Source organism: Paenibacillus amylolyticus (assembly GCF_036894225.1).
GTDB lineage: Bacteria > Bacillota > Bacilli > Paenibacillales > Paenibacillaceae > Paenibacillus > Paenibacillus amylolyticus.
Genome location: NZ_CP145892.1, coordinates 1,845,488 through 1,903,158 on the forward strand (window position 1 = coordinate 1,845,488; position 57,671 = coordinate 1,903,158).

Consider the following 57,671-nt stretch of genomic DNA (forward strand, 5'->3'; position numbering starts at 1 on the left):
ATTGAAAGAGTACATGCGGGAACGTATTGAACCTGAGTTATTGGACTTACATATGCATGCTGTTGAAATTGGTGTGGTGGACGAAGCCTGGGAAGATTTTCTTCGGCACATCTCCGGGAAAAGAGATATCTCCAGTGATATTCAGCATGTATTCAAGTTGAATCCAAATTCGATAAGTCAGCAAGCACCTCTCGACATATGTGCTTCACAGGACGAGAAAGTCAGAATTCTCAGGATAGATGAAGTACTATTAGGAGAGAAAAGATATAACAATTCTCCATTCCTGAAAGATAAAATCTCTCACTTTTGGAAGACAATAGATGATTTTTTACAACATGGCTTTGGCTATATTGCAGTGCATAACGATGATATCGCGAGTGTTTGCTTTTCGGCATTTATCGCAGATCAGACACATGCGGTTGATATTGAAACGGTTGGAGTCTACAGAAGAAGAAATTATGGTGCGATGGTGGCAAAAGCTTTTGTAGATGAATGCAGTCGTGCAGGCATACATCCGTATTGGGATTGTTCACCGGACAATGCGGGCTCAATTCGTCTGGCACAAGGTGTGGGGATGTCACTCGATTTTAACTATAGAGTTTACTGGTATGATCTATCCACGTAGATGGGTATCGGATAATGAAGGAGGATGTGCTGTGAGCGAATCATTACAGGATCAGATTCACTTTCTCATTGAGATTGATAAACTCAAAACGATTGAACGAAAGACGAGAATTATGCACGGTGAGAGACTTGAAAATGATGCGGAGCATTCCTGGCATCTGGCGATGATGGCCTTGGTTTTGCAGAGTCATGCCAACAAGGATGTGGATATCCTCAAAGTCATTAAGATGCTTCTCGTTCATGATCTGGTCGAGATTGATGCCGGAGATACGTTCGCTTATGATACGGTGGGACACACGGATAAATATGATCGTGAACTCAAAGCAGCTCATCGGCTGTTTGGTATATTGCCTAAGGAACAGGCGGAAGAACTATTCCAATTATGGTTAGAATTTGAAGCAAAGCAGACGCCTGAAGCACAATTTGCCTCATCTCTGGATCGGTTGCAGCCTCTGATCCATAATCATCAGAATGAGGGAGATACGTGGCAGAAATATAACATTACCAGTGATCAGGTATTAAACAGAAACCGTGAGATTGCGAACGGTTCCGAAATATTGTGGGAGTATGCACAGCAGCTTATTCAGAAATCTGTGGATGAGGGAATCTTGACCAAATCATAAGGATACGTTTTAACGTATGCACTCTGAAGATGGGGGAGAAGCACGAATGGGGTATATCATGGAGCTAAGAAAACTGGTGGGCCCGCGTCCTCTAATTATGGCGGGCTCATGTGTACTCGTGTTCAACGAGGAAGGTCACCTGTTGCTACAAAAACGTACAGATAGCTTGGATTGGGGGACACTTGGGGGATCCATGGAACCCGGGGAGTCTTTGGAGGAAACAGCTTCGCGGGAATTGTATGAAGAGGCCGGACTGAGAGCGGAATCGTTCAAACTCATTAGCATTTTTTCAGGTGAGGACATGTACTATCAGTACCCACATGGTGATGAAGTGTACAACGTCATGGCTGTTTATGAAGCTTCAGGCATCAAGGGCAGCCCAACCATTATGGACGACGAAGGGCTGGAACTCCGATATTTTGATCTGAACCAGCCGATCCCTGAGATCAATCCGTTTACGGAATATGTGTTGAAGAAAGCAGGATATATTAGAACTAACTAGCTGTATACCCGATTAACAAACTTCCACCGTTCACTTACGGATGTGGAAGTTTTTTTCGTTTTGAATCAATAAGTACACCGAATGACTTTTACATCCACCATAAAAGTTAACTGAGGAAAAATATGCTAGAATAGGGAGTGGTAGTTTAATAGGTTCATAGGAGGAATAACAATTATGATTACTATACTTCTAATGTTGATTAATGTGTTGTTGTACGGACTGGGTGTGTATGCACTGATCCTGTTTATTAAGCTGGCCCGGCGTGGGATTCAGGCACTGGATATCTACCTGTATGAGAAACGGGGAGAGCGGTTCTAACGTTCACCATCTCACACTCGAACAGAATTATCATTTTTCTCTCAGTGTTTTATCTTTCCTATTCTAGTATGATTAACGCATCATTCCAGTAAAGAGAGGTTCATGACATGGATGCTTTTCTAGAACAAATTAACAAGTTAAACGAGCTTCAGAAAGACTTGGTTAGTCTACATCCTTTGTTTGCAGAACATTATCCAGTGGTTGTAGCCTATGAAGCTTTATTATATATCTATGATTATTCGTCCAAAACGCAGCAATATGAGTGGGTGAAGACAGTACCTGACGATTTATATATTCCAGATGAATGCCTTGCCGCAATGCCGGTGCATCATATGGATGGAAGAATGTGTGCGATTGTAACGGATACAGCGTTCAAAGATCTGGAGCAGAAAGTCTATCTGTTCCACGAATATGTTCATTGCTATGTATATGAGAAATATGATGAACGGATCGTCAACCGTCTCAAGATTAAGCATAAAATGGACGAACTGAAGCGTGTAACATGGGAACTGGATTATGAATTTCCGTACGAAGATAAAATCGTTGTGGAGCGGATTAACTCATTGTTGTCTGCTTTGAAGAGTAAAGACCTGACACAAGTACAGACAGCTAGAAAGGCGTTGTTCACTTCATTAAATGAAGAACAAGCCGAGTATTGGAGCTGGTTTGAGTGGAACGAGGGTTACGCGCGTTATATTGAGAATCTGATTCGGGCAAAATTTGGGCAGGAGAGCAATCATTTTGGAGATACAGCTCCGTTTAATCGTCTAGTATTCTATGAATGTGGGTCGGAATACATTAGTCTGCTTGTGAAGGAGCACCCGGAATACCATACGGATCTCGAGCAGCTGTTTGACCGCATGCAAGTGGAGAGAATTCAGGGATAATCACGCATCTACGGTGAAAAAAAGGTGGAACCTAGCGAAGTTTCACTATTCCAGTGATCTGCGTTGCACCAGTAGGTTATATCGTTTCTTTTCCCAAGTATAGTAGAATACTTCCCGATAAAAGGAGATTAACTCTATGCCGTTACCTATGGTTCATCTCAATATTGCTAATCTGATTGCCGACTCGCTGCAAATGCAAGCTGATCGAGGTTCATTCTATCTGGGGAATATCGCCCCGGATTCCATACATATGCGCGAAGGGTACAACCAGAGATGATAAGGAGTACACCCATTTTAACCCGAAAGATAATGGAGATTACGTTGGTGAACTGAAGGATCTCTACTCATTCTATATGCAACAACTTACCGATGAAGGATGGAAGTGGTTTGTGCGAGGATACTTTATGCATGTGCTGACAGACTATTACTGGTTCCGGAGTGTGCATCCTGAATTCGTAGAACGGGTCAACAAGGTAGATCAATATATAGGCAGTAGCAGATCGAAGGATGAACTAGCACGTTTATATTACCAGGAGACGGACCAGATCGATTTCAATCTCTATCAAGGTTCAAGTTGGAGCGAAGAGGTATGGCAGGTGCTCAACAGTTCACCGGGTTATGACATGACGGATCGGTTAACTGCCGATGAGATTGTACGCTGGCGGGACCACACGTTTTCTTTTCTTAATGGGGAAGAACCAGGAATTACTCCTGAGTTCATCACGGGTGAGAGAGTTCAGGTATTTGTGGAAGAGACCATAGAGCGACTGATCTCTATGTTGTCTTCATGGGACCCGGAGTTACGTAACTTGATATGAATATAGATAGTTAGTGCAGTTGAGTCATTTCATTATATACTGTATTTATTACTTCTCTACTCATTACTAGTTTATTTAATACTAAGTCAGGGAGGCACGCAGTATGGTGAAATATGTAGGAATGTTGCTCGTATTTGTCATTGCCACGTTCATTGCAGGGTGTAGCAAACCGAATGAATCGAACGCGGAAGAAGGGCTTCCTGTACTGATCACTTTAACGTGTAATCCCAACCTTGCCTTGGAACCATGCCAAGATGTTGTGTTTGATCGATCTGACGAGATTCGAATCATGATGGAGGCCATACATAAGGCAGAGCGTATGCCAGGTATTATTGATTATGGTACGCAGTACAAGATGAGCATAACAAATGCGGACAGCTCCATAACACGGTATGATTTTTCACTAGGAATGGATCCCAAGATGCAAGGCTTGTTAGTAAACGAGGAAGACACGCATACTGGATATAGCATTCCTCTTGAGGATGCGAATCAACTAAGAAGACTGATTCAGCGACGTATAGATTAAGAAGGTATATGGAACGGAGAAGAACCTGTGGATGACAAAATCACCATTGAACCTTTGAAACAATCGGATGCAGATGGAGTGTATCAGGTGTTCGAGACAACCATTCCCGCAGCATTTGATCAGGAGGGAATAGGCTCGCTTCTGGATGATATTCAGGATGAAATAACACAGAAAAAAGCGATGATTCACATGGCATTGCAAGCAAAGGACAACATAGAACCAAGTGTGTTTTTCCTCGTCGCCAAAATGGGAGATGTTATTGTAGGCACAATCTCGTATGGACCGTGTGGTAAGGAGATTCGAGAATGTACAGAGGGCCGGCTGAACGATATCGGAGAACTGGGTAGCCTGTATGTGTTGCCCGAGGTTCAAGGACAGGGGGTTGGTTCGGCGCTCATTCTTGCACTGGTTACTGAACTGCAACGGCTGGGAATTCAGCAATTCTGCCTGGATAGCGGTTACCAGATCGCACAGAAGAAGTGGCAACGCAAATTCGGTGAACCCTATGTGGTGGCGAACAACTATTGGGGAGAAGGAACAGATCATATGGTTTGGCTGTGTGAAGTACAGGGTTTTATAGAGGTTGTTCAAAAAGCCCGCTTTTGATTACGAAGGATGCCTATCGGCATCATCAGCATCGAATATGGAATTCAGCCGAAATGTCCGTTGCTCACGTAGTTTTCCTACGCTCCGCTACTCCATTTCTAGCTTCATCCCATCTTCTCGGTACTGAAAACCAGTCTTTTTGAACATGCACTAAAGTAAAATGACATGAACAAAAGAGATGACGACCTGTATTGTATAGGGGTCATCTCTTTATCTTTTTGCATCGATCGTGGACGATTGTTCGTACAGTGTACCATGTGTGTTTTTATGTACCCGAGGAAAAAAGGAGTGAACATATGTCAATACAGTGGAATACACCCGAGCAACGGCTGTCCCCTCATGCGGTAAACTTGTGGAGAATTAGCGCCATCATATGGAATGTAATAGGCTTTCTGATCCTTGCCGTACTGTTAATACTGGACTCCATCTATGGATGGAAGACGTGGATTGGTTGGATTTTGTGGGGCGTTACGGCCATATCGGTGCTCTATGCGGTGTGGGATATTTTCATCCAGCCGTCATGGTTATACAAGCATTGGTACTATGATGTGAATGAGGAGTTCCTGCAACTGAAGCGTGGGGCGCTAACCAAGGTACATCAGATCATCCCCATGGCGAAAGTGCAATCGGTTACAACCAATCAGGGACCTTTGATGCGAAAATATGGACTCTATTCCGTATCGGTTGGCACGATGGGTTCATCGCATGAAATCCCGGCATTGCCAGAGGAAGTCGCTCTTGCACTCCGTCATCAGATTGCGTCCTATGCGCGGATTAATGAGGTGGATGAATGATCGATATGAAGCGACATCATCCATTAACCATGCTGTGGAGCTTGTGGAAACGGGTAAAGAATTGGTTCGCTATCGTCCTTTTTTTGTTTGTTTTCCGTCAGGGCTCGGAGTCCCAATGGATATTCTATGGAAGAATCGCTTTTTATGTAGGTGTCTCCATTAGCATCCTGTCCATGATCCTGAAGTGGTTCACCTCGCGTTATGCAGCAGACGATACAGCCTTTCATATCTATAGTGGTGTGTTTAACCGTACCCGAAGAACGATACCTTATACGAAGGTCCAGAATGTGAATCGTCATACAACGCTGTTTCATCGTTTGTTCAGGGTGACGTCGATTCGATTCGAGACCGGAATTAAGGGAGAAGATGCTACCTTTCAGTTACACGTTGTATCACTTTCCGAAGCGGAACAGCTGGAGAAGATTGTAGCAGGTCATATGGCTGAAGAAGCAGAAACAGCAGGAGCAACAGAGGAACATGATACGTTGGATGCAGTTCAGGTTATGGAAGAGGGAGAGGCGCAATCTGAACCTTTTATAACTGATGAAGTCATGTCTCTGCCTGCAAAAGAAAAACAGGAACGGGTTGTTCATTATCATTCCACCCGCAAGGACATATTCAAAGCATCCTTTACCTCGCTTAGTTTTCTTGTACTGATTCCGGTCTTGGCTACGCTCTATTCCTGGGTGAAGGACTTCTTCCCTGATGAAGAAGTAACGGAAAGTTTGTTATTAACCTGGCTTGATTCCTGGTGGATTGCCGGTTTGATGATTTTAGTTTTATTGATCATATCTATTGCTCTGGGCATAGTCAGAACCTTCGTAAAGTATGGCAATTTCCAGATCACCTCGGATGCCAAGCGGATCTATATCTCGAAGGGCATGATGGAGCAAACGTCATTTTCAATCTTGAAAGAACGAGTCCAGGCCGTGAAAATTACACAGTCGCCAATGAAAAGGCTGCTTGGACTGGCGGAAGTAGAACTGACCACTGCAGGTAGTCTGGGAGAATCCGAGCAGGAAGTGAACTCGCTCTATCCCTTCTTGCCTGTGAAGCAAGCCTATACCCTGATTGAGGAGATCCTGCCATCCTATCGGGTTACGCAAGAGATGGAAAAACTTCCACGAATATCACTATGGCTGCGCCTGCTCAAACCAAGTTGGGGATGGATCATGATCACGGGTTTATTGTGGTATTTCAAACCATTGGTGTTTGGGCAGAAACATGCTTGGTGGATGATTTCCGCGATTCTGCTCGTGTGGATTGCAACATGCAGAGTGATGGACTTTTTCCATACCCGATACATTCTGCATCAGAATTTCATTCAACTTCGAACCGGTGCGCTCACGTCAACACTCTTTATCTCCAAACGTGAGAAAGTCATCGAAGTGCAGATCACCCGTAATGTGTTACAGCGTTGGTTCGGTGTGGCTTCCATTCATACCGTAAACCGCGCCAAACCAGTACTGTATCATCGGGCACATGACATTTCCCTGGATACGGCCAAATCATTTCAATCATGGTATATGGGACGTACCCAAGATGTTCAGACCCGTTAATTGTAGAGCAAGTGCAGGAAGACCAAACAAGGTTATTCTGTACTTGCTCTTTTTAATTGAAGACAGAGGAGGAAGAACAATTTGATTAAAGCTGTGTTCTTTGATGTGGACGGTACGTTGCTGAGCGAAATAGATCGGAGTTTATCACCGCGTACAGCTGAGTCGATCCGGGAATTGATTCCTAAAGGCGTTCAAGTTGTACTCGTCACAGGCAGGCCCTATAATTTATGCGAAGAATTCAGAAATCTCGGAATAGATACAATCATTTCGGCTAATGGGGCATTGATCAAAGCAGGTGATGAAGTGATACATAAGTCTGTACTTTCAGCACAGATGGTTAGAACATTTAGTGAGTTTGCCGAGTTGCAGGGGCACAGTATTTCATATTTTACAGAGTCATTTGATACGAACGGGTTGTGTACAGTAGATGGTCGTGTTACTGATGCCTTAAGAGATACGCTTGGACTCATGGATGCGCCGCAGAAAATCGGTACGTTGGAACAGGACGTATATTGCATTTGTTTATACGCGGATGAAGCGGAGACGGAGAAATTCCAATCCAGATTTCCTTCCTTACGATTCGTGAGATTCCATCCGTATGTAGTGAATGTGCTGGAAGCGAGCGAAGTCAGCAAATCTATAGCCGCAGAGAAAGTTCTCGACTACCTGAAGATATCCAGAGAGGATACAATGGCCTTTGGCGATGGGGAGAATGACGTGGATATGCTAGTGTATGCGGGAATCGGAATTGCGATGGGAAATGGCGGAGAACGGATTAAACAAAGCGCTGATTATGTCACCCTGCGGGCAAGTGAAGATGGGGTCTTCCATGCATTGAAGCAATTTAAGATTTTATGAGAATGGATCGGCTAAAAAGATGAAGGATATCCAAATTGTGGATTTTCATGTAGAATGATATAGCACGTATTAAGCCCTAAAGCATAGGGTGTTGATCGAAGGGTGACTTATGAAAAAGGTTGTTATAGTAATCCTGTCTCTTGTCGTACTTGTTGGTGTATCCTCTTCCGCTTATGCTCATCCAGGCAGACTGGATAAGAACGGGGGACATAACTGTTCAGCCAAATCCAAACAAAAGGGTCTGTGCACAGGTTATCACTATCACAAAAAGAAAAAATGAGAATGAGCTGTACAAGATAAACCCGGCCATCGTTCAATGTATGGTTGGGTTTGCATGTGTACCATTGATTTAAAATGATGGAGGCGGTTACACCATGCAGATACAGGAGATATCGGTGTGGAATCATGACGATTTAGTGGCGATGCTGGTTGAAAGCTCCAGTGAGGGGTTCAGACATATCGAGCGATTAATCCATGAATATGAGACAGGAATCAATACATTCGAGCAAGAAGATGAAGCGCTTTTTGAATGCAGAATGGACGATAAGGTGGTTGGGATCTGCGGTCTGAACAGAGATCCTTATTCTGAAGTGACTGATACAGGAAGAATTCGCAGGCTTTATGTGATGAGAGAATTTCGAAGACATGGGGTTGGGCGCAGCCTGATGGATGCGGTTATTCAAAAAGCGGAAAATCATTACGCTCGACTGGTTCTGTACACGGATCAACCGGTTGCTGGATCTTTTTATCGCGACTTGGGATTTAGAGAAGTGACGAGTATGGAGAAGATAACGCATGTACTGGAATTGGGGGAGAAGGAAGATGGATCATATTAAAGCGGTTATTTTTGATTTGGACAATACAATTCTGAACAGAACAATGACCTTTGACGGCTTCACGCAGAATTTGATTAAAACCTATTTTGGTCACCTTGAGTCAACCGAAGATATAAGCAAACGAATTATTGAACTCGACCAGGATGGTTATAAGGACAAACCCTTTCTGTTCAACGAGTTGTTGCATGAACTGCCCTGGGCAGAGCATCCACCACATGCAGAACTGATGGAGTTCTATGGCAGAGAGTATGTGCGAAGTTCAGTTCTGATGGAACAGGCGCGAGAAGTCGTTCAGCATCTTCGGGGGAAATATCGAACCGGGTTAATTACCAATGGGCAGACCGATATTCAGTATGGGAAGATCGATCAACTCGGTATCCGGAATGATTACGACCATATTATTGTTTCAGAAGAGGCTGGAGTCAAAAAGCCCGATCCACGCATATTTCAGCTTGCGCTTGATCATTTCGGTCTGAGACCAGAGCAATGCATTTACATTGGCGATCATCCGGTGAACGATATTGAGGGAGCGGCAAGCGTAGGCATGAGCACCATCTGGATGAAGGTCAACCAGCCATGGCAGGACAGCATTACGTCGGGTCCTTTACATACGATTGAACATCTAAATGAGTTGAAGAAACTGCTTTAGAAGACGGTTATATAAACAAGTGAATACCTATAAACAAAGTTTGGAAAGCGAGGAACATATGGAGATTAGACAGATGGCAACAGCGTTTTTGAGCAATGGCTCAGACATGCTGATGATGAAGAAGGCGGGTAGCAGATTGTTTAATTTTGAATTCTGGGGTGGCATTGGCGGACATCTGGAACAAGGGGAACTGAACGTACCCATGAGCGCCAGCTATCGGGAGATTGAAGAAGAGACCGGGTTCAAGCAAGAGGATGTCGAACACTTTCGGCTTCGATATATTCTGTTGGAAGTTAACGGTGGTGAGATTTGGCAGCAGTTTGTATATTTCGGAGAGACCACGCATCGACATTTTGTGCCCTCGGATGAAGGCGAGTTATTCTGGATACCACTGGATGAGGTGTTGGACTTACATTCGTCTATTCTGATCAAAGCAACGCTTAGGCACTATTTACAACACCCAGGAGCAGAGGACATCTGGATTGGCAACGTTCAGAGCGGAACAGACCTAAAGGGTACTCCACAGGTAATATGGAACAGAATGCAGGAAACGATATCATTTGAGCCAAAGGGGGTTAATCGATAATGTTGAAATATAGAATGGAAAGAAAAAAATTGAGATGGATAAATTACCTGTTGATCACTGTACTGATTGCTATAATTCTTCCGAGTAGTCATGTAGAGGCAGGCAGCACGATTACAGTGAAAACGAAGGTCCAATATTATAAAGGACAGCCATACATACATCTAACAGGTGGAAATAAATCTGTGACGGATAAACTGAACAAGACATTTAAACTCCACGCAGTGAAAGCAGCTCGCCTGGACAAAGAAGAAAAGAAATCAAACAAAAAATATTTCTACATCACCATGGCCAGTGTAAAATACAATGCAAAAGAAAAGTTATCTGTGGTATATGAAGATCATGTGTACACTGGCGGAGCACATGGAATGGATGCGACAAAATCATATAACTATGATTTAAGAACGGGGAAAGAACTGAAGCTAAGCGAGTATGTCAAAGACGATACTCAGATGGAGAAGGTGGAGAAATCAATCTCCAACAGTCTATTAGCCATGTATAATGCAGGAGTTTCTATTTTTGAAGAAAATATTTATGATTTTCAGCTTGATCAAACATCTGAATTCTTTTTATATGACAAAGGTATCGTCATCCGATTCCACCCTTATGAGGTTGCACCCTACGCTAAAGGGTTTGTAGATATCAAAGTCCCGTTCAGTAAATTCAACCAATAGATTGTTTGCAATAAAAGGCATGATCCAGTTCAATGAGGTCATGTCTTTTTCTATATATACAATCATTCAAAATACTCTAATTTCAATAACTTCGGCTTCTATGTTTCTACATACCGAATAAATAGCTTAACCTATTCCAAGAAGGAGATTTTGTTATGAAACGTATTGGAAACATGTTTCAGGCTGACCGTAGCAGAGTGTAAATGCTATGGCAGCCTGAACGAGCGAACCGGTTTAATTTTGCATAGGACAGAGGCGGTAGTTATGGGTTTTTGGAAGAAGATGATTTCATAAAACTACGCTGTAATAATTCGATCTTTCGTTTGTCTGTTCCGATGTTCTATCGCTTCCTCATAATCCCCGATCAGTGTATCAAAAATATGCTCCCACGACCGCTGCTCAGCCAGCTTTCTGCCTTCCAATCCCATCATCCGCAATTGGTTCACGTGATTTCCCCAGAGACATATCTCCCGAATCAGTGCATCAGCCTGACCTGGCTCGAATAACACACCATTGCGGTGAGGGGATATCAGATCCTTTACACCTCCAGCATTGGCCGCCACCACAGGGAGTCCTGAAGCCATCGCTTCCAGTACCACATTGCCAAATGTCTCCGTAGAAGAAGGAAACACAAACAGATCTGCCGAAGCATACATAACAGCAAGTTCTTCGCCATGCATATAACCTGTAAAGGTGACATTTGGTGGGGATTGCAGACGCATTTTCGGGAGAGATGGGCCGTCGCCAACGATGATCCAGTGTACACGGGACTGCATTTCCTGGGGCAACTGCTGCATGGTAGTCGTGAGTGTAGCGATATCTTTTTCCGGGGCAATGCGTCCAACGTAGAGTAGAATAAGGGGAGCGGTGATGTGGTATCGTTCACGGATATCCGAGCTGCGTTTATCAGGGGAGTACAGGTTGCAATCAATCCCGCGAGACCAAAGTTTCAGACGCTGAATGCCTTGGGTTTGAAGGGTGTTTAACGTTTCCTGCGATGGAATTAGGGTTGCATCACAGGCACGGTGGAACCACTGGATATACTTCCAGTAGAGAGGAATCATACTTTTCAACCGGTAGTATTCGAGATAACGATCGAAGTGGGTATGGTAGGAGACAACATGGGGAAGATGGTGTTTGAGGGCATACCTCAGACCAAGCAACCCCATATTAAAAGGTGTGGCGATATGCAGCAGATCGGGTTGAAAGGTTTGTAGCTGCTTGTGTGTGTCTGCTCTGTTGGGTAGAGCAATGCGGCATTCGGGATACAGAAAAAAAGGGATGTTGGCAACCGATCGGACTTGAGTCTCATGGCTTCCTTCAATGACGGAGTTCGGAGTAAACAGCAGATGTTCAATTCTTCTGCGGTTCAGATGGTTACTCAAGCGGTGGAGCGTGCCAGCAACACCATTGGTTTCCGGAAGATAGGTGTCTGTGAACAAGGCCAGGCGCATCATTACCCCTCCCAAGACTCGTGATGCCAAGATCATAACAGCGGAACATTTTCCAGAGGTCAAGTGCACGTTAACTTGACGATATTCCCTGTAAATTTGTTAAAGGATATACTATACCAACTTCCATAAGTTCAACTTATATAGCGTATTCTGATATGATGTAATAACGTGTCGGCGTATATATAGAAAGAGAGATACAGGAGGCAGAGAAAGATGAACAAGTTACAAGAAGAATTGCAGGAGTTGTTACCACTTGATCAGCTTGAAGAGATGTCAGGTGAAGAAGTGGTGGGGAGTGTTGCCATGGACCTTTATCGGGCTGAATTTTCGACGATTCGAGAAAGTGGGCCGGAACTTCCGCAAGTATTGAGAGATATCATTCTAATCATTGATCTGGATACCGAGCTGTCCATGAACGGGATGACCGGTTTCCTTGAGAATTCCAGCGGACAGTATCTGGGTGAGACGATAACAGCTATGGAGCGGATCGGCAATGATGCAGATGCCGTGATCCTGAAGAAGATAGAGCAGATGTTGTCCGAAAGCGGTGTAACGCACGGGCAATTACGAGATAATGTGAATGGCCTGTCCGAAGATGACATCACGACAAGCCTGCAAACGCATGGGGAACAGATTCATGAGGTATTACAGCAGATTGAACTGGAAGCCGCGAATTTGAGCATGCAATCGGATAACGAAGAAAGCTTTGATCTGCTGTATCAATATGTGGACGAAAATAAAGAACGTTTGAAACAGGAGATGCAACACGTTTTGTCTAATTGAGTGGGAAGAGGAGGCAAAATGAAAATCATGAACAAACGATTAGCGCTGGAATCCTTTTTGGTTACCTTGTTATTCATCATCGGTTTTGTAGCTTGGAATGTCGTTCAAGGCATGATCATGACCATGAATTATGTACCTGATCTGACGAACACCGCTTCTTCTGTTACCCCATTGCAATCCAAGATTGCTTTTGGAAGCCGTGTTCAATGGGATACAACATCCATGATTATGGCTGTTGCCGGATTTATTTTGCTCGCCGCCGCATATTACGGTCTTCGATCAGGAATGCAGCGTTGGACACAGCGTTCTTGATGTTTTATCCGCTTAGAGTCCATGTTCTGTACTTACTTACGCTGCCTTTGCAGCATATCAATTGAAACTCATTTACAACTGCCCTGAGTCTATTAGACTCAGGGTTTTTGCTATGGCTAATGTTTTTCCGCTTCGAAGGGGAAATTTTCTAGATCCAAGGTCAAGGAAGAATCCGTTACAATGATCTTGTAAGCGCTTATCGTTTTGGATAGAGAGAGGAGGAGAGACAGAGATCATGATTACAACCAATCAGATTTATCTCGATCAGACATTGCATAGCAAAGAGGACGTATTTGATTTTATATCTGCGGAGGCAGAGCGTTACAGCATCACTACAAACCGTGCACAACTTGCGGCTGATCTGTGGGAACGCGAACGTGTCTACTCCACCGGACTTCAGGATCACTTTGCGATTCCCCATACCCAGAGTGAAGTTGTAACACGTCCGGCAGTGATGGTCATTCGATTGCGTGAGCCCATTGATTGGGAATCTCATGACGGCAAGCCGGTAAAATTTATTTTTGCCATCCTTGTGCCTAAAGGTCATGTAGACGTATCCCATCTGCAAATCATCTCTTCACTTGCCACCTTACTGCTGGAAGATTCATTCAAAGAGGCCATCGCAGAAGCGGTGCAGCCGGAAGATGTATATGCGTTGCTTCATCAATATACGGAAGGACTGGTGTCATAATGAAAATCGTAGGTGTAACGTCATGTATCGCAGGTCTCGCCCATACCCCGATGGCCGCCAAAGCATTGGAGAAAGCAGCTCAGCAACTGGGATATGAGATCAAAGTGGAACAGCAGGGAGCCATGGGACAAGTCAATAAGCTGACGGAAGAAGATATTGCTGCAGCGAATTTTGTACTGATTGCAGCGGATCAAACGGTGAAGGACATGGATCGGTTTGGCGATAAAAAAATCGTACGTGTCAAAATCGGTCATGCCGTAAGTCAGGCAGAAGCGGTATTAACCAAAGCCGTCGAGGCTGTGAACGAACAAGCTTAACCCCACCTTCCACATGAGGAGAGAGTACGATGAGAAAATGGTTTGGTGAAGCAAAAACACATCTAATGACAGGTATCTCCTATCTGCTGCCCGTCATTATCGCGGGTTCCCTGGTCGTTGCCATCTGCAAAATTATCGCACTATCAATGGGTATTACTGATCTTGATCCGTACAAAGATGGAAGCGGATTCTTGCATATTTTATATCTCGTGCAAAATGTAGGATGGAGCGGCATCGGACTATTGACGATTGTCCTGTCCGGTTACATTGCCTACTCGATTGCCGACAAACCTGCCCTGGCCGCAGGTCTGATCGGCGGGGTGCTGGCACAGCAGACCAACGCCGGTTTCTTGGGCGCATTAATCTCAGGCTTCTTTGCCGGATACATCACCTTGTGGGTCAAAAACAAAGTCAAGATTACAGGTCCAGCCGCTGGCTCGGTACCGTTAATCATTTTACCGCTGATTACCGTCGGTTTAACCGGATTTCTGATGGCAGTCATTCTGGGTGGCCCGCTGGGCGCGCTGAATGAGTATCTCATTGCTTGGGTTCAAAACATGAGCCAGAGCGGAACGAATACCGTTCTACTTGCGATTATTCTGGGAGCGATGATCGGGTTCGATCTCGGTGGACCTGTAAACAAAGCGGCATGGATGGCAGGCAATGCCCTGTTCCTGTCCGGTGTGTATCTGCCGAATGTATTTATCAACATTGCGATCTGCATCCCACCGCTCGGTTATGGTTTGGCGACATTACTGATGAAGAAACGTTTTTCCAAAACCTATCAGGAAGCGGGAAAAGGTGCAGTGATTATGGGTGTGATCGGCATCACGGAGGGTGCAATTCCGTTCACACTGCGTAACCCTGCCAAAATGATTCTGGTCAACATGTTTGCCTGTGCAACGGGCGCTGCCTTGACTGCACTGCTGGGAGCACATATCATCATGCCACCAATTGGCGGCTTATATGGAGCCGTATCGGTAGGTACCCCAATCGCGTACCTCGCCGGAGGCATCGTCGGCGCACTGATTGTTGCGGGAGGCACCATGCTGGTGAACTTCCGTGATGAAGAAGAGAAACAGCCTGCCAAGACTCAGGAAGCTTCAGTGAAGAAAAACGGGGAAGAAATCGAACTCGTTTTTGACTAAAAGTACATGTTCAAAAAGATCGGTTTTCAGTATCTTGAACAACCTTTAAAAAGCATCTGGAGGGATATAGAGATATGAGTGAAAGAAATCGTACCAAAGTACATGTGATTCCACATACGCACTGGGACCGGGAATGGTATTTTACGACCTCCCGTTCCAAAGTGTATCTCGTCAAACACGTCAAGGAAGTATTGGATGCACTGGAGAATATCGATGGATTCCATTATTACCTGTTGGATGCACAGGGCTCGCTGCTGGATGATTACATCCGCTGGTGTCCCGAAGATGAGGAACGGATCCGCCAACTGGTTTCTGCCAAACGACTGATGACGGGACCCTGGTATACACAGACGGATCAATTGGTGATTTCCAGTGAATCCATGGTCCGAAACCTGTATTATGGTATGAAAACAGCACAAAAGTACGGACATGCGATGAAGGTTGGTTATGTCCCGGATGCATTTGGACAATCGGCACAGATGCCGCAGATCTATCGGGAGTTTGGCATTGAACGTTTCCTGTTCTGGCGTGGTGTCTCGGATAATACGAATCCACATACCGAGTTTACGTGGGAAGGGTCGGATGGCAGTCGTGTATTTGCTGTACAGATGCCATTCGGGTATTACTACGGTGGTAACATTCCGGAAAATGAAGAAGATCTGATCCCTTATTTGGAGAAACAGATTGGTGCGCTGGAACGCAAAGCCTCCACCAAACATATCTATTTCCCTAATGGGTTTGATCAGGCGCCTGTGCGATTGAATCTGCCGGAGTTGATTAAACGGTTCAATGCACTGGATACAGAACGCGAATATGTGATGAATGAACCGGAACGTTTTCTGGCGGAGATCGAAGCGGATAGTCAGGATCTGCCTGTACTTCGGGGTGAATTAATGGAAGCCAAGCACATGCGGATTCACAAGTCCATTTTTTCCACCCGTGCGGATCTCAAGCAACAGAATAACCAGATTGAGAATCTGATTGCTAACACGCTAGAACCTGTACTTGCCATTAGCCATTCTCTCGGGCATGATTACCCGCATCGCATTGTGGAGGACATCTGGAAGCTGTTGTTTGAGAATGCGGCACATGACAGCATCGGTGGCTGTAACAGCGATACGACGAATCAGGACGTTGCGTTTCGTTACAAACAGGCCTATGATATCGCACTCAATCTGCTCGACCTGCATATGCGGATGATTGCTTCAACGATACAGCAGAAGGAGACATTTGCGTTCACCCTGTTCAACACGCTACCGTATGTGCGAGGCGGGGTTACTGAGATTGAAGCTTATATTCCGGAAGAATCCTTTGTGATTCGGGATACGAAGGGGCGCGAGCTGGCCTACACCATTGTGGAAAAAGTAGATCAGACCGATTATGTGCTTGGACAACACATTGACCTGAATCCAAGTCGCAAAGTGCATCTGCCAGAACGCGTATATCGCGCCAAATTGCTGGTGGAACTGCAAGAGGTCCCGGCGATGGGTTACACCCAGATTGTTTTTGATTTCAGTCAGGGCGCTGCACCTGTCATTGAACGACGTAACGTGGACAAGATTGAAAATGAACATTTCAGCATTGCGCTGCAAGCAAACGGCACCTTGCAAATTACAGATAAGCGATCTGGCCAAGTGTATGCGGATCAAATGGTCTTCGAAGATAACGGGGATGACGGAGATTCCTACAATTATTCTCCTCCCGAGCGGGATCTGATTGTTTCTTCGGCAGCCAGCCAGATGAGTGCGACGACCACCCAAACGTCTGTATCTCAGACACTATCCCTGCGTTTCACGCTGGATGTCCCCTACGATCTGGAAGAGCGCGCCGCAGGCATCACGTCGGGAGCATTGCCAATACAAGTGGAGATATCTCTTCGCAAAGGAGAGAATCTGATCCGTTTCCAGGTTCAGGTGCAGAATGAGGTGTTCAGCCACCGTCTGCGTGTCCTTTTTGATACAGGAATTGCTTCATCCCTATCCATTGCAGATCAACCGTTTGGAGTCATTGCTCGTCCAACCTCATTGCCAGAAGTGGAAGTATGGGAGCGCGAACAATGGCAGGAGAAACCGATCACTATTGAAGCGATGCAGAGTTATGCGGGGTTGAACAACGGTACGCATGGTATGGCTGTGATGACGGAAGGTGTACGTGAGTACGAGATTATTGGTGAGCAAATGGATACCATTGCCCTGACCTTGTTCCGTACTTTCGGTTTCATGGGTAAGGAAAACCTGTTGTATCGTCCTGGCCGGGCCTCCGGTGAGAAAATTGTGGCTACACCTGATGCGCAATTGCTTGGCAAGCTCTTCTTTACCTTTGGCCTGCATATCCAGGCTTCCGGATTCGACGAAGCGAATGTAGCTCGTGCTGCGCGTGAATATTTGACACCGATCAGCAGTTATCAGCTATGCGACTTTTTGAACGGACGACTGATCTTTGCTTTCCGCGATGAGGCACTTGTTCTTGATACAGACTATAGCCTGATGTCGTTCAGCAACGATTCCAACGTGGTGTTAAGCAGTTTCAAGAAAGCAGAGCAGAGTGACGGATACATTGTACGTGTCTTCAATCCGTATTTGTCACAGTCTGCTAACGTGAACATGCACTTTAATCAACCTGTACATGCAGAGCGTGTATCTCTTGGTGAACAACCACTGGAGCCTCAGCAGAGGTTAACCGATGGAGAAGAGGTCGTTCGTTTGCCGGAACTCGCACATTGTAAATTGATGACGGTACTTGTATCGATATAAGGTGGGCTTTAGTTTGACACAATCCTGATCAGAAGGGAGGTCGGATATCGGTATGATTTTTCCAACTAAACGGTTGAAAAAGCTGTTCCACCTCATTCATGGTGAAGGACAGGAACAGGCTTGGACGAGCCAAGCACTTGCAGACAGGCTGGAAGTTACTGTACGTACTATTCGGGATGATCTGAAAAAGCTGGATCATATCCTCGCGGGGCATGGCGGGAGCCTGGAATCCAAGCGTGGGCGGGGTTATTCCATTCGTGTGCATGATGCGAAGCGGTATAATGAGCTGTTGGAGGAACGGAAGGATGATGGGCAAAAAGGTGCTCCAGTACCTGGTTCGCCTGATGAGCGTATCCGTTATGAATTGTTCAAGCTGCTTGGTGAACCGGGTCATATCAAGATGGAAGACCTCGCTGATCAGCTGTTTATAAGCCGTGCAACAATGAACAATGATCTGAAAATCATTCGTCAGATTTTGGAGAACTACCAGCTTCAGCTTCAGATCAAGCCAGGACATGGTGTGAAGGTCGTCGGAGACGAGCAAAGGTTTCGCTATTGCCTTGCCGAGTACGCCGATGCGCGAGATGAAGAACTGGGCCCCGAAGGAATGACCGTTGCACAGGAACGTTTGTTGTATCCAATCGAACCCGCACACATCCGCGAGATCGTCATTCGCCATGTAGGCAAACAGAATGTTCGTATTGCAGATGTGGCACTGAAAGATCTGATTACGCATCTGGCTGTTATGGTATTACGTATTAAGCAGGGGCATGAACTAGAGCGATTCGAGAAAGTGGAGGCGAATGTTCAGGATCAGCAACTTGCACAGCAGATTATTCAGGATCTGGAGTTGTTATATTCCATTCACTGTCCAGTTGGAGAGCGAGATTATCTGCTGCTGCACATTGTTAGCAAAAAAATGACCGCTACCGATTGGAATGGACTTCGAAGTGACCCCTTATATCTTGCTGTACAGCAAATGTTGGGTCATATCTATGATCGGTACACCTATGATCTGCGTGATGATGAACGATTGCCGAATGATCTGTATGCCCATCTGAAGCCCATGATTACTCGCCTGGAACATGGCATGAATATGCGGAATCCACTGCTGGGACATATACGTAAATATTATCCACTGGCCTATGAGATTACGATCAGTGCAGTGAAACAGCTACAGACATACGTACCTCATGAAATCAATGACAGCGAGATTGGTTACTTGGCTCTCCACATTGGTGCAGCTTTGGAACGTAAATACCAGATTCCTCATCGCAAACGGAAATCCGTATTGCTGGTCTGTGGGTCAGGATACGGCACAGCCCGTATTCTTGAATCCAGATTGCGTTCTTTATTTGCAGAGCTGGAGGTCTCACGTGTAGTTTCGCTACGGGAGTACGAGGAGATGGGGAGTGTGCCCGAAGATTTGGTCATTTCTACGATCCGGTTACGGGAGTCCAAAGGCAAACCGTCGGCTGTCATTGCTGCGATTCCATCGGAACGAGACATGGCAACGATCACTCATCTGGTGCGAACCAGTGATGAGCAGGAGGAAATGACATTGCTGCGTTACTTTGATCCAGAGTTGTTTATGTTTCGGTCGGATCAGCCTGACAAAATGACACTTATGGCTGAGATGAGCGGAGCACTGTTGGAGAAGGGAATTGTAACGGAGCAATTCTGGCCAGCTGTGCAGGAGCGGGAAAAGATGGCTTCAACCGCGCTTGGAAGAGGTATGGCGATTCCGCATCCCATGGAGCTGAGTTCAACCCGTACGACCGTATCGGTATGCCTGCTTGAGAAGCCGATTCCGTGGGATGAGGAGAATGAAGTACATGCTGTATTTATGTTATCTATCTGCAAAGAGGATTACGAACAGGCGATGGGGATCTATGATCTGTTTGTAGAGTTAATCCGGCAGGAGGAGAAGTTGGAAAGCCTGCGATCCTGTGGCAGCTTCGATGCCTTTGCCCAACTTGTATGTGAAACGTTGAGTCTGAAAAGTACCGAAGTGTATTAATATATATATGTTCGCTAATGGATAATTACACGGACACTCCGAGTACAGAACAACCTTACGATCGCTGTTATCCTCCAACTTTTTTTAATTCCCTTTTTGAAAGGGAAAAACCGTCCTTCATCAGATTTGTCTGATAGAGGACGGTTTTTATTCGTTAACACAAACTATAGATTAGATATGTTTGGAAATGATTTCTTCTAGTCCTTGAGCGACAGAATGCGCCCCTCGCGCCAGATGTCTTTCATATAGATGCAGGCGGACAAAGCTCTCATCCGTACCCATTGCTTCGGAGAATATTCCACTGAGCCCACGAGTGCGGCGATCGATCTGTAATAGCAGCTCCAGCGAATCGCCCATGGGATAGAACAGCACTTCCAACTCATCCAGATGCCCACGGAATTTGTTTGTTGGTACAAATTCAAATTCCTGCACAAATGGCAGATTGCCACCCAGCTTTGGTGCATAGTCATTGGTCACTTCACGCAGTTTGAAACCAAGGATATCAATTGCATCGAGCACGGTGTTCATGTCTTTGCTAGGAACAACATGCAGTCTGTCCCGGTCTGAAGGGTCTACAGCACTTGAAATATCGAGGCCCGTCTCCACCCATACCTCTGCACGATGCAGTGTAATTGGCAGATTTTCTGGCAGGTCAAATGAAAAGTCTTTCTCCAATTTGGCTCCAGGCTGTAATGTAAAACCTTCGGTGAGCAGATATTTGGCTATAACGGCTGTTTCTTTTACTTTACGATCATCGTGCTCCCGTATGTAATGGGTTTTAATTGAAAGATAGATTCGATCTACGTTCTGTTCCGCATCTCCACCTTCAATGTACACAACCCCCGAGATGATTCCTCCAGGCGTGACCTCTGGTGTATGCAATTCCGTATTTACTTTGGCTGCTCCAACACCTACACTGGCTAACATTTTCTTGAAAAATGACATGCGCTCAACCTCCAGATCAGATGGTTTATTATATGGGATACATACGGCTTCGACCTTAATACGGAAGCTGGAAGAGAAGCGTTTCATATTTTAGCAAAGATATATCGTATATCCAAACAGGAGAATCGACGTACCCATGTCGAATGTTTAAATAAAGGGAATTTTTGTCAGGAGGAACTCTATGAGCATGGAATGGTACGATATGATTGCACAACGTAATGGGGGATACAAGGGTAGAGCTTTGTATACGCTGGAAGGTAACTCTGCTGAAGATATTTTTGAAGAGTGGTTGATTAAGCTTCTGCCTCAGTATACATCCGTGCTCGATGCAGGCTGTGGACATGGGGAGTTTACGTTGAAAATGTCGGAATATACCGATCACATTATAGGGTTTGATAATTCGGAAGAGATGATAAAGATAGCCCAAAACAGTCTTCATTCAAGCACGATAACAAATGTGGAATTTGTCTGCATCAGCACAAAAGAAAAGATGCCATTTGAAGATAAGCAATTTGGTTTGATCTATGATCGCAGAGGTCCAACTTCCATTATTGAGCATGGGAGATTGCTACAAAAGGGTGGAGTTATGATTGGTATTCATACGGATATAACAAAGGTACGTGAGCGTTTGGAAAGAAATGCATTTAAGGTGATCAAGATTGAGGAATATAACGAGGCACTTATGATTTTCTCGGATGAAAAAGAGTTTGCCATTTTTCTCTCCGATATCCCCGGAAACCCGGATTATACACAGCCTGAGTACCGGGAACAGCTGGAAGTCAAGCTGAAGGAGAACCAGGTTGATGGTAGAATTGCTGTAAGAGAATGCAAGTATATTTGGCAGGCCATAAGGAGCTGAAGCGGATTGAACACAGAATTTTCAGAACAGAAATATGGTGAAATGGGTGTCAAAACCAGCTTCGAGCAGATGGCGAACGGGGAACAAAAATATAAAATGATAACAGAAGACGGCAGTTATTATTGCAGAACCGTTGCCTCTTCCCACGGAGCATGGCAAAACAGTCATGTACATATCAATCTAACGGAGTTTTATGTGGTGCAAACCGGATGGATTGCGTATGCCAGTTATGGAGACGATCAGATGTTTTCGATTCGAGTGATGCGTGCAGGAGAGCACATCATTGTCCAACCTGGAATCCACCATAATATATACATGTCTGCACATAGCGCGATACATACCATCAAGCATGGATTGAATACATCCAGTGATTGGACGGCATCCCCTGAGTTGGATAGGTTAACTCAATCTTTAACAGAGAAGGAGCTACTCCAGAAGTATGATTAATTAGACGGGAGGATCAGACAGATGCGTAAAAGTACAATATTTTGGATTACGGGAGTAACGATAATTCTCTTGGTGACTCTGCTCATATACAGCTATGTTATTCCAAGTGTGAGTGCCCAGGATGTTGTGATGGCAGGCACAATCAGGCAGATTGATACGGATGTAGTTGAGGTAGAGTTAGAGATAACGCGAAAAAGAGAAGACAAGGATCAACATATGGTGTATCCCGTTGTCCCTGGATGGGAAGGGGTCACATTCACTGAAGAACAAGATGATGCGTGGTACATGCCTTCGTCTGTTGGCAGCTCCTATCTTGATCAAGTCATTCTGGAAAAGTATCTGAAGGCGCAGGGGATGACCATGAAATCAGCTGATAATCTGATAGGATTTGCGATACCTGATGAGATAGGGAGCTACAAGTTGCGGTTAACGCTCAGATCTTTGGATGGAACGACTCAGCCGCTTGAGAATCCCGTGGTGTATTATGTTCACAACGAGCATTTGTTAGGGAAGGATCTGAGTTGGGTTACGAGTGAGAATCTGGAGATCAATAAGGAGTAATCAGAATGATGAATGTATATGAATCGAATGAAATCACTGTACGTTTCTTGGACTCAGAAGATGAACAACATCTGGTGAAGTGGCTGTCAGACCCGGAAGTTCTTCAATACTATGAAGGGCGTGATCGGCCGCATGATCTGGAACAGGTGAGAGAGCATTTTTACAATCAAAAAGATGATGCTACTCGTTGTATCGTTGAGTATGGAGGACATCCGATTGGATACATTCAGTTCTATGAGCTTGAGGAAGAAGAACGAACGGAGTATGGTTATGGAGACACGGATGAGATCATCTATGGAACGGATCAGTTTATTGGTGAGGTAGAATACTGGAATAAAGGCATTGGTACACAGTTGATGCAATCCATGCTGGCTTATCTGATTAATGAAAAACAAGCCCGTAAAGTGGTTATGGACCCTCAATCCTGGAACTTAAGAGCGATATCCTGTTACGAGAAATGTGATTTCCAAAAGATTAAGCTGTTGGAGAAACATGAGCAGCACGAAGGACAGATGCGAGACTGTTGGCTTATGGAATATGCCCTGTAGATCCTGCTTAAAGTTAACTAAATCATGTAAACAAGGAGGAATAATGGATGGATGAAAGATTTCCGATAGGACCATTTGTATACACGGGTGAAGTTACTTTGGCACAACGGGAGAAGTGGATTCAGGACATTGCTGAGTTGCCTGAACGCGCACGAGAAGCGGTAAAGGGATTGAGTGAAGAGCAATTAAGTCTACCGTATCGAGAAGGTGGATGGATGCTCAAACAGGTTATTCACCACATGGCAGACAGCCATATGAACAGTATGATTCGTTTCAAGTTGGCGCTGACAGAGGATACACCAACGATTCGGCCTTATTATGAAGAGCGCTGGGCTGAACTGAGTGATTCAAGAGACCTGGATGTCGAATTCTCGCTTCAGATTCTGGATGCCCTCCATCGTCGTTGGGTGTTTCTGTTAAACGCGCTGACAGATGCAGATTATGCCAAACAATTTTATCATCCCTCATCGGAAGAAACGACAAGACTGGATTACAATCTGGGCATGTATGCTTGGCACGGCAAACACCATGTTGCTCACATCACATCGCTTCGGGATAGATTGGGAATATAGCTATTAGAAATATCTTTTAAGGAGGATTCATCAATGAGTGTACATATCAGACTATTAAATGAGAACGATCCTGTAATCATATCAAAGGCGTTTCAGGAGCAGGGTTGGGGGAGATCCCCTGAGCAGTATCTTCATTACTTGGCTGAACAACAGAATGGGGAACGCGTAACCTTGGTAGCCGAGTTGAATGGAGAATTTGCCGGATACGTGAATGTATTGTGGAATTCCAGCTACCCGTCTTTCAGGGAACAAGGCATTCCCGAAATTAACGATTTTAATGTACTAATGAAGTTCCAGCGCCAAGGTATTGGTTCACGGTTGATGGACCGAGCAGAGGAAGTTATTCTGGAACGAACGGATGTAGCAGGCATTGGTGTAGGTGTGTTTTCCGATTATGGCAAAGCGCAAGTTCTATATGCCCATCGCGGGTACATACCAGACGGTCACGGTGTACACAAACATGATCATTACATTCAGCCGGGTGAAGAAACGATTATGGACGACGATGTTGTACTTTATCTTACGAAGAAGTTAAAAGCCACGCAATAATTTCATAATATATACAATATGAAAGATGTCATGTATATTAGTTGTAAATATCTGTTATGTGTGACTGGCGTAAACGTGGAGTGAACCACGAGGGAGCACATATATTATATGCCGTACGCCTGGGCAAAGTGTTTGATCTTTTGATCAAACACTTTATTTATTATTCAGGGAACGAAAGGACTGGTGGCGGCAATGAAAATGGCGTTTGTTTTATTTGATGGAATGACAAGCATGGATTTAGCTGGATTTTATGAAGCTGTGACTTGGCTAGCGATTCTGAAAGCAAAGGAAAACGTATCATGGACATTCTGCGCAGATAAGGAGGAAATTTCGGATGACCGTGGGCTGAAAATGAAATCCGATGCAGTATTACCTCATCTAGGGGATTTTGACCTAGTATTTTTTCCTGGTGGATTATCAACTAGAACGCTTCGATTTGATGAGGATTTTATGCGATGGGTCCGAACGGCAGAAAATGTCACATATAAAATATCTATTTGTACCGGGGCTTTACTGTTGGGGGCAGCAGGTTTCCTGAATGGAAAAAGGGCTACTACCAACTCATCTGCTTATGATTTATTGAATCCTTATTGTGCAGAAGTAATCTCAGCGCGTGTAGTGCGTGATGGTAATACGGTAACGGGTGCGGGGGTTACGGCTTCCATTGACCTGGGACTATACTTGGTCGAAATGTTAACGTCTACGGAGATCGTCCTTCAAGTTCAACAAAAACTAGAGTATCCATATTATGAAGCTGGTAACTTAAAAGATGTCTACATGCACACTAAGGGTAGGGGATAAAAAGATGACTATTCGCCTTTTTCAAGCGATTGATCAGCCAGCAGTGCTGAAAATGATGACGGATCATGATTTTCAATTCCCTTCGTTTATACGCGATCAGTATCCTGCGCGCTGGGATATATTTTTAAAAATGACGGATGAACGTATCAGTGCTTATTATGTCATGGTTGACGAAGCAGATGTTGTCATAGGTCATGCTGGTTATATCTTTCATCCTACTGTTAACCGATATGAAATCGTTGGCGTTGTTACATGCAAATCACACCTTCGACAGGGAGTAGCACGTGGACTAATTACAAAAATATGTATAAAAATAGCTGAATTCGGCAGTAGTGATGTCATGCTTTACACACTTGATCATGAAGAAAATGAAGCAGCGCTCGTATTTTATGAACGAATGAATTTTCAAAAAGAAGGTGTTGATATGAATTATTATACCTCGGGGTTTCATAGACTTTCACTTGTTAAAACATTATAAGGGAACTTCAAAAAACTAATTGTAGTGGAAGCATAAAAGTGTACTTCAGTTTAAGCTGCATGGACTTGCAAAGAAAGATGATAAAAAAGCTGTCTTGCATGTTATACTCTATTGGAATTTGAGGAATGATAAGCAGGATGTTAAGAGATTAGATGATCAGAGGAGTGGATGATGCATGTTTAGCAAAGTCGGCCAGATTATGTTGTATGTCAACAATCAGGATGAATCACTGGCATTTTGGACGGAAGTTGCGGGATTCCACATTGTGGATGAAGTAAACCTTGACGAGGGTATGAGATGGATTGAGATTGCGCCTACCCCAAATTCGCAGACGAGCATTATTCTTCATGACAAGGAGTTTGTGGAGCGGATGTCGGCGGGTGTAAATCTGGGCACACCTTCGTTAATGTTCTTCACCGAAAATCTGGATCAGTTATATGCCGACTTGGCTGGTAAACATGTAACGGTCGGAGAGATTGTCGAGATGCCAACGGGGCGTGTCTTCAACTTTGCTGATAACGAAGGAAATTACTTTGCAGTTTTGGAACGGGCGAAGTAAGTTACAACTTAAAACAGCACCATTGCAAGCGGTCGACATTCATGTCGGTCGTTTTTTTGTTGGGAAAAAGCTTATGTTTTGGAGTAGAAAAACGCAAGAAAAATAGAGAACTACTGGGTAAAAATGTTATAATAGAGTGTGGCTGATTTATTGAAAATGACGAGGAGTGAATAGTCTGAAATGAAGGTTTGAATGGAGCAGTTAAGGAGGAATGTGGTTGTGGAAAAGACGATTAAAAGTGTACAGGATCTATATGATATGCTCGATGCGGATTTCAGATCTGCCAAGCAGTTTTGGGAACCTTTCTATGAGGATCGGAACAGACCAATCCCCTTTTTCCCAAACAAACCGGATGAGAATCTGGTAGCGCATGTGAACGAAGGTGTGCTGAGCGGCGGCAAGGCACTGGAACTGGGGTGTGGCCCGGGCAGAAATGCGTTGTATTTAACCCGCCAAGGATATCAGGTAGATGCTTATGATCTTTCGGAGACAGCTATTGCTTGGGCTAAAGAGAGGGCGGCAGAGGAGCAACTGGACGTGCATTTTGAATGTCGATCTGTGTTCGAATTATCCCCAGAGCAAGAATATGATCTTGTCTACGACTCGGGTTGTCTGCACCATCTGTTGCCACATCAGCGCATTCCCTACATAGAGATGATCCACAATGCACTCCAGCCTGGAGGATACTTTGGAATGACTTGTTTTGCTCCTGGTTTTGGCGGTATTGGTGGGCCTGAGATCGTTATGAATGATTGGCAGGTGTATCAAGAGAAGTCGATGCGCGGTGGTCTTGCGTTCACGGAGGAGAAGCTTCGCTACATGCTGGAAGATGGCTTTGAATGTGTGGAGTTCCGTGCAATGAAGTCGCTGGAGCAACATGAACCGTATTTTGGTGTACCTTTTCTCTGGGCCACGTTGTGGAGAAAGAAAAACTCGTAAGAATAGTGAAATAAACATGCATTGAAAATAGAGGAGGAGTGGTATCGGAATGGGAACAGAAACAGGAAAAAGACACTTTATTATTACAGGCACATCCAAAGGGATCGGTTTACAACTTGCAGAGTTATTATTGGCTAAGGGGGATTACGTTTACGGTATTTCACGCGGGGGTTCGGATCTGTTGGAATCAAGCGAGGAATGGAGCGGGCGTTACCGCCATGTTCAGTATGATCTTGCCGACCTGAATGGGATCGATGATTTGATTACACGCATATTGGACCAAATACCTTCTCAGGAAGCTGAATTCATTGGACTCATTAATAATGCAGCGATGCTGGAGCCTCTAAAACCTATCGATCAATGCAGTGCGGCAGAGATAAGTCAGAGTCTTAACATCAGCCTCGCAGCACCAATGATATTAAGTTCCTCTTTTATTCAACAAACAAATCATCTGTCCGCCAGACGTAAAATTGTCAATCTCTCATCGGGTTCGGGAAGTTATCCCGCGCCTTCAATGGCAGTGTACTGTACATCCAAGGCAGGTATGAACATGTTCACCCAATGCGTATCTTTGGAGCAAACGGGCCAACAGAACCCTGTTGAGATTATTGCTTTTGATCCGGGGATGGTCGATACGGAATTGCAGGCTGTTGCACGAGGCAAAAGTGCAGAGGAGTTCGCTCTTGCAGGTATGTTCAATCAAGTATATGAAGCAGGACAATTAAGATCGCCACGAGACGTAGCGATGCAGTTGATCGAGCGGATGGACGCACAGAGTGATGCAAGCCATGTAATACACACTATTGAGAGCTAATAGGATATACGTATTTCGGCTTGTTATCTTTACGAAGTATGGATACCTTTTGATATAAGCCCAACTTCCCTGTACACTGGAATCAGCGATCGGAAGAACGATTCGTAACGGTAAAGGTGATCCTGCAACAACGGAGTCTAATTACCTTTATTCAACCTCAACCTTAGAAGATCAGAAACGTGGTGAATCTCTTGTTTAAAATTATGCTCATTGAAGACGACGAGTCGTTATTCAGTGAAATCAAGGAACGTTTGTCCCAATGGTCATATGATGTGTATGGTGTGCAGGATTTTGGAAAGGTATTGCAGGAGTACAGCGTAATTCAGCCGCAACTGGTCATTATAGATATTCAGTTACCCCAATATGACGGGTTCCATTGGTGCCGGATCATTCGTTCGCACTCTAATGTGCCGATTATCTTTTTGTCCTCACGGGATCATCCTGCGGATATGGTCATGTCCATGCATTTGGGTGCAGACGATTTTATCCAGAAGCCTTTTCACTTCGATGTATTGATTGCCAAGATCCAAGCGACTTTGCGGAGGGTGTACAACTATAATACAGAGCATATTGAACTTCGAACCTGGCGCGGTGCCACTATTGAATATGTGAAAAATACACTGACCTGCGGGGATGAATCTGTCCTGTTGACCAAAAATGAGATGTTCATCCTTAAAGTGCTGGTCGAGCATAAAAATCAGATTGTTACCCGTGAGGACCTCATACGGAGCTTGTGGGATCATGAGCATTTCGTGAGTGACAACACGCTGACGGTTAACGTCAATCGGTTACGGAAGAAGCTTGAACCCATCGGATTGGAGCGTTACATTGAAACCAAAGTAGGTCAGGGGTACATGGCAACGGAAGAGGCAGAAGCATGATCGGAAAGTACATAAGAGAAAGGGCTAGTTGGTTATGGCTACTGATAAGCATGCAACTTATTATTTTATTGGTGGCCTATCTGGACTCGTCCATTCCATTCCAATCTGTGGTGTATATCGTAGGACTGAATGTGGTGGTATGCCTTGTTTTTATCTGGGCGAGATACCTGAAAGAGACCCGTTTCTATAAAAAGTTGAGCATCTGGGATCATACCTATGATCTGGGAGAACTTGATATCGCCGAAAGTCCATATGAGCAGATTGTACATGAGGCCGTCAGTTCCCAGACACAGCGGTATCGTAAGGAGTCTTCACATCATTTTATCGCTCTGGAACAGGAGAAGGACGAGATGTTGTCCTGGATTCATGAGGTGAAGACCCCACTGACTGCGTTGCAACTGATGATCGAGCGCTTGCCAGATGACAAGTTACAGAGCCAAATGACATATGAATGGTTACGAATTCATCAGTTGCTGGATCAGCAGCTTCATCAGAAGCGTATTCCGTTTATGCATAATGATCTGTTCATCGAAGAGACGGAACTTGAACCAGTATTGAATAGCGAGATACGAGCGTTGAAATCGTGGTGCATTTCCAAAGGCATTGGCTTTGATGTGTCTTTAATGGTATCGCGCGTGCTCACAGACAGCAAATGGTTAGGCTTCATCCTCCGGCAGTTGTTGAGTAATGCGGTCAAATATAGCGATTCATCGGACATCCTCATTGAAAGTTGGGAACAGGATGGACACATCATACTCATGATTCAGGATCACGGGCGAGGGATTGAGACTCAAGATCTGCCGCGTATATTTGATAAAGGATTTACGTCCACCCGAGGCAGAATGGATGGGGCGGCTACCGGGATGGGGCTGTATCTGGTTCGTCAGGTGGTCCAGACGCTTCATATGAGCATTCATGTAGAGTCTTCTCTTGGTGAGGGCACAACCGTCACACTTACTTTTCCGCGAAAAAACGACATGGTGCATCTTGCAGGCGTGTGACAACAATGTCACATGCTTTTTGGTTTTGTTCGGTGAATCACACGATAACACTGCACATCCCGATTATGATATAGACACGAGCATTTTGCAGAAGATCTAAGAGGAGTGAGCGGGATATGTGGATACTGGAAGCCAAAAAAATTTATAAAGTCTATGGTAATAAATTAAATAAACAGGAAGTGCTGAAGGGAATAGATCTTGGGGTAAGCAAGGGAGAGTTTGTTGGTATTATGGGGCCTTCGGGTTCGGGTAAAACAACGCTGCTTAATGTACTTTCCTCCATTGATCGGGTGAGCCAGGGCACGATAGATATTGAGGGCAAGGAATTCACCGGAATGAAGGAGAAACAGCTGGCTGAATTTCGCAAACATCATCTGGGCTTTATTTTTCAGGAATACAATCTGCTGGATACCCTTACGGTAAAGGAAAATGTATTATTACCGCTCTCGATTACGAGCATTCCAAAGCAGGAGGCACACCACAAGTTTGAACAGATCGCACGTGAACTGGGAATCTACGAGTTGAAAGACAAGTATCCATCTGAGATTTCAGGGGGTCAGAAGCAGCGGACTTCGGCAGCACGAGCATTTGTCCACGAGCCGAGTATCATTTTTGCGGATGAGCCGACAGGAGCGCTGGATTCCAAGTCCGCTTCGGATCTGCTCGGCAAGTTAAGTGATATGAACAGCACACGAAAAGCGACCATTATTATGGTTACCCATGATCCGGTTGCCGCAAGTTATTGCAGCAGAGTGATCTTCATTCGTGACGGTCAGATCTACACCCAGCTGAATAAAGGAGACGAGTCACGGCAATCGTTCTTCAACGATATTATCAAAACCCAAGGCGTATTGGGTGGTGTACAGCAATGAGCTTGAATTATATTATTTTCCGCAATCTCAGGAAAAATCTAAAGAATTATTATCTCTATGTATTTGCGCTTGTGTTCAGTGTGGCCTTATATTTTTCCTTTGTGACGTTACAGTATGATCCTTCCATGGATGAGGTGGCTGCTTCAACAAAAGGTGCGGCGGCTATAGGCGCGTCTTCGGTACTGTTAATCGTCATTGTCGGCATCTTTTTGCTCTATGCCAATACGATCTTTATCAAGCGACGTAGCAATGAAATTGGATTATTTCAATTGATCGGACTGACAAAAGGCAGAATTTTTGGTATTTTGAGTGCGGAGAACAGTATCCTTTATTTTGGCTCCATGGCTATTGGTGTGTTAATTGGGTTTCTTGCGTCCAAGCTGGTATTGATGATATTGTTCAAAATTCTCGGTGTGGATGCGATTACGAAACTGTATTTCTCTCCGATGGCACTGATGCAAACGGTGATTGTCTTTACGATAATGTATTTGCTCATCATGCTGATGAACTACATCTTTATCAAGGGGCAGAGTATTCTCTCACTCTTTCGGGTATCTGCCACTTCGGAGCAGCGGGTGCAGAAGATGTCTGTCGGACAGATGATTGTTGGCGTCTTGGGCATTGCTCTGATTGTGTATGGATACTTCATGTCTGCACGGCTGTTCAGCGGTGAGGCAATGGATATGCAGCAGTTGATGTATACGATGATCCTGATTCTCTTCTCGGTCATACTGGGGACATACCTGTTCTATAAGGGTTCGGTAAGTTTTATCTTTAATCTGATTCGCAAAAGTAAAAACGGATACCTATCCATTTATGAGGTGTTGTCTTTATCTTCAATCATGTTCCGCATGAAGTCCAATGCATTGCTGCTTACAATTATTACAACCGTATCGGCGCTTGCTATTGGCATGCTGTCACTCAGTTACATTTCGTATTATTCCGCAGAGGCTCAGGCGAAAGAAAGCTTGCCAGAGGATTTCTCTTTTGCTCAGGTTGATGTGAAAAATCGCTTTGTAACGGATTTGGAACACAAACAGATTCCATATGAAGAGAAGCATAGACAGCCCATTTATATTGAAATTGATGCTCATAAAGTGATGGATGAGTCCATGACGGAAAAGTACCTATTCAGTAGTGTGTTGAGTGACAAGATGGTAGATAACATTGATCTGCAACCAGGCGAAGCGGTCTTCATGGGATACGGAAATGCCGTTCAGCAGTTGATTTCCATTCAGGAGACAGGTCCAATTGTCTTGCATGGATTGAAGCGAACGCTAGACCAACAACTGATCGGAACCACCCAAAAGGGGGTTCTTCCTGGATACTATTCTGGGGGCACGCCTGTAGCGGTAGTAGATGAAACGGTATACCAGCAGTTGCGGCAGGATCTCGATCCCGAGCTGCAAAAATCCGAGTGGGCGGATTACTATGGTGTACGTATTCTGAATGAGGGGCAGGCTGAAGAGGCATATGCCGTATATAAGGAGCTACAGTTGGAAGCACCGAGCTTCTCCCAGATTGAGTTCAGAAATAACCAACGTAATAATATGGGCTTAATTATGTTCATTGTTGGTTTCCTTGGTTTGACGTTCTTGATTACATCGGGATGTATCCTGTACTTTAAACAAATGAACGAGAGTGAAGAGGAGAAGGGGAATTATACCATTCTGCGAAAACTCGGATTTACGCAAGGCAATCTGTTGCATGGAATTCAGATCAAGCAGTTGTTTAACTTTGGTATTCCGCTTGTGGTGGGGTTGAGTCATAGTTACTTTGCCGTGAAATCAGGTTGGTTTTTCTTTGGTACGGAGCTGGCGACACCTACGGTCATTGTCATGATAGTCTATACATTGTTATATTCGATCTTTGGTCTGTTGTCTGTGTGGTACTATAAACGGGTGATTAAGGAAGCTTTGTAGAATTGGGATCAGGAGTATGCTGATATAGCAAAATAGGTTGAGTAAAGGGCAGCTGTATTGTTTACAGACTGCCCTTTTTTCTTTTTCTAAGTATAATGCCTCATGAAAAAAAGGATGATTATGGAATTGAGTCGAAATGATGATAGAGTCCATGCTTCTGATTCATGTATACCGGTGAAACGAGAGGAGTGGAGTAGCGTGCCTGGAGTTCTATATGCCTCGAAGAAAGAGTTAAGTGAGACGATTCGACGCACCTATGAATTGTTTGAGGGTGAATTCAATGACATCCATAACAGCGACAAAGATAAGTGGGTTGAAGGTGTAGATAAGACGCCTGCCCAGATGATCGCGTACCAGTTAGGATGGATGAACCTGGTGATGGATTGGGAGCGAAATGAACAGTTGGGAAATGAATTCCATATGCCGGCACCAGGATATAAATGGAACCAACTAGGGTCATTAAATGAATCATTTTACGAAAAATACTCAAGTTATACGCTGGAGGAGCTGCGCTCTTTGTTTCGGGAGACAGAACAACAATGGCAGAACTGGATTGACTCCCTTAGTGAAGAGGACTTATTTGTACAAGGGATGAGACAGTGGACGGGGACCAAGCCCGGATGGGCTATGGTGAAGTGGATCCAGATTAATTCGGTAGCTCCTTTTAAATCCTTTCGGACCCGATTACGTAAATGGAAAAAAGGTCACTTAGCCAACATGGATGAGGGGAGAATAGATGTCTAATGAATCTGGCAAATAAAATCACGTTGGCTAGAATCGCGTTGATTCCATTGTTTATGATCTGTTTTCTCAATCAGCAAAGCGTGATGATTGCACTAATTATTTTTGCAGTAGCAGCAGGTACGGATAAATTGGATGGATACGTGGCAAGAAAATATAATCAGATCACGAATCTGGGAAAGTTGCTTGATCCACTGGCGGATAAACTGTTGATTGCGGTAGCGCTGATCATGATGGTTCAGGAGAATATGATCAGTTCATGGATTGCTGTAATCATTATAGGACGTGAAATTGTCATTACTGCATTGCGAATGGTAGCCACAGAACAGGGTATTGCTCTTGCAGCTGATCGTTATGGAAAAATCAAAATGGTGCTTCAGGTGGCAGCCATCATTGCCATTTTGTTGAATAATGTTCCGTTTAGTTTGCTGACTGATATCAGAGTGGATGTGGCATTACTATGGGGTGCAACAGGCGTTACTCTCTTATCCGGAATGAATTACATTATCGTAAATTATAAACTGTTGAGATAAAAGGAGTGATTAGGAGATGTCCCAAATAAATATTAATCCAAGTACTTCAGAGGATTCAGAGTATGTTCGCCAGCAACTTATCGCATTTAATGCTGCACATGTGAGTGAGGAATTAAGGCATCGGTACGAAGAACTGAATTTCAATATCAAAAATGAGACTGGCGAGATTGTTGCAGGTGTGCTTAGTACACTTTGCTGGAACTGGCTGGAGGTTGATATTCTTTGGGTGGATTCTGAACAACGGGATCGGGGATATGGTTCCCAGTTGTTGCTTGAAGTTGAGCGAATTGCGCGAGAGAAATCTTGTGATTTTGTCATGTTGAACACCTTCTCCTATCAAGCACCGGAATTTTACAAGAAACATGGCTATCAATTGATGACAACGATCGAGAATGCACCGACTGGACACAGTCATTATTATTTTAAGAAGGACCTCACTTAAGACAGACAAAGCATGCGAAATAGGAAAAATCAGGAGGGTTATGATGGTTACCATTAAAGGAATCGAACTTGAAGATTTACCGGCACTAAGCCAGCTATACAATGAGTTGATGGGAATGCCTACCAATGAACAACAGATGAAAAAGATGTTTCATTACATACAGCAGAATGGCCATTATCATGTGCTTGGGGCATTTTACAATGGCAAACTGGTTGGGTCCGTTATGGGGGTTGAGTGTATGGATCTGGTAGGGCCATGCAAACCGTTCATGGTTGTGGAGAATGTGATTGTATCGGATCAGGTACGCAGGCAGGGCATTGGGCAGAGGTTAATGCTCCAGATTGAGCGGATTGCAAAAGATATGGGTTGTGGTTACATGATTCTGGTGTCTGGCGATCAGCGTAAGGAAGCACATATATTTTATGAGAAGTTAGGTTTCAAGGATGAGAAGGTTCAGGGTTACCGGAAGCATCTATAACAGACAGGTTCAAGTGAAAATTTCTTACACGAGTGGAAGGATTACTTAAGGAACACGGCGAATAAGGCATAGTCTTAACAAAAGAAACGAATAAGAGGGAGGCACTCTCGTGTTCAAAAAATGGGCTAATGTTTTCATGGTTCTGAGCCTGGTATTCGCCGTATGTTCCCCAACCTCCTATGCTGCCGCCAAAACGGTCAAGGTAACCGTGACGTTGGTGAGCGCAGAGCTTGTCGAGAATAACTCTGTCGGTAATGAGTGGGCCATCGGAGCAAGTGTGAACGGCAAAGATCTGGAAGAGGGTTCATCGGTCACCTTAAATCTGAAATCCACAGGTACGTTGAAACTGGAGGCCATCGCCGAAGAACAGGACAAAATTCCCGATTACGGGAGTAAAAGCACCAACGTCAAACTATCTTCGTTCTCCAAATCAACCAACAAGACACTTTCCGTGGTGGTGACTGAGAACAGAGGCCGATATTCTGGTAACACAGCGACTTGGGCGTTCAAGTTTAAGATTAGCAAGAAGTGAATAGGAACCAACCTTGAGAAAAGGGAGCTGAGCTCTCTTTTTTTATGCGTAAATAATTGGTGATCTAAAGTAAGGCGACGTTTCGAGCCACGCTAATCTTTGTTAAACTAATGAGAACAACAGTATAGAAATAAAAGATGTATTTTGAAAAAAAAGTACATAGGAGGTTAACACAATCATGCGGATCGTAGATAACATTAAAGTCTGGGGGGAGCCGCTGGAGAACGCCGTAAGTCAGGCGGTGACTTGCTCGCAATATGGAGATGTATTGGGTGTGGCTCTGATGGCCGACCATCACAAAGGTTACTCGCAACCCATCGGTGGTGTTGTCGCTTATCGGAATATGATCAGCCCGTCAGGTGTCGGATATGATATTGCCTGTGGCAATAAGGCTGTGCGTACAAATCTGATGTGGGAAGATATTCGGGATCAGATTGTAACGATCATGGATGACATCAATTCGACCATTTCTTTCGGCGTGGGTCGTAACAATCCAACACCCGTGGATCATGAGCTGTTCGACGACGCGAGCTGGAAGCTGTTTGATACCATTGAACCGGGATTACAACATAAGCTGAAGACACTTGCACGCAACCAACTCGGAACCGTAGGCAGTGGCAATCATTTCGTGGATATTTTTGTAGAAGAGGCAACGGGGAAGGTGTGGATTGCAAATCATTTTGGCAGCCGCGGGTTCGGCCATAAAGTGGCGAGTGGGTTCCTTAACCTTGCGGCAGGACGTCAGTTCAGTGGCAAAGCTCCTGGCGAATCGATGGATCAACCGCCTACGTTGTTTGACCTGAACAGCGAAATGGGTGATATGTATTGGGATGGAATGATTCTGGCGGGCCGATACGCCTATGCAGGACGTGACTATGTTATTGAACAGGTGCTCGGAATTCTGGGGGCAAGTGCTGAATATGCCGTTCATAACCATCACAACTTTGCCTGGAAGGAACAACACATGGGTGAAGAGGTAGTTGTGGTCCGCAAAGGTGCAACGCCACTGGCACCCGGGCAACTCGGTTTTGTCGGAGGAAGCATGGGAGATATCTCGGTAATTGTGGAGGGCATCCACAGCGAGGAGAATACCGAATCATTCCGCAGCACTGTGCACGGAGCAGGGCGGACGATGAGCAGAACCCAGGCGGCTGGCAAAATGAACTACAAACTCCGTACACGCATGGGCGGTGAGATTAGCGAAGCACAGATGCATGAGGCAATTCGTGCTTATGGTGTTGAGGTGCGGGGAGCGGGCACAGATGAAAGTCCGTTTGTGTACAAGAAGCTACAAGACGTACTGAACGCACATGCGAATACGTTGAAGATCAACCATGTACTGCGTCCCGTTGGTGTCGCCATGGCCGGAGGTAATGAATTCGATCCATACAAGGATTAGTTAGAAAAGAGGGTGAACTTCATGAGGAATTGTGCGATATATAGCTCTCAGTTTGACCTAGATCAGCTGTTTGAATTGATTCAATCCATTTATCCTGAGGGTACGATTGAACGCCGGGAAGATAAGACCCATATTCAAGTGACTCAGAAAAAATGGCTCAGTAAGAAAACCAAAGGCTTTAATATCATGACCAGCCAGACACATCCTGAGGAATTTACGACAATGATTCAGGGCATGCTTGGATTTTTGAGTCAGATTGAGGGGCGCAATGCTTCGCTCCAGGAAAAGGTATTGATCAAATGTTCCACATTGAACATGGTGGTTGGTATTGAGACGGAAGAGGATATCTCGGAAGAATTCTTCGGCGAGTTATTACGGTTGGCTGATGCGCTGGATGCTGTTATCTTCTGGGGAGGTGGATCTCTGCTGAATGCACAAGGTCAGCTATTGCTGGATGTGAATGGAGAATCAGAGGTGGAGGATTACACGGTGACAGCGCACACCAGTTTCCTTGACGGTAACAGACCGCAGTCGGAGTCGGGCATTCAACGTAAAGCGCGGTCAGAGCAACTGTTGACTGAACAAGGCATTCCGTATAATGCGAACTTGCCCGTAAGGGCCGGAGACGAGCACACCACGATTCGGAGTAAAGAGGAAGTCGCGCGTCGTGCGGTTGCCCTATGTCTTGCCGCGCTTAAGGGTGAGTGTCTGGGAGCCGGCGAAAGTGCGGATGATACCGCAGCACTGGTTCAGGAAGTGATCGACAAGTATGAGGCTGAATCCTTTTTCTCACCCGCAGAGAAGAGGTTTATCGACCAGCACGGAGCAGAGCAGCAGGAGATTATCTCCTTCTCTTGGGGATATGAAGCGTACCACGTAATGTTGTGGGCGCTTGGTTATGTGAAGGAACTAGGTGCACCAACGGAGTTATGTAACGTAGGGAAGGATGTCGGTTATTTGCAGCAGAAGGATAGTTTTACCGACTTTCTCTCCGATGCATCTCTGCGTAACAAAAGCGAGATTCTGGATGAAGCAGATCTGATCTACCGTTATAACTGGGTGTGCGTGGATAGTCGAGTGAATGACAAAACACCTCCCGCTGGCCTGAATGGTGGAGTGGCTTATGAACGTCACCGTGCATTGAACTGGCTGATCTGTTATCTGGATCTGGCGTGGGATGATGTGCGTACAGATACGTAGAACGGGATGATGTGACGGCCTTTTGTAAATAGCCAATAAACATAACACAACATACAACAATGCAAATACCCCTTTAGCCGCACGAATACGGTTAAAGGGGTGTTTGGCGTGCTGTTCTGTGTGGACATAAGCTTTATCCATATATGCTTTTATCCACTATGTCTGCCAAACTGTTCACGAATAATGACATCAGCAAGAATCAATTTTTTCTCGACGTTGCTCTCTGGATTCGCAATGCGCCATAACATCTGATCCACTGCACGCGCACCGAGTAACTCCTTGTTCACATTAACTGTGGCAAGTAATGGGATATTGTCGTATAGATTATCAAATCCCGTGACAACACACTGATCGGGTACACGAATACCCATACTCTCAAGGGCTTCTATGGTGTATAGCCCATAGAAATCATTCGCACATACAAACACTTCAGGCAGGTTATCCTCACTGATCACCGAAGTGAACGTCTGGCGGAACTCATCCAATGCCTGATTACTCAGCTCGGGAATCTGATGTATTTCCATCCCATGACCCATAAGCACAGAAGTATAAGCAATCCAGCGTTCATAGAAGCTATGAGCATCCCCGATATTGCCAACGAACTGGAATGTTTTGAAACCCTTGCGGAGCAAATAGAGCATGATCTCTCGCATGGATGCGAAGTTATCGGTGAAAATGCTGTCACTGTGAAAAACAGGGTCCAGATGATCGACCATCACAACCGGAATACTGAGACGTTTGATTTCAAGCAGAATCGGGGTCGAGATAGAGCCAACGGTAATGATCCCTCGAATGGCATCCGGGTTGAGCAGGGTAAATAGCTGGTCTGCTGAGGGTTCCGTCAAGGTCAGAATATTAATCCCTTTTTGGTTCAGCTTGGAAGAGATCCCGTTAAAGACGGGGCCCCAGTATACGGAGTCTTGATTTTGGTACCGAACATTGGGGAACAAAATCAAGATCGTTCCGCTTGAACGTGTGTTCTTTGGTTCCTGAAGTTCATGGCTGTTATACAGTTCACCAGACAACATGCTGTTATCTTTGAAATATCCAAGTTTGCCAGCGGCCTTGAGAATGACATCCCTCGTTTGATCACTAACTCCCGATTTTCCAGACAAAGCTCGTGACACCGCGAATTTCGACAAACCCGTAAAATGTGCAATCTCCTGAATTGTTACCTTTGTCTTCATCATACCATCCTTACACTCGTAGTTCTGCCGTATTCCTTATTTGGAGCGATATCCAACTGGTTCTAGTATAACATGATGTATTTCTCTTAATCTAATAACGGACAGAGAATTCAAAATGTTAGTGATGCACAGTATTTTAGGATGAACGTTCAACGTGACGGTAAGCATATTTTCAGATAGTATGACGGAATTTGTCTACTTAATTATTATTTTGTTATTTTATAAAAATAACAAAATAAACAAAGTTAGAATTAAGGTTTAATATGTTTGTACTTAGAGCCCAGGATTTTGAATAAGCTGTGATACAGGCATATTACAGCTTATTCAGCATTTTATCAGAGAAATTAGAAAATGTTAACAACAAAAATGTTGACGCTTACATTTTGCTGTGTTAAATTTTGTTTGTCAAAAGCAAACAAAGGAATAACAAATGGTGGTGGTTTTTTATTTTCGATTGGTTGATGAATGGGGTTAACGATTTAGGGTGAACCATGATTGGTATACACATTCGGGGAGGTTGTTAAAATCATGATGAGAAGATGGAATGTTCTACCTCTGATGTTATTGGCTGTGATGATTTTTGTATCCGCTTGCAGTGGTGGGGGGACAGCGCAGACGGGGACCGAAGCAGAGGGAACAACGAACTCAGGTAACAGCACCGAGGTCGCTGAGACAGAGAAAGAGGGCGAAGCGGAAGAAGCTGTGGTTAATGTGCCTGATCTGGGTGGGCGTGTCATCAAGGTCGCGGCCTGGTGGGACTTGAAACCGGCGGGAGAGACGGCCTCCGATAAGGCCAGACTTGATAAAATTGCAGAGGTCGAGAAGAAATACAACGTAAAACTGGAGTTTGTTAACGTACCTTTTGAAGAATACATGAACAAATTCACAACGTCTGCACTGGCTGGCGAACCGTTCGCCGACATCGTTCAGATGGAGTACAAATCCGCACTACCCGCCATCCTCAAAGGGCAACTATTGCCCATCTCCGAATTCACTACACCTGAGAATAACATCAACCAAGAGGCTAACCTGATTGCAAAATTTCCTGCCATTGCAGGCAACGAATATGCCTTCGAATCTCCAACCAGTATTGGTCTGGGACTTCACTATAACCGTGACTTGTTCAAAAAATTATCTTTGCCTGATCCTCAAGAACTGTATAACCAAGGCAAATGGGATTGGGACAAATTCATGGAACTTGCCAAACAGGCAACCAAAGATACCAATAACGACGGCAAAACTGACGTATACGGATTTTCTGGCTGGGCGCTTGATGTCGTTCGTCATTTTACCGCAGCCAATGGTGGAACGATCGTGGATGATACCAATAGCAAAGAAGGATTGTCCGATCCGAAAACGATTGAAGCTGCCGAATTCGTCAAACGCCTGTATAACGTGGAAAATGTCGTGAAGGTCAAAACCGGCGACAAAACCAATTGGGAGGAAAGCAATACGTTCAAAGATGGAGATGTAGCTCTGTTCACCGCTGCTGAATGGCAGTTGGGCGATCTCACCTTTGCTGTTGGTGTTGTGCCGATTCCGAACGGGCCACAGGGTAGCAAAGAGGTAACGTATGCAAACAATGCAGCATCAGCGAAGTTCATTCCAAAAGGTGTGGAAGATCCAAAGATCGTCTACCAAATCTATGAAGAGACCTTCGACATCCCGCAGATTGAAGAGTATCCAGGTCAAGATTATCTGGAGAGTCGTTATACCGACGAGAAGGATATTGCGATCATTCGCGAGCACATCGCTGGAACCGGCCGCATCTTGCTGGATGATGCCTACACAGGATACCCTTTCGGGGATTATGTGAACGATATCATCAAAAACAATGCTTCCGTGACAGCAACAGCCGAGAAATACAAGGCACAGGCACAAGCTGCAATTGATAAACTCGGCAAACAATAACAACACTTATCACCAGCAAACGATTCAGGCAGGGGGGCTCGTGTCGGCAATGTTGCACGGAGCCCCTTTTCCTGAACCACCAAATCGGCATTGCTGGCATCAGCCTTGATGAGGAGGACTCGTAGGATGGCTGGAATTCTACAACGTAAGACATGGATATTGTCCACAGTAATTATCGTGGCGGCAGCCTGCATCATTCTATATATAACTTCCGGCGCTGATGGAAAGAGTGCAAACATTCCACCTGGCAGTCTGCCTGCCATTGAAGTGGATGCAGTCTTGCAGCAGACCCGGCAGAAAAAGGGATACGAACAGTATCGATCCGGAACGGATCAGGCTACACAGCCGAATGTGGACATCACCATTGAAGCAGGAGATTACATAAAAGCCGAAGGTGAAGACGTCCGCAAACTGACTAATTATGAAGGAATGGATGGTGTATCTCTCCATACCGGAGAGACCGGACAAGTCGATTGGACGATTAATGTGCCGGAGACCGGGCTGTATAACCTGTCCACGATCTATTTTCCCGTTGAAGGCAAGAGTTCGGCCATTGAGCGTGCATTGTACATTGATGGTGAACTTCCTTTTGCGGAAGCTGCCTATTTGCAGTTTGACCGGGTATGGGCGAATGAGAAAGATGTCGTTGAACAGGATAACCAAGGCAATGACCTTCGCCCGAGACAAGTGGAGCAACCACGCTGGCTGGAAGAAACGTTTCAGGACTCCGACGGGTACGAACAGACTCCATTCAAGTTTTATTTGGAAAAAGGGGAACACACGCTAACGCTAAAATCATCGCGTGAACCCATGGTGATTCGGTCCATTCGTCTTTTCAATGAGAAGATAGCTGTTCCTTACACAGAGACTGCAGGGGCACAACAATCGGACTCCTCTGGGCAGCCGAAGGATGTACTGATTCGCATTGAAGGAGAAGCCGCGATTGCCAAATCTTCACCTACGTTATACCCGACCAGCGAAAGGTCAAGTTCTGCTGTATCTCCTTATAGCGCTTCCCAGGTACGCATCAATACGATTGGCGGCTTTAACTGGCGTCTGCCAGGACAATGGATTGAATGGGAAGTGGATGTGCCGGAGAGTGGACTTTATCATATCGGTTTTACCGTACAGCAGAATTTTGTCAAAGGCATCTATTCCACACGCAAACTGACCATCGATGGTGAAGTTCCGTTTGCAGAGATGGCTCAAGCACCTTTCCGTTATCACAGTGATTATCGCATTGACGTCATGGGTGGCAAGGAAGCATACAAGTTTCAATTGGATAAAGGAAAACATGTGCTACGGCTGGAGAACAGCCTCGGTGACTTTGCACCCCTTATCCGCAATGTGGAGGACAGTCTGTACAACTTGAACTCCATGTACCGACGTATTCTGATGATTACAGGCACGAAGCCTGATGAATTTCGGGATTACCGGGTGGAAAAGCAGATCCCGAACCTGCTGGAAGTATTCAGCGGAGAAAGTAAACGCCTCAAGGACGTTGCCGTACAGCTTCGTCTTCTATCAGGACAGTCTAGCGATCAGGAAGCCTTGATCAAGACGATGGCGCTGCAACTGGACGAGATGATTGACAAGCCAGATACCATTCCAAGACGGCTTGCGGCTTATAAAACCAATACAGGCGGTCTCGGCACATGGGTGCAGCAGGCACGAGAGCAACCCCTTGAAATCGATGCACTGTACGTCACTTCGATTGACCGCGATATTCCTAGAACAGGTATGGGGCCACTTGCCAAGCTTGGTCATGAAGCGAAGATATTCTATCATTCGTTCTTCATTGATTATAACCAGATTGGTAATGTAGCTACATCTGAAGATCAGCGTACGGTAACCGTCTGGATTGGTAGCGGACGTGACCAGGCGAATACGATGAAAGCGATGATTGACAAGACCTTCACACCAGACAGTGGCATTAACGTGAATCTGAAGCTGGTGAATATGGGAACCTTGCTGCCAGCGACTTTGTCCGGTGAAGGTCCGGATGTAGCGATGCAGATCGGCAATGATCTGCCGGTGAACTTTGCGATGCGGAACTCGGCTGTAGATCTGACGCAATTCAGTGATTATAGCACCGTGGAACAGGAGTTCAGGGAAAGTGCAATCGTGCCGTATGCCTATGATTCAGGCGTATATGCCCTGCCGGAAACGCAAACCTTTAACATGCTGTTTTATCGTAAAGACGTGCTCGAAGAACTCGGACTTGAAGTGCCTCAGAACTGGGAGGATGTCGAAGCTCTGCTCGCGATTCTGAGCAAGAATCATATGGAATTTGGTATGCCGATTGTGACCCAGGCGAATATGCAGGGTGTCAATATTCCGCCGAACTCGCAGTATGCCACGATGCTGCTTCAGAACGGCGGCGCCTTCTATCGTAACGATGACAAGGAGTCGGATCTGGATTCAAGGATCGGAATTGAGACGTTCAAGCAGTGGACGGAGTTCTATACCGATTACAAGTTAGAGCGGGAATATGATTTTGCCAACCGTTTCCGGACAGGACAGATGCCTATCGGACTAACGGATTACACCATGTACAACCAATTGTCCGTATTTGCACCGGAGATTCGCGGACTATGGGGATTCGTTCCTGTCCCGGGAACTGTTCAGGCAGATGGAACCTTGAATCGGGACGTACCGGGTGGAGGCAGCGCAGTCATGATGCTGGAGGGTACCAAGGATCAGGACGCGGCGTGGGAGTTCATGAAGTGGTGGACCAGTACGCCGATTCAGGCGGAATTCGGACGGGAGATGGAAGGGCTGATGGGTGCCGCTGCCCGTTATCCAACGGCCAACATCAAGGCGCTGGATTCCCTGCCGTGGCCTGCGGAGGATTACGCCAATCTCAAGGCACAATTCGAAACGGTGAAGGGCATTCCTGAAGTACCCGGTGGTTATTTTACAGGCCGCCATCTGTTCAATGCATTTTACAAAACCGTTGTTGGCCAAGTGGAAGCCAGGGAATCCATCATGGATTATACCCAATATATTCAGGACGAGATTCGAGTCAAACGTAATGAATTTGGTCTTCCGTAAGCAGAGGGAGGGTTAATCGTGCCACAAATATCACTCCGAGACGGACAAAACAGTCCTCCTGAGAAAGCGTCAAGGATGGGCATGAAATCGTGGTGGAGCTGGAAGCTCCAGGAAATGAAGGCCAGCAAACATTCCTATGTTCTGCTTGCACCTTATATGCTCCTGTTCCTCATGTTTACCGTGATTCCGGTTGTCATCTCGATCATACTCAGCTTCACCTACTTTAACATGCTGGAATTCCCGCGTTTTATTGGCTGGCAGAACTATACTCGCCTGTTTCTGGAGGATGATGTATTCCTGATTGCAATCAAGAATACGTTGTTGTTCGCCATCATTACCGGACCGATCAGTTATATTGCTTGCTTTGTCTTCGCGTGGATCATTAATGAGTTAACACCGAAATGGAGAGCGTTCATGACGCTGATCTTCTACGCGCCCTCCATTTCGGGCAATGTGTATTTTATCTGGCTGATGATCTTCTCGGGAGATCGTTATGGTATTGCCAATGGGTTGTTGATCAAATGGGGTTTTCTGCTGGAGCCAATCCAGTGGCTGAAGACGGAAGCCTACATTATGCCTATTCTCATTCTCGTGCAGCTATGGCTGAGTCTCGGAACCGGATTTCTTGCGTTTATCGCTGGTTTGCAGACGGTGGACCGGACATTGTACGAAGCGGGAGCGGTGGATGGGATCAAAAATCGCTGGCAGGAACTATGGTACATTACCTTGCCTTCGATGCGTCCACAGTTGATGTTCGGCGCAGTCATTCAGCTGACAACCTCGTTTGCCGTGGCCGATGTGTCGATCGCACTGGCCGGGTTCCCAAGCGTGAACTATGCAGCAGAGACGGTGGTAACCCATTTGATTGACTTTGGTACTACGCGGTTTGAGATGGGATATGCATCAGCAATTGCTACCGTACTGTTCATGATTATGGTGGGCGCCAACTTGCTGGTACAGAAACTGCTTCGAAGGGTGGGAGAATAGCTATGGCTGCAATTGCGACAGGCAAAAAGCGGGTGAATCGCTCGCTATCGGGAAGCCTCTCCCTGTTTGCCCTTCTGCTCGTTTTTGGTGCCTTCATGGTGCTGCCGTTGATCTATGCAATCAACAATGCATTCAAACCATTGGATGAGATTTTTACCTTTCCACCAACGCTGTTTGTCAAAAATCCCACGTTCAGCAACTTTACAGATCTGCTGAATCTGCTGAGTGACTCGTGGGTGCCTTTCTCACGTTATATATTCAACACGGTATTTATTACAGGCATCGGTATCGTAGGCCATGTACTGCTAGCTTCCGCAGCGGCGTACCCACTTGCCAAACACAAGTTTCCGGGCAAAGTATTCATGTTCCAAGTGGTCGTACTGTCACTGATGTTCACACCTGCGGTAACGGCAATTCCGAACTATATGATCATGTCATGGCTCGGATGGATCGACACCTACTGGGCCGTCATTATTCCGGCATTTGCCTATTCACTCGGGTTGTATCTGATGAAACAGTTCATGGAGCAGATCCCGGATGCGCTGCTGGAAGCGGCCAAGATTGATGGTGCCAGTGAATACCGGATCTTCTGGTCCATTGTCATGCCCAATGTGAAACCAGCCTGGCTTACATTGATCATACTGCTGTTCCAGATGTTATGGGGCAGTGATGGCAATGGGTACATCTACAGCGAGCAGCTCAAGACCCTGCATTATGCAGCAGGTCAGATTATTCAGGGCGGAATATCCCGGGCAGGAGCGGGTGCTGCGGTAGCACTGATTTTGATGAGTGTGCCGATCACGCTATTTATTTTCTCTCAGAGCCGAATCATTGAGACGATGGCGAGCTCGGGCATGAAGGATTAAGGGGGAACGATATGGCACGCACAGTGAAAAGATGGCTTGTTCTCCTGGCGGCAGTATCTCTGCTGCTGGTGAATGCCGTGCCTGCGGCGGCCTCCCCGGCGCCGTATGAGAGTTATAACTACAACTACTGGAAAGAGGCTGTACCTTCACCAGATGCCTATCTGCCCGAGCGTACCATATCAGGCCGTGATCTCGGCATTAGTGAGTTTAAAGACCCTGGTGATGTGAACGTTTCACCCTCCGGGTTGATCTATATTTTGGATAGTGGCAACAGCCGAATTGTTGTATTGGACCCAGACTTTAAGCTGCTGCGCGTCATTGATGGATTCATGATGGATGGTAGCAAGGAGACCTTTAACCTTCCGGGCGGATTATTCGTGGATGAACAAGAACGCATATACGTCGCCGATACAGGCAACGGTCGTGTGGTTGTCCTGGATGGAGAAGGGACACTGATTCAAACCATCACGAAGCCCGAGTCGGATATCCTGTCGACCCAATTCCAGTTCCAGCCTTTGAAGCTGACGGTGGACCATGTAGGCCGAGTGTATGTTGTGGCGCAGGGGGTCTACGAAGGGATTATGCAGTTTGACGAGAGTGGGAAATTTATCGGATATGTCGGTACCAACAAAGTGGAGCGGGACTACGGCGAATATATCTGGCGCATGTTATCAACCAAAGCCCAGCGCGCACAGATGGTTCTCTTTGTTCCAACGGAGTTCTCCAATGCGGATATTGACCACAAAGGATTTGTGTATGCAACGAATATTGATCCCGGCTCAAATGAACCGATCAAACGGCTGAATCCGTCTGGTGAAGATGTACTGAAGCGGTTTGGTTATTACGACGTCAAAGGCGATATCCGGTTCCGCAACAATCCGGGTCCATCCAAACTGATCGATGTGAAAGTGCTGGGCGACGGCATGTACAGTGTATTGGATGCGACACAGAACCGGGTGTTCACGTACGACGATGAAGGTCATCTGCTCTACATATACGGTGGCAAAGGAAATCAGGTGGGCACGCTCAAAACACCTGTCGCGATTGAACAATCAGGTGAGCATCACTTGGTTCTGGATCGGGGCAAGAACAACCTTGTTGTCTATGAGCCAACCCGTTTTGGTGCCCGTGTGAATGAAGCGGTGGCACTCCACTATCGGGGCGAGGACACGGAAGCCGTGAATATATGGCGAGAAGTGCTGAAGCTGAATGCCAACTATGACATCGCCTATATTGGTATCGGCAAGTCCTTATTAATGGAGAAGAAAAACGAGGAAGCGCTAGGTTACTTTGAACTTGGGATGGATCGCAAGAGTTATTCTGTGGCGTTCAAGAGGCATCGGCGGGAGATGATGAAGGAACATTTTGGTACATTCCTGACCGTTGCAATCGCGCTGATTGTCATTCTGATCCTGACCCGGGTAGCAGTTAAATGGAGACGGAGGAGGCAGGTTGATCGTGAAGCAGGATTTCATTAAGTTTCCGCTGCATCTCATTTTTCACCCCATTGATGCATTCTGGGACCTCAAGTCGGATAACCGGGGACGGCTGTTTGTTGCTTTTGCAGCATTGGCGCTTACCATTGTTATGATGGTTTTGCAAAAGCAGTACGCAGGATTTCTCGTTAATTACATCGATCCTCGTACGATTAATAGCATCATCGAAATCGCCACGGTTGCAGTACCTTTCTTTCTATGGTGCATGGCCAACTGGGCGGTAACAACTTTGATGGAAGGGGAAGGCAAGTTCAAGGAAATCGTTCTGGCGACAGGTTACTCGCTCATTCCGGTTATTCTGATCTATGCCCCAATGATCGTGATCAGCCGTTTTATGGTGCAGGAGGAGACTGCTTTTTATTATCTGTTCAATAGTATCGCGTTCTTCTGGTTTGTACTGCTTCTGTTCATTGGCATGATGACGGTACACCAGTACACGGTGATTAGAACAATCATGACGATGGTGCTGACGCTCATTGTGATGGGCATTATCGTATTCCTTGGCGCACTGGTCTTCAGCATGTTGCAACAGTTGTACGAATTCGGTTATAACATTTACCGCGAGTTGATTTTTCGGACCTAAAGGAGGCGGCATCCGTGAACAAAAGGCAACGATTATATACGGTGCTGGCTGGTGGTACAGCTGTAATCATGATTGCAGCCGGGCTGCTGTATATAAACAACAGGGGAGTTCCTGCCGTAGAAGCCGCGGCTTATCTGGATACGACAACCAAAGCCATGCCCGTCACGGAAGAACCGTTGCAGTTCCTTAGCGACTCCTCGCAGGGTGTGCCTGGTATGCAACTGGTCGCTGAAGATCAGGGACTCGCCCTGTACTATAACGAGGAGACCACGGAAATTGCAGTACGTGACGGGAAAAGTGGAGAGATCTGGTATAGCAACCCGAAAGAACGGGCTGAGGACGGTCTTGCTTCCGCGTATGAAAAAGAGGTGCTGTCCTCCCAGTTGAATGTGTCTTTCCGGGATGCGATGGGCACACTGGAGAACTTTCCGAATTTCAGCTCCAGCATTAGCAACAAACAATTCACAGTGGGCCACATCGATCAGGGGATTCGGGTGAACTATACGCTTGGGGATACGTCACTTGGCATTGATGCGCTGCCCAAACTGATTAGCAAGCAGCGGCTGGAGGAGAGAGTGCTTTCCAAGCTGGATGCTACTGTCGCAAGGTACACATCTGCCCGATATTATCCAACCAAGAGCAATCCGGATATTCTGGAACGGCTGGATGGACAGATTTCGAAGCAACTTGTGCTGAACAAGATGCTGGGTGCCTTTGAGACGGCGGGGTATACGGCGGACGATCTGGCTTTTGACAATCAGGAGAACGGAGTCGAAGGCGGAGGTGTGTCGGATAAGCCGAGCTTCGTCATTTCTGTGGAATATCGACTTGAGCAGGGGGCACTCGTTGTGACTGTACCTCTAAGCCAAATAGAAGAAAGTGGGCAATACCGCATTCGGAACATTGATTTGCTCGCTTATTTTGGTGCTGCGGATACAAAGGGTGAGGGTTATATGCTCGTACCTGATGGTTCCGGCAGTCTGATCCATCTGAACAACGGAAAAACCCAAGAAGAGCAGTATGTACAGCGTGTCTATGGCGCAGATCCAAATGATAATTCGCTCAGTCGTCCTCAGGTTAGTGAATCCGCGTATATGCCTGTGTTTGGTCTGAAGAACGGGGAGAATGCCTGGTTTGCGGTGATTGAAAAAGGGGACGGCATTGCCAGTATCTCTGCGGATATTGGAGGCAGACAGAATAGCTACAACCATGTACACGCGACCTTCTCCCTGCGCGGGGAGGATGAATTGGAAATGTACACCTCGCAGAAAATGCAGGAGATTCAGCTGCTTAGCGAAGAGCCTTACCGTGGAGATATTCAGGTCCGTTATCATTTCCTTCATGGAGAAGATGCCAGTTACTCGGGTATGGCCCGCCTGTATCAGCAGCAGTTGATAGAGCAGGATGTACTGAAGCCGCTCCCAGAACAGACGGAGTTGCCGTTTTATGTGGATGTGCTTGGTGCAGTGGATAAAAAGGCTTCGTTCCTGAGTGTACCCTATCGGACCACTTTAGCCATGACCACGTACGAACAGGCTACAGAAATGGCAGCGAAGTTACAGCAGGATGGTGTTGAACGTGTACAAATGCGGTATCAAGGATGGTTTGGCGGCGGCATCAGTCATCATACGCCAACCCAGGTGAAGTTGGACAGTGAAGTGGGCAGTCGTTCCGAACTGCAGGCGTTGTCCACCAAGCTGGAGCAGTCGGGTGGAGCTCTGTTCCCGGATGTGGCTTTCCAGCACATGTATCACGATGATATGCGCTTTGCTCCTTCCTCGGATGCAGCGCGGTTTGTAACAAAGGAGACAGCAGAATTGTATCCGTACAATCCTGCACTTAATCGCATGGATCAGAGTAGGGACAGCTATTATTTGCTCTCAGCGGCCAAGCTTCCTTATGTAGTGAGTGAGTTTGCTGACAAATTCAATAAATTGGATCTCGGCGGGTTATCCCTTCGTGATCTCGGGCAGGTCCTGACTTCCGATTATCGGGATAGTCGGGTGATTCATCGGGAGACGGCGAAGAACATTGTGAAGGAGCAGCTGGGCAAGCTGGAACAGTCCTATCCGAACCTGATGGTATCCGCAGCAAATAGCTACGCTTGGGGAAGTGCGCAACATGTTGTAAATGTGCCCGCAGGATCGAGTCGGTTCAATATTACCGATGAAGAAGTTCCTTTTTATGGGATGGTCATTCATGGATACATGAACTATGCGGCATCTCCGATGAATACGTCGGGGGATCAGGATCTCCGCAAACAGTTGCTACGCAGTCTAGAACTCGGGGCAGCTCCGTATTTTCAATGGACCTATGAACCATCATCCAGGCTAAAGCTGACGAATTATGATTCGGCCTACGCAACGGAGTATGCATATTGGGTGGATGATGCCGTTGCTTTGTATAAGCAGGCCAATGAAGTGCTGGGAAATCTGGCGAATGAGCAGATTTTCAAGCATGAACGCATTCAGGATGGCGTTGTCCGGATCACCTATACTGGGGGTACATCCATCCTTGTGAATTACAATGCGGATGCAGTAACCGTGGATGGAACAACGGTTGGCGGGACGGACTATGTGGTGGGAGGAGTGAACCGATGAGAACCATTCGATTATCGCTGAAGTCACGGAGAGCGCTGCTTGGACTTGCATTTATATCGCCGTGGCTGATCGGTTTCATCTTCCTCTTTGCCACACCACTCCTGCAATCAATTCGGTTCAGTCTGAGTAATCTGTCCGTTGCTCCGGGCGGGTACGTTCTGGAATACGTTGGATTTAAAAATTTCAAGGATGCGCTTCTGGTTGACGCGACGTTCAACCGGATTCTGGTCGACTCGGTTGGAGCGATGCTACTGAATGTGCCGATGATTTTGTTCTTCAGTCTGTTTACGGCCACACTGCTTAACCAGAAGTTCAGAGGCAGAACGATGGCACGTGCCATCTTTTTCCTGCCGGTTATTCTGGCTTCGAGTGCAGTCGCAGCAGCTGAGTCTGCGGGATTAATCAATCTGATGGGGGATGCGAGTGCGGTGGATGCATCAGCCGATGGCGGTGCTTCGTTCAACGTGGTATCCATTGTGCGGATGCTGGCGGATGTGGGATTACCGATGGCCTATGTGGATTACATTGTAGAAGCCATCATGCGGATCTATGAGATTATTAGTAGCTCAGGTGTTCAGATTCTGATCTTCCTCGCCGCGCTGCAATCGGTACCGGGATCGATGTATGAGGTTGCGAAGATCGAAGGGGCGACAGCTTATGAATCATTCTGGAAAATTACATTTCCCATGGTCAGTCCGTTGATTCTGACAAATGTCATCTATACGATCATTGATTCATTTGCCGGGAGTCCAGTCACACAGGCCATCTACCAAACCGCATTCAAAACGCAGAACTTTGGCTTAAGCTCGGCGATGTCCTGGCTGTACACACTGGTTATTGGCCTTGTACTGATCGTAGTGGGCTGGGTATTGTCACGGCGGGTTCACTACAACTGACGGTTAACATTAAGGGAGGCTTCAGATTATGGCTGCATCAGGGACAGATCGCATGGTGGTAGTTCCGAAGCAGAATTATCACATGCATCGGGTGCGAAACAAAACATCGGACCTTCTCTATTCCATATTCAGATATGCACTGGTCATCGGCATTTCATTTATTATTTTGTACCCGTTATTTCTCAAAGTGTCAGTTGCGTTTAAGGATAAACAGGATATCTACAATCCAACGATCTATATGATTCCCCAGCACTTTACATTGGATAATATCCGGCTAGCGGCGCAAGTGATGGATTACCTGCCTCTGCTGGCGAACACGTTATTGTTTGTTACCATCACAACGCTTCTGACAGCGATATCCTGTGCACTTGCCGGATATGGCTTCGCCCGGTTTTCGTTTCCGGGTAGTAATGTACTCTTCATCCTTGTGATTCTGACGATTCTGGTGCCGACAAGCACACTTATGGTGCCAATGTATCTGCATTTCCGCAGCTTTGACTTTATGGGCATCATCCAGTTGTTCTCTGGAAAAAATGGTATCAATCTGCTGAATACGTATTGGCCTTCCATGATCACGGCTGCTACAGCGGGAGGGCTGAAGGCGGGGCTGTTCATCTATATTTTCCGTCAGTTCTTCAAGGGCATGCCAAAGGAAATCGAGGAGGCTGCATTGATTGACGGCGCAGGTGGATTCAAAACGTTTGCTCGAATCATGCTGCCCAATGCAATCTCGCCGCTGATTACGGTCATTTTGTTCTCGTTTGTATGGCAGTATAACGATACCTTTTATTCGGCATTATTCATGAGTGAAAGTCCACTGATATCGCTGAAAGTGGCTTCCTTACCTGCTCAGGCGAACCAGTTGATTCCGCAGCTGATGGGCTTTGGCTCGAACTCGGGCATCAAGGCCGATCCAAACTATGTGGCGATGATTGTGGATACAGGCATTTTGCTGGCTATTGCACCCCTGATCATTTTGTATCTGTTTGTGCAACGTTATTTCGTGGAGAGTATCGAACGTTCTGGTGTAGTGGGTTAACATGTTAAATCCAATTGGAGGTGTAGAGATGACAGTGCGTGAGATCAGCAGAGTTCCGGTGAATAAAGCAGCGACTCCCGAAGCAAAAGAACTGATGGCGTTCCTGGTAGAGCGTTATCAAAAAGGGATGTTGTCAGGCCAGCAGGATTATAGCAATCTAAACTGGATTAATGAAAATACAGGACGGAAACCAGTTGTGATTGGCTTTGATCTCATGGAATATTCGCCATCAAGAACAGAGCGCGGTGCGGTCTCCCAGGAGATTCGGGATGCGGTAGACTGGCACAAACAAGGCGGGATCGTGACGCTATGCTGGCACTGGAACGCACCGACGGATCTGATCGATGAACCGGGTAAAGAGTGGTGGCGGGGGTTCTATACGGATGCTACCACCTATGATCTGGGTTCAGCGCTGGCGCATCCTGAATCGGAAGCATATCAGTTATTGATTCGGGATATCGATGTTATTGCTACACATTTGCAAGAGTTGAAGGATGCTGGTGTGCCTGTATTATTTCGACCACTTCATGAAGCGGAGGGTGGCTGGTTCTGGTGGGGAGCGAAAGGCCCCGAACCTGCCAAACAGTTGTATCGTTTGTTGTATGATCGATTGGTTCAAGAACATCAGCTGCACAATCTTATCTGGGTCTGGAACTCGGAAAAACCGGAATGGTATCCAGGGGATGATATCGTGGATATTGTCAGTGCGGATGTGTACCCTGAAGCAGGAGACCACAGCCCGCTGGCTGCCCGTTACACCAACCTGCGAGAGCTCGTACAGAACGGCAAAATCATCGCACTGGCCGAGAACGGCTCCATCCCTGATCCTAAGCAGATGAAGGAACAGGATGTACACTGGAGTTGGTTCTGTACCTGGACAGGTGGATTCCTGAGAGACGGGACGCATAATGAACTAACGTTTTTGAAGGAATTGTACCATAGCAAAGAGGTCATTACGCTCGATCAGTTACCGAAGTGGAGTTGGTTATAAGAATCCCACGTCCAACTTGAATTGGAATCAATGAAGCGTTAGTATTCGCTGTAAGAATTCATGCGAATACTAACGCTTCATTTGTTGGTAGCGCACATTTGTTAATGGAACCCATCACCCCTGAAACATTAGAAGTTGAACAACCATTTAGTTTGACGGGTGTAACATAGCTTGGATATTGGTATGTAAAGTCACGCTGGAAGTGAATAAAATGTACGATTGATTAACCGTGCGGATGAGAATTCTTTCGCTTGTGCCATTGACTGGACCGATCCGAATGGCGGATGGTTCGCTGCCACCATACGTATCATCCAGGGTGACCGATGTGATATGTGCAATGGGAATTTCAATTTTGGAAAACTGCCACCGGATGACCAGTTGATCTTCTACTTTTTTCACGTTAACACCAAACATAGGATGACCTCCTGTTGTGATTCAAATTATTGAAGTAATCTCGTATGTCCAGTTTATCATATTTTGGATAAAATTACCTTATTAATAATAAAGAGTGACGATTTCTATCAACTGATATCAGGGATGGGAACTTGATGTAAAACCTACAGGATTAACCATGACACATACCGAATACCAATAGAGAAGTTAGAAAACTTAAACTCCAACTCCAACACAAAGGGTGTGCCACATGACGAATCTATTCGAACATTGTTCAGGTCAAACATTATCTGCCAACCTGAGATGGCTGAACGAGCCAGCAGATTGGTCCATTGAAGACGGCAAAGTAACGATAACCGTTTCGCCGATCAGTGACTTTTTCATTGATCCGGGTGGTGAGCCGGTGAAAGCTTCAGCTCCATTTTTACATACGATAGTCAAGGGAGATTTCAGCATCGTCACTCAAGTACAGGTGGACATGAAAGAACAGTATGATTCGGGCTGCCTGATGGTGAGGGTGGACGATACGAATTGGGCTAAAGTCTGCTTTGAGTATTTTGAAGAACAGCCGTCTATTCTTAGTGTTGTTACTCGTGGTAACTCCGATGATTGTGTATCAGCACCCGTAGACGTTAATAAGCCTTATTTACGTGTAGCTCGGGCAGGCAACAGCTTTGCTTTCCATTATTCTCAAGATGGAGAGAAGTGGAAGCTGGTTCGTTATTTCGGACTCGACTGCCCGGAAGAGATCAAAGTTGGCATTGTGGCCCAATCCCCCATTGGGCAAGGGACCAAGGTTACTTTTACAGACGTACAGCTTCAGCATGGAGTGACCGGAAGTGTTCGCCGGGTAAAATAACAGGGATCAGAAGGTTGTTCTGTCATTTATTTCACCCGAATTAACAATCCAAACAGGCCGAGTATAGCAAAAGCCAGAAATGCCGTTGTATTGGAAAACACTTCGATCGTATAACCTGCCATAGATGAGCCAAGGAATTGCCCAACACCCAGCGCGAGAAAGGCAAGGCTAATTCCGATGGACACATTTGGACTGAATAGTCTCGTCGCCCAAACGATAAATACACTGGTCAGGAAAATATACGTGCTGCCAAATATGATCGCAGAGATGAGACTGGCAGTCATTGAAGGCAGAAGGATAACCCCGAGCGAAATAGCCAATAACAGTATGCCTATTCGGTAGGACCACCCAACCTCGAACCGTTCAATAATGCGACCAGCGCATCCACCGATTATCCCCATAACCCCCATCACAATCCAGAACAATACGGCTTCCGAATCGGAGGCCCCTTTCTCGTCTGTGAGGAAGTTCCGGGCAAAGGTCCAGTAGATTGCAGAACTGAAACCTGTCAACAGACAAGCCATGAGCAGAGCAGACCCTGGTCTGGTAGGTTTCATACATGTCCAGAGAGACTTGGTACAAGGCAGTGTCTTGGTTGCCGGAATAACACGTCTGTTCCACAAAAGAACCACAACACCGATTACAGCAAACAGGATGTAGGTTAGACGCCAGTAATCCGTGAACAGCCAGTAGAGTGGACCTGATATTACAATTCCGAAGCTGGTCCCTGTGTTAATCCAGCTGTTGCCTCTTGCTTGTAGCTCGGGAGCAAGCTCGGCATTAACCGTGTTACCGAGGGCTGGAGAGGCCCAGCCTGTACTCAAACCTGCTAGAAATATACTAAATGTAAGAACCCATGCATTCTGAGCCAAGGCGATGCCGGTTAATCCGAGCACTGCGCTGATCCCTGCCAATTGAATGACATAATGATGTCCCTTGCGATTAATCAACAGTGGTGCAGTTAGAAGGGACAGACAGTAGGCAATATACGTTCCTGAGTTAATCGCGCCAGAGGCTGCATCATTTAATTGTAAGTCTTCCGAAATTTCCGGCATAAACAATCCATAACTGAATCGCCCGAATGCATAACATACAGCGATAAGTGCAATGCCTGGAAAGATAATTTTTTTCATTAAATCCACCGCCTTTTAGATAGAACGATCATTATATTTCTTATTAAATAAAAAAGTGAGTTGAAATATTAACTCACCCGGAATAGCTTTATTTGAAACTGGTCTGCGTCATATGGATCAGTTCAAGGCAGACGTCATTTACATTTTCTGTCTCAGCAAGTGCCGTGGAACCCTCCAGCAGCAGGGAGAATCGCAATAGATCTCGATCACTTGCAACAGGCGCCAATGTTTGGATTAAAGTTCGCATATGTCTTTTATGCGCATTCACTGTCTGCACGATGATATGGTCTTCATGACCTCCGAATTCTTCTTTGGCGCGTAAAAATAAGCAACCTCTTGATTCGTGTTCCTTCAACCAGGTTGCATGTCCCTCAGCCAGATTGAGGAACATAGGTTGTGCTTTATTGTCTGCATATTGCCTGAGCTGTTCTAAATAACGCTGTTCGCGTCGCAAGAGTACCTGGACAATGAGATCATCCTTGGACTCAAAATGATTATATAGCGTCATAATCGCGATCCCGGCATCCGTAATAATCCGCTTCAAGCCGATGGAATGGAAGCCATGAAGGTAGAACAATTCTTCAGCCACGTTCAAAAGCATTTCTTTTTTGCTGCTCATATTCAATGATACTCTCCCTTCAAAATAAGATAGAACGATCATTATACTTGTAGGCTATAATATATCTTTTACATTGTCAAATGTTGTGACTCCTCTTGTCTTTGGTTAGTTCAAAGCCTGGGCAGGGCGTTATATGAACAACGTCGTTGCACATTAACCGGACATATGAGAGCACAACATGACAGGTTTTTGGGTGGTTTATCCGTTATATTAGACATCAAGGAGTGATTATTACATGAACTGGATCAACGCATTACAGGTCGCTATTCAATATATGGAAGACCACTTGCTCGAAAATATGACGATGGAGCAGATTGCAGCGCAGGCCCATATCTCTCCTTTTCATTTTCAACGTACCTTTGCCTTATTAACTGATGTTACTGTAGCCGAGTACATAAAACGCAGACGATTGACACTGGCGGCACATGAGCTGCTTCAAACTGATCACAAAATCATTGATCTGGCATTTAAATACGGTTACGACACACCGGAATCTTTCTCCAAAGCATTTCGTAGACAACATGGGATCGCACCCAGTGAGGCTCGAAAGAATAGTAACGCTGTCCAATCGTATAATCGTCTGGTGATTCAAGTGAGTCTAAAAGGAGCAGAGCCGATGAAATATAAAATTGTTGAACATCCCGAATTT

64 protein-coding genes and 1 riboswitch (2 of these 65 running past the window's edge) are annotated in these 57,671 nt (G+C 45.8%); of the genes, 58 read left to right on the plus strand and 6 right to left on the minus strand.

Features of this window, described 5'->3' with window-relative positions:
• From V6668_RS08370 to V6668_RS08450, 17 genes are all read left to right on the plus strand, one after another.
• On the plus strand, positions 1–625 hold the 3' portion of the coding sequence (locus V6668_RS08370; protein ID WP_338708144.1) for a GNAT family N-acetyltransferase. Its footprint begins 215 nt before the window's first position; only the last 625 of its 840 coding nucleotides appear in the window; its start codon lies beyond the left edge, outside the window; its stop codon occupies positions 623–625.
• A 31-nt stretch (positions 626–656) separates the two neighbouring features.
• On the plus strand, positions 657–1,247 hold the full coding sequence (locus tag V6668_RS08375; protein ID WP_338708145.1) for an HD domain-containing protein: 591 nt from the start codon (positions 657–659) through the stop codon (positions 1,245–1,247).
• 58 nt (positions 1,248–1,305) lie between these two features.
• Positions 1,306–1,749 carry an NUDIX hydrolase gene (locus V6668_RS08380; RefSeq protein ID WP_422395247.1) on the plus strand — a complete coding sequence of 148 codons (444 nt, stop codon included), beginning with the start codon at positions 1,306–1,308 and terminating at the stop codon, positions 1,747–1,749.
• Between the two features lie 174 nt (positions 1,750–1,923).
• Positions 1,924–2,067 (plus strand): hypothetical protein, encoded by a 144-nt coding sequence (locus tag V6668_RS08385; RefSeq protein WP_338708146.1) that lies wholly within the window; start codon positions 1,924–1,926, stop codon positions 2,065–2,067.
• Between the two features lie 107 nt (positions 2,068–2,174).
• Entirely contained in the window at positions 2,175–2,954 is a 780-nt protein-coding gene (locus tag V6668_RS08390; protein WP_338708147.1) for a hypothetical protein, read from the plus strand.
• A 136-nt stretch (positions 2,955–3,090) separates the two neighbouring features.
• On the plus strand, positions 3,091–3,231 hold the full coding sequence (locus V6668_RS08395) for a hypothetical protein (protein WP_338708148.1): 141 nt from the start codon (positions 3,091–3,093) through the stop codon (positions 3,229–3,231).
• Positions 3,232–3,307: 76 nt separating this feature from the next.
• Positions 3,308–3,772, plus strand: a complete 465-nt coding sequence (locus tag V6668_RS08400; RefSeq protein ID WP_338708149.1) for a hypothetical protein — start codon at positions 3,308–3,310, stop codon at positions 3,770–3,772.
• Positions 3,773–3,875: 103 nt separating this feature from the next.
• Positions 3,876–4,298: a hypothetical protein gene (locus V6668_RS08405; RefSeq protein WP_036610356.1), complete on the plus strand. Its 423-nt coding sequence runs from the start codon at positions 3,876–3,878 to the stop codon at positions 4,296–4,298.
• A 27-nt stretch (positions 4,299–4,325) separates the two neighbouring features.
• On the plus strand, positions 4,326–4,904 hold the full coding sequence (locus V6668_RS08410) for a GNAT family N-acetyltransferase (protein ID WP_051447165.1): 579 nt from the start codon (positions 4,326–4,328) through the stop codon (positions 4,902–4,904).
• A gap of 296 nt (positions 4,905–5,200) precedes the next feature.
• Positions 5,201–5,698, plus strand: coding sequence for a PH domain-containing protein (locus V6668_RS08415; RefSeq protein ID WP_047842183.1), 498 nt, complete (start codon positions 5,201–5,203; stop codon positions 5,696–5,698).
• Positions 5,695–7,257: a PH domain-containing protein gene (locus V6668_RS08420; RefSeq protein ID WP_338708150.1), complete on the plus strand. Its 1,563-nt coding sequence runs from the start codon at positions 5,695–5,697 to the stop codon at positions 7,255–7,257. The genes V6668_RS08415 and V6668_RS08420 overlap by 4 nt, the downstream gene beginning before the upstream one ends.
• A gap of 81 nt (positions 7,258–7,338) precedes the next feature.
• The gene (locus tag V6668_RS08425; RefSeq protein ID WP_036610349.1) at positions 7,339–8,115 is read left to right on the plus strand and encodes a Cof-type HAD-IIB family hydrolase; all 777 of its coding nucleotides are present in this window, start codon (positions 7,339–7,341) and stop codon (positions 8,113–8,115) included.
• Between the two features lie 109 nt (positions 8,116–8,224).
• Entirely contained in the window at positions 8,225–8,395 is a 171-nt protein-coding gene (locus tag V6668_RS08430; protein WP_094030640.1) for a YHYH domain-containing protein, read from the plus strand.
• Positions 8,396–8,489: 94 nt separating this feature from the next.
• Positions 8,490–8,951, plus strand: coding sequence for a GNAT family N-acetyltransferase (locus tag V6668_RS08435; RefSeq protein WP_036610345.1), 462 nt, complete (start codon positions 8,490–8,492; stop codon positions 8,949–8,951).
• Positions 8,938–9,600: an HAD family hydrolase gene (locus V6668_RS08440; RefSeq protein WP_338708151.1), complete on the plus strand. Its 663-nt coding sequence runs from the start codon at positions 8,938–8,940 to the stop codon at positions 9,598–9,600. The genes V6668_RS08435 and V6668_RS08440 overlap by 14 nt, the downstream gene beginning before the upstream one ends.
• 73 nt (positions 9,601–9,673) lie before the next feature.
• Positions 9,674–10,186 carry an NUDIX domain-containing protein gene (locus tag V6668_RS08445; RefSeq protein ID WP_338708152.1) on the plus strand — a complete coding sequence of 171 codons (513 nt, stop codon included), beginning with the start codon at positions 9,674–9,676 and terminating at the stop codon, positions 10,184–10,186.
• A gap of 14 nt (positions 10,187–10,200) precedes the next feature.
• Positions 10,201–10,857, plus strand: coding sequence for a DUF3298 and DUF4163 domain-containing protein (locus V6668_RS08450; protein ID WP_164783125.1), 657 nt, complete (start codon positions 10,201–10,203; stop codon positions 10,855–10,857).
• Between the two features lie 296 nt (positions 10,858–11,153).
• Here the strand turns inward: V6668_RS08450 and V6668_RS08455 are convergent, their stop codons facing one another.
• On the minus strand, positions 11,154–12,314 hold the full coding sequence (locus tag V6668_RS08455) for a glycosyltransferase family 1 protein (protein ID WP_338708153.1): 1,161 nt from the start codon (positions 12,312–12,314) through the stop codon (positions 11,154–11,156).
• Between the two features lie 210 nt (positions 12,315–12,524).
• On the opposite strand from V6668_RS08455, the gene V6668_RS08460 reads away from it, so the two are divergent.
• From V6668_RS08460 to V6668_RS08490, 7 genes are all read left to right on the plus strand, one after another.
• The gene (locus V6668_RS08460) at positions 12,525–13,094 is read left to right on the plus strand and encodes a DMP19 family protein (protein WP_047842190.1); all 570 of its coding nucleotides are present in this window, start codon (positions 12,525–12,527) and stop codon (positions 13,092–13,094) included.
• Between the two features lie 27 nt (positions 13,095–13,121).
• Entirely contained in the window at positions 13,122–13,406 is a 285-nt protein-coding gene (locus V6668_RS08465; protein ID WP_155985062.1) for a hypothetical protein, read from the plus strand.
• Positions 13,407–13,641: 235 nt separating this feature from the next.
• Positions 13,642–14,097: a PTS sugar transporter subunit IIA gene (locus tag V6668_RS08470; RefSeq protein WP_076318252.1), complete on the plus strand. Its 456-nt coding sequence runs from the start codon at positions 13,642–13,644 to the stop codon at positions 14,095–14,097.
• The gene (locus V6668_RS08475; protein WP_076318253.1) at positions 14,097–14,414 is read left to right on the plus strand and encodes a PTS fructose transporter subunit IIB; all 318 of its coding nucleotides are present in this window, start codon (positions 14,097–14,099) and stop codon (positions 14,412–14,414) included. The genes V6668_RS08470 and V6668_RS08475 overlap by 1 nt, the downstream gene beginning before the upstream one ends.
• Positions 14,415–14,443: 29 nt before the next feature.
• Positions 14,444–15,562 carry a PTS fructose transporter subunit IIC gene (locus tag V6668_RS08480; RefSeq protein ID WP_036669590.1) on the plus strand — a complete coding sequence of 373 codons (1,119 nt, stop codon included), beginning with the start codon at positions 14,444–14,446 and terminating at the stop codon, positions 15,560–15,562.
• A gap of 74 nt (positions 15,563–15,636) precedes the next feature.
• Positions 15,637–18,315, plus strand: a complete 2,679-nt coding sequence (gene mngB, locus V6668_RS08485; RefSeq protein WP_338708154.1) for a mannosylglycerate hydrolase — start codon at positions 15,637–15,639, stop codon at positions 18,313–18,315.
• A 52-nt stretch (positions 18,316–18,367) separates the two neighbouring features.
• Entirely contained in the window at positions 18,368–20,335 is a 1,968-nt protein-coding gene (locus V6668_RS08490) for a BglG family transcription antiterminator (RefSeq protein ID WP_338708155.1), read from the plus strand.
• A 171-nt stretch (positions 20,336–20,506) separates the two neighbouring features.
• Here the strand turns inward: V6668_RS08490 and V6668_RS08495 are convergent, their stop codons facing one another.
• On the minus strand, positions 20,507–21,280 hold the full coding sequence (locus tag V6668_RS08495) for a sporulation protein (protein ID WP_338708156.1): 774 nt from the start codon (positions 21,278–21,280) through the stop codon (positions 20,507–20,509).
• Positions 21,281–21,461: 181 nt separating this feature from the next.
• On the opposite strand from V6668_RS08495, the gene V6668_RS08500 reads away from it, so the two are divergent.
• The 22 genes from V6668_RS08500 (at position 21,462) to V6668_RS08605 (ending at position 38,408) form a co-directional block, all read left to right on the plus strand.
• Positions 21,462–22,139 carry a class I SAM-dependent methyltransferase gene (locus V6668_RS08500; protein WP_338708157.1) on the plus strand — a complete coding sequence of 226 codons (678 nt, stop codon included), beginning with the start codon at positions 21,462–21,464 and terminating at the stop codon, positions 22,137–22,139.
• Between the two features lie 6 nt (positions 22,140–22,145).
• Positions 22,146–22,586: a hypothetical protein gene (locus tag V6668_RS08505; RefSeq protein ID WP_338708158.1), complete on the plus strand. Its 441-nt coding sequence runs from the start codon at positions 22,146–22,148 to the stop codon at positions 22,584–22,586.
• A 21-nt stretch (positions 22,587–22,607) separates the two neighbouring features.
• Positions 22,608–23,147, plus strand: a complete 540-nt coding sequence (locus tag V6668_RS08510) for a hypothetical protein (protein WP_100529569.1) — start codon at positions 22,608–22,610, stop codon at positions 23,145–23,147.
• Positions 23,148–23,155: 8 nt separating this feature from the next.
• The gene (locus V6668_RS08515; RefSeq protein ID WP_338708916.1) at positions 23,156–23,695 is read left to right on the plus strand and encodes a GNAT family N-acetyltransferase; all 540 of its coding nucleotides are present in this window, start codon (positions 23,156–23,158) and stop codon (positions 23,693–23,695) included.
• A 47-nt stretch (positions 23,696–23,742) separates the two neighbouring features.
• Positions 23,743–24,267, plus strand: a complete 525-nt coding sequence (locus tag V6668_RS08520; protein WP_338708159.1) for a YfiT family bacillithiol transferase — start codon at positions 23,743–23,745, stop codon at positions 24,265–24,267.
• 33 nt (positions 24,268–24,300) lie between these two features.
• Positions 24,301–24,816: a GNAT family N-acetyltransferase gene (locus tag V6668_RS08525; RefSeq protein WP_017689739.1), complete on the plus strand. Its 516-nt coding sequence runs from the start codon at positions 24,301–24,303 to the stop codon at positions 24,814–24,816.
• Between the two features lie 50 nt (positions 24,817–24,866).
• A riboswitch (ZMP/ZTP riboswitch) is annotated at positions 24,867–24,948 on the plus strand.
• Positions 24,949–25,008: 60 nt separating this feature from the next.
• Positions 25,009–25,617 (plus strand): DJ-1/PfpI family protein, encoded by a 609-nt coding sequence (locus V6668_RS08530; RefSeq protein WP_338708160.1) that lies wholly within the window; start codon positions 25,009–25,011, stop codon positions 25,615–25,617.
• Between the two features lie 4 nt (positions 25,618–25,621).
• The gene (locus tag V6668_RS08535; RefSeq protein ID WP_338708161.1) at positions 25,622–26,095 is read left to right on the plus strand and encodes a GNAT family N-acetyltransferase; all 474 of its coding nucleotides are present in this window, start codon (positions 25,622–25,624) and stop codon (positions 26,093–26,095) included.
• A gap of 175 nt (positions 26,096–26,270) precedes the next feature.
• Positions 26,271–26,654: a VOC family protein gene (locus V6668_RS08540; protein ID WP_036610305.1), complete on the plus strand. Its 384-nt coding sequence runs from the start codon at positions 26,271–26,273 to the stop codon at positions 26,652–26,654.
• A 192-nt stretch (positions 26,655–26,846) separates the two neighbouring features.
• Entirely contained in the window at positions 26,847–27,593 is a 747-nt protein-coding gene (locus tag V6668_RS08545) for a class I SAM-dependent methyltransferase (protein ID WP_338708162.1), read from the plus strand.
• 49 nt (positions 27,594–27,642) lie between these two features.
• Positions 27,643–28,407, plus strand: coding sequence for an SDR family NAD(P)-dependent oxidoreductase (locus tag V6668_RS08550; RefSeq protein WP_338708163.1), 765 nt, complete (start codon positions 27,643–27,645; stop codon positions 28,405–28,407).
• Positions 28,408–28,598: 191 nt separating this feature from the next.
• Complete coding sequence (locus V6668_RS08555) at positions 28,599–29,288, plus strand: response regulator transcription factor (RefSeq protein WP_036610298.1); 690 nt, start codon at positions 28,599–28,601, stop codon at positions 29,286–29,288.
• The gene (locus V6668_RS08560) at positions 29,285–30,289 is read left to right on the plus strand and encodes a sensor histidine kinase (protein ID WP_338708164.1); all 1,005 of its coding nucleotides are present in this window, start codon (positions 29,285–29,287) and stop codon (positions 30,287–30,289) included. The genes V6668_RS08555 and V6668_RS08560 overlap by 4 nt, the downstream gene beginning before the upstream one ends.
• Positions 30,290–30,405: 116 nt before the next feature.
• On the plus strand, positions 30,406–31,161 hold the full coding sequence (locus tag V6668_RS08565) for an ABC transporter ATP-binding protein (RefSeq protein ID WP_338708165.1): 756 nt from the start codon (positions 30,406–30,408) through the stop codon (positions 31,159–31,161).
• Positions 31,158–33,083, plus strand: coding sequence for an ABC transporter permease (locus V6668_RS08570; protein WP_338708166.1), 1,926 nt, complete (start codon positions 31,158–31,160; stop codon positions 33,081–33,083). Before V6668_RS08565 ends, V6668_RS08570 begins: the two co-directional genes overlap by 4 nt.
• Positions 33,084–33,281: 198 nt before the next feature.
• Positions 33,282–33,827, plus strand: coding sequence for a ClbS/DfsB family four-helix bundle protein (locus tag V6668_RS08575; protein ID WP_338708167.1), 546 nt, complete (start codon positions 33,282–33,284; stop codon positions 33,825–33,827).
• The gene (gene pgsA, locus V6668_RS08580; RefSeq protein WP_253506864.1) at positions 33,827–34,357 is read left to right on the plus strand and encodes a CDP-diacylglycerol--glycerol-3-phosphate 3-phosphatidyltransferase; all 531 of its coding nucleotides are present in this window, start codon (positions 33,827–33,829) and stop codon (positions 34,355–34,357) included. Before V6668_RS08575 ends, pgsA begins: the two co-directional genes overlap by 1 nt.
• A 16-nt stretch (positions 34,358–34,373) precedes the next feature.
• Entirely contained in the window at positions 34,374–34,799 is a 426-nt protein-coding gene (locus V6668_RS08585; protein WP_338708168.1) for a GNAT family N-acetyltransferase, read from the plus strand.
• Positions 34,800–34,839: 40 nt separating this feature from the next.
• Positions 34,840–35,277, plus strand: a complete 438-nt coding sequence (locus V6668_RS08590; protein ID WP_243391477.1) for a GNAT family N-acetyltransferase — start codon at positions 34,840–34,842, stop codon at positions 35,275–35,277.
• Positions 35,278–35,386: 109 nt separating this feature from the next.
• Positions 35,387–35,809, plus strand: a complete 423-nt coding sequence (locus tag V6668_RS08595; protein ID WP_243391476.1) for a hypothetical protein — start codon at positions 35,387–35,389, stop codon at positions 35,807–35,809.
• 178 nt (positions 35,810–35,987) lie between these two features.
• On the plus strand, positions 35,988–37,208 hold the full coding sequence (locus tag V6668_RS08600; RefSeq protein ID WP_338708169.1) for an RtcB family protein: 1,221 nt from the start codon (positions 35,988–35,990) through the stop codon (positions 37,206–37,208).
• 21 nt (positions 37,209–37,229) lie between these two features.
• Positions 37,230–38,408 carry a DUF4272 domain-containing protein gene (locus V6668_RS08605; protein WP_338708170.1) on the plus strand — a complete coding sequence of 393 codons (1,179 nt, stop codon included), beginning with the start codon at positions 37,230–37,232 and terminating at the stop codon, positions 38,406–38,408.
• A gap of 149 nt (positions 38,409–38,557) precedes the next feature.
• Here the strand turns inward: V6668_RS08605 and V6668_RS08610 are convergent, their stop codons facing one another.
• Entirely contained in the window at positions 38,558–39,598 is a 1,041-nt protein-coding gene (locus V6668_RS08610; RefSeq protein WP_235193769.1) for a LacI family DNA-binding transcriptional regulator, read from the minus strand.
• Positions 39,599–40,126: 528 nt separating this feature from the next.
• Between V6668_RS08610 and V6668_RS08615 the strand changes: the two genes are divergently transcribed.
• The 10 genes from V6668_RS08615 (at position 40,127) to V6668_RS08660 (ending at position 54,018) form a co-directional block, all read left to right on the plus strand.
• A complete protein-coding gene (locus V6668_RS08615) occupies positions 40,127–41,506 on the plus strand; it encodes an ABC transporter substrate-binding protein (protein ID WP_047844197.1) in 1,380 nt (459 codons plus the stop codon).
• A 126-nt stretch (positions 41,507–41,632) separates the two neighbouring features.
• Positions 41,633–44,560 carry an extracellular solute-binding protein gene (locus V6668_RS08620; RefSeq protein ID WP_338708171.1) on the plus strand — a complete coding sequence of 976 codons (2,928 nt, stop codon included), beginning with the start codon at positions 41,633–41,635 and terminating at the stop codon, positions 44,558–44,560.
• 75 nt (positions 44,561–44,635) lie between these two features.
• Positions 44,636–45,547, plus strand: coding sequence for a sugar ABC transporter permease (locus V6668_RS08625; protein WP_338708917.1), 912 nt, complete (start codon positions 44,636–44,638; stop codon positions 45,545–45,547).
• A 2-nt stretch (positions 45,548–45,549) separates the two neighbouring features.
• Positions 45,550–46,413: a carbohydrate ABC transporter permease gene (locus tag V6668_RS08630; protein ID WP_017689719.1), complete on the plus strand. Its 864-nt coding sequence runs from the start codon at positions 45,550–45,552 to the stop codon at positions 46,411–46,413.
• A gap of 11 nt (positions 46,414–46,424) precedes the next feature.
• On the plus strand, positions 46,425–47,891 hold the full coding sequence (locus V6668_RS08635; RefSeq protein WP_338708172.1) for an NHL repeat-containing protein: 1,467 nt from the start codon (positions 46,425–46,427) through the stop codon (positions 47,889–47,891).
• Positions 47,872–48,492, plus strand: coding sequence for a YIP1 family protein (locus V6668_RS08640; protein WP_338708173.1), 621 nt, complete (start codon positions 47,872–47,874; stop codon positions 48,490–48,492). The genes V6668_RS08635 and V6668_RS08640 overlap by 20 nt, the downstream gene beginning before the upstream one ends.
• A gap of 14 nt (positions 48,493–48,506) precedes the next feature.
• Positions 48,507–51,092, plus strand: a complete 2,586-nt coding sequence (locus tag V6668_RS08645) for a DUF5696 domain-containing protein (RefSeq protein ID WP_338708174.1) — start codon at positions 48,507–48,509, stop codon at positions 51,090–51,092.
• Positions 51,089–51,988, plus strand: a complete 900-nt coding sequence (locus V6668_RS08650; RefSeq protein ID WP_076209260.1) for a carbohydrate ABC transporter permease — start codon at positions 51,089–51,091, stop codon at positions 51,986–51,988. The genes V6668_RS08645 and V6668_RS08650 overlap by 4 nt, the downstream gene beginning before the upstream one ends.
• A 28-nt stretch (positions 51,989–52,016) precedes the next feature.
• Positions 52,017–53,027 (plus strand): carbohydrate ABC transporter permease, encoded by a 1,011-nt coding sequence (locus V6668_RS08655; RefSeq protein ID WP_081745928.1) that lies wholly within the window; start codon positions 52,017–52,019, stop codon positions 53,025–53,027.
• A 1-nt stretch (position 53,028) separates the two neighbouring features.
• The gene (locus V6668_RS08660; RefSeq protein WP_338708175.1) at positions 53,029–54,018 is read left to right on the plus strand and encodes a glycosyl hydrolase; all 990 of its coding nucleotides are present in this window, start codon (positions 53,029–53,031) and stop codon (positions 54,016–54,018) included.
• Between the two features lie 147 nt (positions 54,019–54,165).
• On the opposite strand, the gene V6668_RS08665 is transcribed toward V6668_RS08660, so the two are convergent.
• Complete coding sequence (locus V6668_RS08665) at positions 54,166–54,432, minus strand: hypothetical protein (RefSeq protein ID WP_127544537.1); 267 nt, start codon at positions 54,430–54,432, stop codon at positions 54,166–54,168.
• A 229-nt stretch (positions 54,433–54,661) separates the two neighbouring features.
• Here V6668_RS08665 and V6668_RS08670 point away from each other — a divergent pair, with 229 nt between their 5' ends.
• Positions 54,662–55,270 (plus strand): DUF1349 domain-containing protein, encoded by a 609-nt coding sequence (locus tag V6668_RS08670; protein ID WP_338708176.1) that lies wholly within the window; start codon positions 54,662–54,664, stop codon positions 55,268–55,270.
• A gap of 26 nt (positions 55,271–55,296) precedes the next feature.
• Here the strand turns inward: V6668_RS08670 and V6668_RS08675 are convergent, their stop codons facing one another.
• Positions 55,297–56,403 (minus strand): MFS transporter, encoded by a 1,107-nt coding sequence (locus tag V6668_RS08675; protein WP_338708177.1) that lies wholly within the window; start codon positions 56,401–56,403, stop codon positions 55,297–55,299.
• 88 nt (positions 56,404–56,491) lie between these two features.
• Positions 56,492–57,022 carry a TetR/AcrR family transcriptional regulator gene (locus tag V6668_RS08680; RefSeq protein ID WP_338708178.1) on the minus strand — a complete coding sequence of 177 codons (531 nt, stop codon included), beginning with the start codon at positions 57,020–57,022 and terminating at the stop codon, positions 56,492–56,494.
• A gap of 235 nt (positions 57,023–57,257) precedes the next feature.
• Here V6668_RS08680 and V6668_RS08685 point away from each other — a divergent pair, with 235 nt between their 5' ends.
• Positions 57,258–57,671 carry the beginning of an AraC family transcriptional regulator gene (locus V6668_RS08685; RefSeq protein WP_338708179.1) on the plus strand. It continues 432 nt past the right edge of the window, so the window shows 414 of its 846 coding nt (coding positions 1–414); its start codon is at positions 57,258–57,260; its stop codon lies off the right edge, out of view.

Bases quoted from the DNA above. Each gene is read 5' to 3' on its own strand.
- V6668_RS08380 (WP_422395247.1), top strand. From the start codon at position 1,306: ATGGAGCTAAGAAAACTGGTGGGCCCGCGTCCTCTAATTATGGCGGGC.
- V6668_RS08385 (WP_338708146.1), top strand. From the start codon at position 1,924: ATGATTACTATACTTCTAATGTTGATTAATGTGTTGTTGTACGGACTG.
- V6668_RS08390 (WP_338708147.1), top strand. From the start codon at position 2,175: ATGGATGCTTTTCTAGAACAAATTAACAAGTTAAACGAGCTTCAGAAA.
- V6668_RS08395 (WP_338708148.1), top strand. From the start codon at position 3,091: ATGCCGTTACCTATGGTTCATCTCAATATTGCTAATCTGATTGCCGAC.
- V6668_RS08400 (WP_338708149.1), top strand. From the start codon at position 3,308: ATGCAACAACTTACCGATGAAGGATGGAAGTGGTTTGTGCGAGGATAC.
- V6668_RS08405 (WP_036610356.1), top strand. From the start codon at position 3,876: ATGGTGAAATATGTAGGAATGTTGCTCGTATTTGTCATTGCCACGTTC.
- V6668_RS08415 (WP_047842183.1), top strand. From the start codon at position 5,201: ATGTCAATACAGTGGAATACACCCGAGCAACGGCTGTCCCCTCATGCG.
- V6668_RS08420 (WP_338708150.1), top strand. From the start codon at position 5,695: ATGATCGATATGAAGCGACATCATCCATTAACCATGCTGTGGAGCTTG.
- V6668_RS08430 (WP_094030640.1), top strand. From the start codon at position 8,225: ATGAAAAAGGTTGTTATAGTAATCCTGTCTCTTGTCGTACTTGTTGGT.
- V6668_RS08435 (WP_036610345.1), top strand. From the start codon at position 8,490: ATGCAGATACAGGAGATATCGGTGTGGAATCATGACGATTTAGTGGCG.
- V6668_RS08440 (WP_338708151.1), top strand. From the start codon at position 8,938: ATGGATCATATTAAAGCGGTTATTTTTGATTTGGACAATACAATTCTG.
- V6668_RS08445 (WP_338708152.1), top strand. From the start codon at position 9,674: ATGGCAACAGCGTTTTTGAGCAATGGCTCAGACATGCTGATGATGAAG.
- V6668_RS08450 (WP_164783125.1), top strand. From the start codon at position 10,201: ATGGAAAGAAAAAAATTGAGATGGATAAATTACCTGTTGATCACTGTA.
- V6668_RS08455 (WP_338708153.1), bottom strand. From the start codon at position 12,314: ATGATGCGCCTGGCCTTGTTCACAGACACCTATCTTCCGGAAACCAAT.
- V6668_RS08460 (WP_047842190.1), top strand. From the start codon at position 12,525: ATGAACAAGTTACAAGAAGAATTGCAGGAGTTGTTACCACTTGATCAG.
- V6668_RS08465 (WP_155985062.1), top strand. From the start codon at position 13,122: ATGAACAAACGATTAGCGCTGGAATCCTTTTTGGTTACCTTGTTATTC.
- V6668_RS08470 (WP_076318252.1), top strand. From the start codon at position 13,642: ATGATTACAACCAATCAGATTTATCTCGATCAGACATTGCATAGCAAA.
- V6668_RS08475 (WP_076318253.1), top strand. From the start codon at position 14,097: ATGAAAATCGTAGGTGTAACGTCATGTATCGCAGGTCTCGCCCATACC.
- V6668_RS08480 (WP_036669590.1), top strand. From the start codon at position 14,444: ATGAGAAAATGGTTTGGTGAAGCAAAAACACATCTAATGACAGGTATC.
- mngB (WP_338708154.1), top strand. From the start codon at position 15,637: ATGAGTGAAAGAAATCGTACCAAAGTACATGTGATTCCACATACGCAC.
- V6668_RS08490 (WP_338708155.1), top strand. From the start codon at position 18,368: ATGATTTTTCCAACTAAACGGTTGAAAAAGCTGTTCCACCTCATTCAT.
- V6668_RS08495 (WP_338708156.1), bottom strand. From the start codon at position 21,280: ATGTCATTTTTCAAGAAAATGTTAGCCAGTGTAGGTGTTGGAGCAGCC.
- V6668_RS08500 (WP_338708157.1), top strand. From the start codon at position 21,462: ATGAGCATGGAATGGTACGATATGATTGCACAACGTAATGGGGGATAC.
- V6668_RS08510 (WP_100529569.1), top strand. From the start codon at position 22,608: ATGCGTAAAAGTACAATATTTTGGATTACGGGAGTAACGATAATTCTC.
- V6668_RS08515 (WP_338708916.1), top strand. From the start codon at position 23,156: ATGAATGTATATGAATCGAATGAAATCACTGTACGTTTCTTGGACTCA.
- V6668_RS08520 (WP_338708159.1), top strand. From the start codon at position 23,743: ATGGATGAAAGATTTCCGATAGGACCATTTGTATACACGGGTGAAGTT.
- V6668_RS08525 (WP_017689739.1), top strand. From the start codon at position 24,301: ATGAGTGTACATATCAGACTATTAAATGAGAACGATCCTGTAATCATA.
- V6668_RS08530 (WP_338708160.1), top strand. From the start codon at position 25,009: ATGAAAATGGCGTTTGTTTTATTTGATGGAATGACAAGCATGGATTTA.
- V6668_RS08535 (WP_338708161.1), top strand. From the start codon at position 25,622: ATGACTATTCGCCTTTTTCAAGCGATTGATCAGCCAGCAGTGCTGAAA.
- V6668_RS08540 (WP_036610305.1), top strand. From the start codon at position 26,271: ATGTTTAGCAAAGTCGGCCAGATTATGTTGTATGTCAACAATCAGGAT.
- V6668_RS08545 (WP_338708162.1), top strand. From the start codon at position 26,847: ATGGAGCAGTTAAGGAGGAATGTGGTTGTGGAAAAGACGATTAAAAGT.
- V6668_RS08550 (WP_338708163.1), top strand. From the start codon at position 27,643: ATGGGAACAGAAACAGGAAAAAGACACTTTATTATTACAGGCACATCC.
- V6668_RS08560 (WP_338708164.1), top strand. From the start codon at position 29,285: ATGATCGGAAAGTACATAAGAGAAAGGGCTAGTTGGTTATGGCTACTG.
- V6668_RS08565 (WP_338708165.1), top strand. From the start codon at position 30,406: ATGTGGATACTGGAAGCCAAAAAAATTTATAAAGTCTATGGTAATAAA.
- V6668_RS08570 (WP_338708166.1), top strand. From the start codon at position 31,158: ATGAGCTTGAATTATATTATTTTCCGCAATCTCAGGAAAAATCTAAAG.
- pgsA (WP_253506864.1), top strand. From the start codon at position 33,827: ATGAATCTGGCAAATAAAATCACGTTGGCTAGAATCGCGTTGATTCCA.
- V6668_RS08585 (WP_338708168.1), top strand. From the start codon at position 34,374: ATGTCCCAAATAAATATTAATCCAAGTACTTCAGAGGATTCAGAGTAT.
- V6668_RS08590 (WP_243391477.1), top strand. From the start codon at position 34,840: ATGATGGTTACCATTAAAGGAATCGAACTTGAAGATTTACCGGCACTA.
- V6668_RS08600 (WP_338708169.1), top strand. From the start codon at position 35,988: ATGCGGATCGTAGATAACATTAAAGTCTGGGGGGAGCCGCTGGAGAAC.
- V6668_RS08605 (WP_338708170.1), top strand. From the start codon at position 37,230: ATGAGGAATTGTGCGATATATAGCTCTCAGTTTGACCTAGATCAGCTG.
- V6668_RS08610 (WP_235193769.1), bottom strand. From the start codon at position 39,598: ATGATGAAGACAAAGGTAACAATTCAGGAGATTGCACATTTTACGGGT.
- V6668_RS08615 (WP_047844197.1), top strand. From the start codon at position 40,127: ATGAGAAGATGGAATGTTCTACCTCTGATGTTATTGGCTGTGATGATT.
- V6668_RS08620 (WP_338708171.1), top strand. From the start codon at position 41,633: ATGGCTGGAATTCTACAACGTAAGACATGGATATTGTCCACAGTAATT.
- V6668_RS08625 (WP_338708917.1), top strand. From the start codon at position 44,636: ATGGGCATGAAATCGTGGTGGAGCTGGAAGCTCCAGGAAATGAAGGCC.
- V6668_RS08630 (WP_017689719.1), top strand. From the start codon at position 45,550: ATGGCTGCAATTGCGACAGGCAAAAAGCGGGTGAATCGCTCGCTATCG.
- V6668_RS08635 (WP_338708172.1), top strand. From the start codon at position 46,425: ATGGCACGCACAGTGAAAAGATGGCTTGTTCTCCTGGCGGCAGTATCT.
- V6668_RS08650 (WP_076209260.1), top strand. From the start codon at position 51,089: ATGAGAACCATTCGATTATCGCTGAAGTCACGGAGAGCGCTGCTTGGA.
- V6668_RS08655 (WP_081745928.1), top strand. From the start codon at position 52,017: ATGGCTGCATCAGGGACAGATCGCATGGTGGTAGTTCCGAAGCAGAAT.
- V6668_RS08660 (WP_338708175.1), top strand. From the start codon at position 53,029: ATGTTAAATCCAATTGGAGGTGTAGAGATGACAGTGCGTGAGATCAGC.
- V6668_RS08665 (WP_127544537.1), bottom strand. From the start codon at position 54,432: ATGTTTGGTGTTAACGTGAAAAAAGTAGAAGATCAACTGGTCATCCGG.
- V6668_RS08670 (WP_338708176.1), top strand. From the start codon at position 54,662: ATGACGAATCTATTCGAACATTGTTCAGGTCAAACATTATCTGCCAAC.
- V6668_RS08675 (WP_338708177.1), bottom strand. From the start codon at position 56,403: ATGAAAAAAATTATCTTTCCAGGCATTGCACTTATCGCTGTATGTTAT.
- V6668_RS08680 (WP_338708178.1), bottom strand. From the start codon at position 57,022: ATGAGCAGCAAAAAAGAAATGCTTTTGAACGTGGCTGAAGAATTGTTC.